Below are 54302 nucleotides of genomic sequence, written 5' to 3'. Positions count from 1 at the left end.
GTCATTCAGGAATAAGAGGTTTTAACGGTTGTCCATGGACCTGTTTCGAAGTGAACCGATTGCACAACCATTGGCCGCGCGTTTGCGTGCGACCAATCTGGATGATTACGTCGGTCAGGAGCATTTGCTGGCTCACGGCAAGCCTTTGCGCGAGGCGCTTGAGCAGGGTGCTCTGCATTCGATGATTTTCTGGGGGCCGCCCGGTGTGGGTAAAACCACGCTGGCCCGGCTCCTGGCGAAAGTCTCGGATGCGCACTTTGAGACGGTTTCTGCGGTACTGGCCGGGGTCAAAGAGATTCGCCAGGCGGTAGAAGTTGCCAAGCAGCAGGCCGGGCAATACGGCCGTCGCACTATCTTGTTTGTCGATGAAGTACACCGCTTCAACAAGTCCCAGCAGGATGCCTTTCTGCCTTATGTCGAAGACGGCACGCTGATCTTTATTGGCGCGACCACCGAAAACCCTTCGTTTGAACTCAACAACGCGCTGCTGTCCCGGGCCCGGGTGTATGTCCTCAAGAGCCTTGATGAAGCCGCGCTGCGCAAGCTGGTCAATCGCGCGCTGACCGAAGAGCGCGGGCTGGGCAAGCATCAGTTGAGTCTGAGCGATGAAGGTTTTGCCATGCTCATGGCCGCTGCCGACGGTGACGGTCGGCGCATGCTGAATCTGCTGGAAAACGCGTCGGACCTTGCTGAAGATGGCTCGGAAATCAGCCTGGAGCTACTTCAAAGCCTGATGGGCGACAGCCGTCGGCGTTTTGACAAAGGTGGCGAAGCGTTCTACGACCAGATTTCCGCCCTTCATAAATCCATTCGCGGTTCCAACCCGGATGCGGCGTTGTATTGGTTTGCGCGCATGATCGATGGTGGCTGCGACCCGCTGTATCTGGCGCGACGCGTGGTCCGTATGGCCAGTGAAGACATCGGCAATGCCGATCCCCGTGCGTTGCCGTTATGCATGTCGGCGTGGGATGTTCAGGAGCGACTGGGCAGTCCGGAGGGTGAGCTGGCCGTTGCTCAGGCGATTGTTTATCTGGCTTGCGCGCCTAAAAGCAACGCGGTGTACATGGGATTCAAGGCTGCAATGCGCGAAGCCACTGAACACGGCTCGCTGGAAGTGCCGCTGCATTTGCGCAACGCGCCGACCAAGCTCATGAAGCAGCTGGGTTATGGTGAAGAGTACCGGTATGCCCATGACGAGCCGGATGCTTACGCCGCGGGTGAGGATTACTTCCCTGACGACCTCGAACCGCGTCAGTATTACCAGCCGGTGCCCCGTGGTCTTGAGCTGAAAATCGGCGAAAAGCTCAAGCATCTGGCTGCTCTCGATGCTTCCAGCCCTCGTCAGCGGAGAAAGTAGTGCTCAAAACCATTCTTGCGGTGTCGATTGCCGGTATCGCTGGTACATTATTGCGCTTCGCTGCTGGCACGTGGGTCAGCGCGAACTGGCCAAAGCATTTTTACGCGGCAACCCTGGCGGTGAACATCGTCGGTTGCCTGATTATCGGTGTGCTTTATGGCCTGTTCCTGTTGCGCCCGGAAGTACCGATAGAGATTCGCGCCGGCCTTATCGTCGGCTTTGTTGGCGGTCTTACGACCTTTTCATCCTTTTCACTGGATACGCTGCGCCTGCTTGAAAGCGGGCAAATGCCGTTGGCCCTTGGCTATGCCGGTATCAGCGTGTTCGGCGGGCTGCTCGCGACATGGGTTGGCCTGTCCCTTACCAGACTTTGATAAACGAGAGAACGATATGCTCGATTCCAAACTGTTACGTACCCAACTTCAGGACGTAGCGGATCGCCTGGCTTCCCGTGGCTTTACACTGGACGTTGCCCGCATCGAAGCGCTGGAAGCCCAGCGCAAGACCGTTCAGACCCGCACTGAACAGCTTCAGGCCGAGCGTAATTCCCGTTCCAAATCCATCGGTCAGGCCAAGCAACGCGGTGAAGACATCGCACCGCTGATGGCCGACATCGACCGCATGGCCGAAGAGCTCAACACCGGCAAGAAAGAGCTGGATGGTATTCAGGCCGAGCTGGACGCCATGCTCCTGAGCATGCCGAACCTGCCTCACGAGTCGGTACCGGTGGGCGCTGACGAAGACGAAAACGTTGAAGTCCGCACCTGGGGCACGCCAGCCTCGTTTGACTTTCAGGTTCAGGATCACGTTGCGCTGGGCGAGAAATACGGCTGGCTGGATTTTGAAACGGCCGCCAAATTGTCCGGTGCACGTTTCGCTTTGCTGCGTGGCCCGATTGCCCGCCTGCATCGTGCGCTGGCACAGTTCATGATCAACCTGCACATCAACGAACATGGCTACGAAGAGGCCTACACGCCTTATCTGGTTCAAGCGCCTGCGTTGCAGGGTACCGGTCAACTGCCGAAGTTCGAAGAAGACCTGTTCAAGATATCCCGCGAAGGCGAGGCGGATCTGTACCTGATCCCGACTGCGGAAGTGTCGCTGACCAACATCGTGGCCGGCGAAATCCTCGACGCCAAACAGATGCCTTTGAAGTTCGTGGCTCATACGCCTTGCTTCCGTAGTGAAGCGGGCGCATCGGGTCGTGATACCCGCGGCATGATCCGTCAGCACCAGTTCGACAAGGTCGAGATGGTGCAGATCGTCGAGCCTGAAAAATCCATGGAAGCCCTGGAAGGCCTGACTGCAAACGCTGAGCGCGTTCTGCAGTTGCTGGAGCTGCCTTATCGCGTGCTGGCGCTGTGCACCGGCGACATGGGTTTCAGCGCTGTGAAAACCTACGACCTGGAAGTCTGGATTCCTAGCCAGGATAAATTCCGCGAGATTTCGTCGTGCTCCAACTGCGGTGACTTCCAGGCGCGTCGCATGCAGGCTCGCTGGCGCAACCCGGAAACCGGCAAACCAGAACTGGTTCATACCCTGAACGGTTCGGGTCTGGCAGTTGGCCGTACTCTGGTTGCTGTGCTGGAAAACTACCAGCAGGCTGACGGTTCGATCCGTGTGCCGGACGTGCTCAAACCTTACATGGGCGGCCTTGAGGTCATCGGCTAGATGGAATTTCTGCCGCTGTTCCATAACCTGCGTGGCAGCCAAGTGCTGGTCGTGGGCGGTGGCGAGATTGCATTGCGCAAATCCCGCCTCATTGCCGAGGCCGGTGCTGTCATTCGAGTAGTCGCGCCAGAGATCGAGCCACAACTGCGTGAGCTGGTTGAGAAAAGTGGCGGGCATCTGATTCTGCGTGGCTACAACGTCAGTGATCTGGACGGTTGTGTGCTGATCATTGCTGCCACCGATGACGAGCCTCTCAACGCTCAGGTGTCTCAGGATGCCAAGCGGCGTTGTGTACCGGTCAACGTGGTGGATGCGCCTGCTCTGTGCAGCGTGATCTTCCCTGCCATCGTGGATCGCTCGCCTCTGGTCATCGCGGTTTCCAGCGGCGGCGACGCTCCGGTGCTGGCGCGTTTGATTCGTGCCAAGCTGGAAACCTGGATTCCGTCGACTTATGGCCAGCTTGCTGGGCTGGCGGCGCGTTTCCGTAGTCAGGTGAAGAATCTGTTTCCGGACGTCACTCAGCGTCGCGCCTTCTGGGAAGAGGTTTTCCAGGGCCCGATTGCTGACCGGCAACTGGCCGGGCAGGGCGCTGAAGCCGAGCGTCTGCTGATCGCCAAGATTGCAGGCGATGCGCCGCATGCTCCCGGTGAAGTTTATCTGGTAGGTGCAGGTCCGGGTGATCCTGACTTGCTGACCTTCCGTGCGCTACGGCTCATGCAGCAGGCCGATGTGGTGCTGTATGACCGCCTTGTGGCCCCGGCAATTCTGGATTTGTGCCGACGCGATGCCGAGCGTGTCTATGTGGGCAAGCGCCGCGCGGAGCACGCAGTGCCGCAAGACGAGATCAACAAGCAACTGGTTGATCTGGCCAAGCAGGGCAAGCGCGTTCTGCGGTTGAAGGGCGGTGATCCGTTCATCTTCGGCCGTGGCGGTGAAGAGATCGAAGAACTGGCCGCTCACGGCATTCCCTTTCAGGTCGTACCAGGTATCACGGCAGCCAGCGGTTGCGCGGCGTATGCCGGTATTCCGCTGACTCACCGTGACCATGCGCAATCAGTACGTTTCATCACCGGGCACTTGAAAAACGGTACCAGTGATTTGCCGTGGAGCGATCTGGTAGCGCCTGCACAGACCCTGGTGTTTTACATGGGCCTGATCGGTCTGCCGATCATCTGCGAGCAACTGATCAAGCACGGTCGATCCGCTGATACGCCGGCAGCTTTAATTCAGCAGGGCACCACCTCCAGTCAGCGGGTGTTTACAGGCACCTTGGCCGATTTGCCACGAATGGTGGCGGAGCATGAAGTCCATGCGCCGACATTGGTGATCGTGGGTGAAGTGGTCAAGCTGCGCGAGAAACTTGCCTGGTTTGAAGGTGCTCAGGCTACGGTCTAATGCATCTGAGCACGGCGCTAACTGGTAGGAGCGAACTTGTTCGCGAGGCGTGAGGCCTGATTCACCGCGCAAACCCCTCGCCAACAAGTTGCCTCCTACCTGTCATAGCGTTGAGACAGTGCCAAGGTCACACGCCTGTCTTGTTCCAGATCCCACGTCCCGTCAGTCGCTCACGATCATGTGCTCTGCCCAGATCCTGCTGCGGGCCTTTAGGCACAACAGCTGTCGGATTGATGGTGCCGTGGCTTTCGTAGTAGTGATGCTTGATATGCGTGAAGTCCACCGTTTCGGTGATGCCCGGCCACTGATACAACTCCAGCATCCAGTTGCTAAGGTTCGGATAGTCCGAAATCCGTCGCAGGTTGCACTTGAAGTGCCCGTGATACACCGGATCGAAGCGCACGATGGTGGTAAACAAGCGCACGTCTGCTTCAGTCAGGTATTCACCCGCCAGATAGCGCTTCTCGCCCAGCAGCTTTTCTAACGCGTCGAGTTCGGCGAAGACATCATCGAATGCCTCTTCATAAGCACCTTGAGAGGTGGCAAAGCCCGCACGGTACACGCCGTTGTTCACTGCTGGATAAATACGGTCGTTCAGCTCATTGATTGGCGACTGCAGAGCGTCTGGATACAGGTCCAGACGATTACCGGTCAGGTCGTCAAAGGCACTGTTGAACATGCGGATGATTTCCGCTGACTCGTTGCTGACAATGCGCTGCAGTTTTTTGTCCCACAGCAGCGGGACAGTGACCCGGCCGGTGTAGTCGGCGGTGTCAGCCAGGTAGCGCTGATAGAGGAATTCATGATTGTCGAGTGCATCGCCGGTCGAGCCTTTTTCGGAATCGAAGGTCCAGCCGTGTTCACGCATCAGCCAACTGACCACCGAAACGTCGATCAGGCTTTCCAGCCCTTTCAGCTTGCGATAAATCAGCGTGCGGTGAGCCCAGGGACAGGCCAGGGATACGTACAAATGATAGCGCCCGGCTTCGGCCTTGAAACCGCCTTCACCTGACGGTCCTGGTTGACCGTCTTTAGTGATCCAGTTGCGGCGTTGCGCCTGCTCGCGCTGAAACGCGCCATCTTTGCTACTTTCGTACCACTGGTCTTGCCAGCGTCCTTCGACGAGAAGGCCCATATCAAACTCCAAAATGATGTGCTTAAAGCGTTGGAGGAGAGTCTAGGCCGATTCGTTCGAACAAATAACGCAAAGGATCGGGAGTAATGATCGGTTAAATTGATGTATTCCGGTTTTTCCAGAACACTTCAGCCTGTGCAAATGCCTCTGGGCGGGGCAATCCCAAGCCACGCAGGGCCAGCGCCATCGTCGAAATCAATGCCAGTTGCGGATAGCTGTCTTCGATTTCACCTCTCCACAATGCCACGAGCTGCTGCGGATCGAGAGTCGCCGGTTTTACATGTCGACGGTCCGAAAGGGCAGGCCATTCTTCATCCCATGGCTGACCGTCGGTGGTGCCATAGAGATGGCTGATAGTGTCGGGATTGATTTCCACTTCGCCGCCATCGCCTTTGATAACGATGGTGTGATTGCCCAGCAAGCCGCTGGCGTCACGATGAACGCTTTGGTAGCCCGGGTGGAAAATGCTTTGCAGGCCGCACCGTGCGTTGAGCGGATTGAGGATACGAGCCAAAGAGTGAATCGGCGAACGCAACCCCAGGGTGTTACGCAGATCAATCATGCGTTGTAATTGCGGAGCCCAGTCGCCCAGCGGAAAGAACGCCAGATTATGCTGTTGCAGCGCCTCGTCCACCGCGTGCCAGTTACGGCACAGCGGAATGCCCAGCAGACCCAGCAGCTGTTCGGTGTACAAGCGCCCGGCAGTATGCGCGCCGCCGCCATGCATGAAGACCCGCACCCCATTCTCAGCCAGGCATTTGGCTGCCAGCAGGTACCAGGGTAAATGGCGCTTCTTGCCCGCATAAGTGGGCCAGTCAATATCGACCTGAAGTGGCGGGGCGTTCAACCGTTCGCGCAATGCCTCAGTGAAGCCCGCCAGTTCCTCCGGGCTTTCTTCCTTATGCCGCAGCAGCATCAGAAAAGCACCTAACTGGCTTTCTTCGACCTTTTCGTCAATGAGCATGCCCATGGCTTCCCGTGCTTCTTCGCGGGTCAGATTGCGGGCTCCACGTTTGCCTTTGCCCAGGATACGGACGAATTGGGCGAACGGATGTTCGGCGGGTGTTTCAAGGACGAGCGGGGCGTAGTCGTTCATATGCAATTAGTCGGCTTTGGCAGGCCCGCCAGTTTGGCGGCGAGTTTGGCGGGAGTGCCGTTGAACAGGCGGTTAAGGTGCATGCTGTTGCCTTTTTCCGGACCGAGCTTCAGGGCGGTGTACTTGATCAACGGCCGGGTCGCGGGTGACAGCTGGAATTCGCTGTAGAAATCTCGCAGCAAAAGCAGCACTTCGACATGCTCGGGACTCAGTTCAATACCTTCCCGGCCGGATAGCGCATTGGCAACATCCATCGACCAGTCATCAAGGTTTTGCAGAAACCCGTCTTTATCCAGCGCAATGCTTTGCCCCGACACGTTCAACTCGTTCATAGCCACGTGTTGACCTTATCGAAGCGAATCGAGAGTTCGACGAAGCCTGGGTAGTCGACGACTCGCACCCAGGCTGGCGCCGCCATGCTCCGCGCCTGAATATCCTCTTCAAGCACAAATACCTGGTTAGCGCTTAGCGCCTGCAGCGCCTCAAGCGGCGCTGTTGAGTCCGCTAACGCGTAAGTGGCGTCGCCGCACAGCAGCACGCCGTCAGCCGCGCCGAGCAGACGCAGGCAACTGGTCAGGCGGCTGTCGGTGAAGGGCGAATGAGATAAAACGTGCAAAGTCGACATCAGATTGTGATCACGTGATCGTAGCGGTCAATGAGTGCGGCGATTTCTACAGATTGCGGCAACTGAATAATGTCCTCATCCACCGCTTCCTGCAGGATGCCGCGCTCGGCAAGGCTCGTGCCGCAGGCGTAGATATCTTCCACGCCAAACATCGAAAGCGCCTTGAGGTTGGCGGTCAGGTCTTTCTGTTGCAGGGCCTTGGCGTTCTGCTCCGGCAATAACTGAAAGACGCCATCGTCCAGAAACAACAGGCCCACGGGCAAATCATAAGCGCCACCGGCCAATACGATATCCAGCGCCTCGCGTGCGCCCGGTCCGGACCAAGGTGCCTGGCGGCTGATGATCAACATTGATTTAGCCACTTCAAGGCCCTCCGAAACAGATCACTCGATCAGCGGTTTGCGCCGCGTCGTGTAACTGGCCCAACCCGGATAATTCCCACGGGGCGAGCAGATTGGCCGCGGGCCGCTGATAGCGCTGCGCCTCTTCGGCATTGAGCACGCCACGGCGCAAGGCAGCCGCGATGCACACCACACCGTCAAGTTGATGCTGGGTGATGAACTCGCGCCATTGCGAGGGCAGGTCCTGTTCGTCCTGAGGCGTGACGACATTGGCCGAAGCACTGTGAACGCCGTCCTGATAGAAGAACAACCGCACAATCTCATGCCCCCCGGCCAGCGCCGCCTGCGCAAACAGCAGGGCGCGGCGCGAGGAGGGCGCATGGGCTGCGCTGAACAGATTGATCGCGAACTTCATGACAGGCTCTGAGCAGAAAACTTGACCAATGATAAAGAATTCACGGGCACTAGACAGCAAAAAGCCCGCTAGGCGGGCTTTTTGTTGAAGCAGGGCGACTCATTAGTCGTCGCGGCTCATGATACCGAAGATCTGCAACAGGCTGACAAACAGGTTGTAGATCGATACATACAGGCTGATGGTCGCCATGATGTAGTTACGCTCGCCACCGTGAATGATCGCGCTGGTCTGGAACAGAATGCAGACCGACGAGAACAGCACGAAGCCAGCGCTGATCGCCAACTGCAGGCCGCTGATCTGGAAGAACATGCTCGCCAGTACCGCTGCCAGCAGAACAAAGAAGCCAGCGGTGATGAAGCCACCGAGGAAGCTCATGTCCTTGCGGGTAATCAGCACGTAAGCCGACAGACCACCGAACACCAATGCCGTCATGGCGAATGCCGAGCTGACCACTTCAGCGCCGCCCTGCATACCCAGGTAGCGGTTGAGGATCGGGCCCAGCAGGAAACCCATGAAACCGGTCAACGCGAACGCCGACACCAAGCCCCACGCCGAATCGCGCAGTTTATTGGTGAGGAAGAACAGCCCGTAGAAACCGATCAGCACCACGAAAATGTTTGGGTAGCCAACGCGCATCTGCTGCGCGACAAAAGCCATGACACCGCTGAAAGCGAGGGTCAGAGCCAGAAGGCCGTATGTGTTGCGCAGGACGCGGCTAACCTCTAGCTGATCGGCCTGCACGCCGTTATTAACTGCGTAATCCTGTTCGCGCATGGCGAAGCTCCTGGTGGTTGAAATGTGAAGTTGCAAAGATCATAACAGACGACTTGAAATCAGCCACCCAGAGAGTTTGACAGCGTGTTTCATTCCGGTATTATGGCGCCCGCAATGCAAACGGAAGTATGGCCGAGTGGTTTAAGGCAGCAGTCTTGAAAACTGCCGACTGTAACAGGTCCTAGAGTTCGAATCTCTATGCTTCCGCCATTTTAGATACGTCAAAGCCCTGATTATTCAGGGCTTTTTCGTTTGTGGGGTTTGGTGGCGCAAGGCCGTTAAAGTCGTCGATACGTCCGCAACTCTCGCAGGCGTCCGCAACTCTTTGCTTTTGAGAGCCTACCGAGTCGGTTTCACTACTTCCCCTACACGCCTATAAACGGTCTCGGTTATCCGCTTATCCGTGTGGCCAAGTAGCCTGCTGGCGTCTCCCAGATCGTCAATTTCACTCGCTGCTTTCGGCCGGATGTCCCTGAATTGGAATTACCTGATGCTTTCAGCCAGTTCCCGATCCAGATCCTTGATGGCTTGGTCAGCCGCTTTTTGACGGGCATCGTCGAAGCGTCGACGCAGCATTGGAGCTGAAACGCGTAGCCTCCTTCAGTGACAATCAGGTACGGCCCTCGGATACCTCTATCACGCCGCTGTGCCTTCAATCGTTCGATTAGCACTCCTGGAAGAACAGAATGCCCTCCTGCTTCAGCGTCTGTTCGGACGTAAGTCCGAGCAAACAGGCGATGTAGAGACGCCGCAACTGGTCCTCTTCAATGAAGTCGAAAGCGTCGTCGAGCCTGTGGCCGAAGCTTCAGATGTAGAAGTCGTTGCACCAATCAAGCGCCGCGGTAAACGCAAGCCACTGCCTGCCGATCTACCGCGCATCAAGATCATCCACGAACTTCCCGAACATGAGCTGACACACGTGTGCGGTTGCCGCAAACACACTATTGGCGAAGAAGTCAGCGAGCAGCTCGAAATCGTGCCGATGCAGATCCGTGTGATCAAACACGTTCGCAAAGTTTACGGTTGCCGCGACTGCGAGGTGGCGCGGTCACTGCTGACAAGCCGGCCCAGCTGATTGAAAAAAGTATGGCCAGCCCAAGTGTTCTGGCGATGCAGCTGGCCCAACGAGCCTTTATCGTTTCCAGATTAGTGTGTCTGCCAGCATTGATGTCGGAAGCCCTTCCGCAATGGCTGCTGAGTGCCAGGATAGTGTTCTCCCGAACACTACTTGCACCTCGGCATCGCTGGCAAAATCAGCAGCGCCAGCTTCCTGCACTGCGCGATGCAGTTCAGCGATTTGCTCTTCATCTCGGTCCATGTACCAGCGTAGAGCTTCAGTAATGATTTCTGATTCGCTGCGGTTGGTACGCCGGGCCAATTGTGAAAGGAGGGTAGCAAGGTTTTCGGATAGGCTAAGAGTGAGTTCTTGCAGGGTGATACACCTTCAAACAAGCCATTGATTCATGCTGATTAGGATTGAAATAATCCACGGCTTTGAATTGTCTGAATATAAAGCCGAAAAAGTCGCCTTTAGGTAAGGTAGCTATCAGCTCAGTATTGTGGAGCTGCCGGTTCTAGATGGCTAAGCAGTGGCTTCGCCCTTTGTTATAATGACTTCATTTTTCTTGAATTGATGCCATATGTCAGTTTCGAACTGAGTCATCGATACGATGTTTTTCTGAAGTAGCGTTATAGAAAAAAGGTTTGTTATTTCGTCTATTTTCTCTGCTTGACGGATTTCGGCATCCTCTGTGCCATCGAGCAACCCCGCTGCATCAAGACGCTTTGATTGGATTTCATCAAAAACTTTCTCATACAGAGTTGTAAACTCTGCAGTCAAGTTGTCCTTGTCACGATAGCCGCTCAAAATCGGGATTATCGAGAAGCCTTCATCAAAGTACGATTCCTGATTTTGCAGGCTCCCGATGCTTGCAACGCAGCCGATATAAACCTTTCGGTCCTCCATGCTAAACATGTATAGCTGTTTGTCCGAGAAGGATCGTAGTAATAAAAGCTGGTGAGCGCTCAGGGGTAGCATTGTCTCCAAAATGAAAACTTTTGTAAGCGTATCGGACTTTAGCTTATAGCGCAGTTTTGTAATTTCGAAGTTTGACTTTGCGCAGTAGTAAGCGAGAAAGGGTGAGCTTATTACGCAAAACATTACAGTGGAGAACAGATCTTTATCTTGCTCGCTCGTGATGCCTCGCTTTGCCAGGAAGCCTGACAGTCCAAAGAATCCGTCGGTGAGATATTCGATAAGGAATGAAACAATGAGAGTTGGCAATACAATAAATATGCCGCGCATTGCAATATGCAGATACAAGGTCTGACCTTCAAATCTTGAGATCAGCGTACGGTCATAAAAATTGGTTCTGCAGTATATGAAGCCACAAATCAGAATCGGCAGGACGAGCAAAAAACCCATAGGTATTGCTTATTAAGTACGGTTGTAGACGGCGGATTTGGCTTCTTTACAGGCTTTCTGGAAGTCGGGGTCGTGCAAGATGGAATCAGTCGCCATGTAGACAGCTCCCTTCGCGCTGACTCGGACTTCACCATCCATACGGTTGAGACGATTTGCGACGGCCAGCAGCTCTTTCGACGGGGCAGGCGCAAGACGGTTGATGAAGGATGCCCAGATGCTTTTACTCATGATGAATCCCTATTCGTCATTACTGTCGCTTTAGCTCAGGCTAGCAGCTTCTACGCTGCTTGTCCTGAGATGTTGGCGACCTGTAGGCAGCGAGTGAAAGCCTATCACATCACCAATGAGCAAAAATGTAAGACCTTTCCTGAATTCTTTTATACCCACTGGACAACCGCGCGCCGCGCCCGATCCGTCCCTGCTTAGCGCGCGGGTCGCGTTGTTTGCGTGGAACGAAGGGCGTGCCATCCGGTTTGTGCTGGCTGGCAATCCGTTGCTGCTGACTACAACGCAACTGTTGCGCCAGGTTGGGGAGCGGCGCGGAGCGGCTGGTACGCCAATTCTTCCCCAACGTCGCCACGCTCAGCTACTTGCGCGTTGCTGAGGTGATGGTTCTTGTCTAAAGAACAACCCGAATATCTGCTGCATTGCTTGGGCTTCGTATTCCCTCGTCTTAAGCATGCGAGCCAAACAGTCGTTATCCGAACATCTTAATGCTTGCAAGCTGTGAACAACCCTTTCACACTCCGAGCTTGGGCGTTGATCAGAAGTTTCAGGACAAGGGCCTTAAAGGCCTTTTACGAAACAACTACGACATAAGGCATAAGACCCGATCACGAAAAGCGTCTGCGCTTTGTGCTCGCTGCCTTGGACGAAGCCAGGAACCCCAATGAACTGGAGATGCCAGGCTACCGTCTGCACCCGCTCATAGGCCAATTGGCAGGGTTTTGGTCGAAGGTCGTAATCGATAATTGGCGGATAGTTTTTAGATTGATCGAAACGGACCTCGAACGGGTCGATCAATCCGACTACGGCTGAAAAGGAGGGCCAACGATGGCCATGCATAACCCACCTCATCCTGGCGAAACGCTCCATGACATGCTACCGGACCTGAACATCAAGATCGCCGAAATGGCGAGGCGTCTGTATTTTTCCAGGGAAATGCTTTCTCGTGTAGTGAACGGGCGATCGCCCATCAGCCCCGATCTAGCTGTGCGTCTTGAGCGTGCAGGTTTGAGTACTGCCCGGTTTTGGCTAGGGCTTCAGCTCGACTACGATCTGTGGCAGGCAGAGCACCGACAGCAACCAGCCGTGGATCGCCTTGTCGCAGCGTGAGGCAGGTAAACCTGAGACGATGCAAGTTTAGATACCGTCCTGCCACGGCAAAATACACGAAAAATTAGTGACTGAGGACTTTATGGAAGACCTGGATATTTCAAACAGTGAGCTTTCCCAGAAAATTGTAGACCTGGTAGAGTCTGGTAATAGATTGGAAATTCAGAACAATCTTGTCAAGGCACTTGAAAAATATAATGAAGCGTGGGGTTTACTACCTGCCCCAGCTACGAAGTGGGATCTTGCCAATTGGATTTCTGACTGTATCTCGGGCTTGTTTTTCGATGTGGGAAACTATACGGAAGCCAAGCCATGGGCCGCTATTGCAATGGAAACCAAACCACCACGAGAAACTAGCAGTTTTATAAATTTTGCAAAAATATGTTATGAGCTTGGCGAAAAAGAGCTTGCCCTTGAATATTTTGACAACGCTTTCAAGCTGGGTAAGAAAAGAGCTTTTCAGGGGTTCGATAAAAAGTACCTGAACTACTATCTTGAGAATATAAAGGTATAAAACATGCTGGAACTTGATGACGAACTGTACGAGAAAATTTCTGAAATGAGCGAGTTGGGAAGCTCGTTTATGGATGATGGTGAATACCCAAGTGCATTGAATATTTTCGAAGAAGCACTTAGTTTATTGCCCGCTCCTTGCGACACTTGGGAAGCCTACACTTGGCTGAAAGCTGGCATCGCTGACGCGCTTTTTGGCATGAAGGACTATGAGCATGCCATTGAGGCCCTCCATGACGCGATGAATGGGCCTGAAGGTGCATTCAACCCTTTCATCATGATGCGCTTAGGGCAGTCACTTCATGAACTGGGCAAACCTGGAGGTGTCGATTATCTGTGCAAAGCTTATAGGCTGGAAGGTGAGGAGATTTTCTCAGAAGAAGATGAGAAATACCTGAACCTTGTAATGCATAGTTTGGCAGTTAATAAAAACCAACTTCACTAGCTCAAAATAAAGGCATGTCACTCAAGACAATCAAGCTGTGACAGCCAAAGCTCTCCCCATGGGCATGTGAGGTCTGTCGAAACCCTTCAAGACAGAAGTCTATACGTTGCCCACAGGTCGCAATCTGCAGGCCTGCTCAGCGCCTGGTAATCAGTTCAACTTGAAAGCAATCACGCTGTCGCCCATTGTCGTACCGAGGGAGCCGTGACCGCCAGCAGCAATGACCACATATTGTTTGCCATCACTTCCCATATAGGTCGATGGAGTCGCCTGGCCGCCCGCTGGCAATTCGGTCTGCCAAAGAATTTCTCCGGTATTGATGTCGTAGGCGCGAATGAAGCCATCTGCGGTTGCGCCGTGGAACGCTAATCCTCCTGCCGTGATCAGTGGCCCACCGTGCGCCACCATGCCCATTTGGAAACCGATCGGAAAGCGTCCTGGCAGGAAACTGGTATTCAGGTTTTTGGTCGTTCCGATGCGGCGCATCCACTCCGTTTTACCGGTGTTCAGATCAACCCCAACCATGCGGCCCCAAGGGGGAGCGATGCAGGGGATACCCAGATCAGAGGCAAACTGCTGAATCCTGATCGCGTAGTCGCCCTTGAAGTTTTCATTCCAATAGGGCTTTCCTTCTGCACTAAACAGCCGCTTCTCTTCGGTCCCCGGCGTTCGTTTGATCAGCGTGTATTTGTAAGCCAGGCGCACGGGGGCGCCAATCAGGATCTGTCGTTGCGGGTCAATCGCCACCGAGCCCCAGTTAAAGACGCCGATGTTTCCCGGAAATACCAGCGTCCCGGATTCGGTGCTCGGCGTCCATGGATTGCCATCGTACCGAAGCTTCTTGAAGCTGGTACGACAGGACATCTGATCAAACGGTGTCAGGCCCCACATGGATTTTTCGTTCAGCGGCTCAGGAATGAAGTTGAGCCTGGAGACTGGCTGACTGGTCGCGAAACGCTCACCGGCCACACCGCCTTCAGCCGACGCCTTAGCCTGATCAATAGGAATAATCGGCTCACCAGTCAATCGGTTGAGCACGAAGATATTACCGACCTTCGTTGGCAGCACCACAGTGGGCAGCTTATTGCCGTCCTTGCCGAGATCAACCAGCGATGGTTGCGACGGGTTATCGCGATCCCACAAGTCGTTATGAGAGGTCTGGAACTTCCATTTGAACGCGCCAGTTTTCAGATCCAGAGCGACCAAGGCGTCACGAAATTTTTCGGTATTGCTGGCCGGGTCGCGTCGAATACCGAGTTCATCGGGAGAGGCATTGCCGAAGGGGACGTACACCAGGCCGTTCTGCAAGTCGGCACTCAGCGTGCCCCATGCCACCGGCGTGTCTTGTGGGTAGTCGTGGTCAGCAGCAATGGGCTGGGTGGATTCAGGCGTGGCAGGATCGAAATTCCAGACCAGTTTGCCGCTGAGGACGTCATACGCCCTGATCACGCCGGACGGATTACCGGCGTTGTAGCCATTGTCCATCACCGAACCACCGACGATGATCAGGTCGTCGGCCACCAGCGGAGCAGCGGTTTGCATGAGAGCGTGGGGGCGGATTTCGCCCATGTTGTCGCTCAGGTTGACCACGCCGTTATGACCGAAGTCGCTACAAACCTTTCCCGTATCGGCGTCCAGTGCAACCAGCCTCGCATCCGCTGTTGCGGTAATGATGCGCTTGTCGCAGAGCGCCGAAGCGCTAGTCACTGATACGTCGCCGTTTCGAGTGCTGGAGGACGCCGCAGCGTAATAGCTGACCCCTCGGCATGTCTGATGTTGCTGCAGGTATGAACGGTCCTTCTGAGGCTCGTACTTCCACTCCAGCTTTCCCGTCTCGGGGTTTAACGCGTGCACCTCATTGTGCGCAGTGCAGACATAAACCCGATTGTTTACTTTTAACGGAGTGGCTTCAAAAGTGTATTCGCTGGCGTCCTTCGCAGGATCACGCAGGTCGCCGGTGTGGTACTCCCAGGCGACCGTGAGTTTTTTAACATTCCCCGCGTCGATTTGATCAAGTGCAGAGAATCGCTGACCGTCGTTGGTGCCCCCGTAGGCAACCCAATCCTCTGCCGCGCCACTGGCTGCCTTTCCGGAAACCGGGTTAGTGATCTTGCCCTGAACAGGGTAGGGGTCGTAGAACATGATGCCCACAACGATCACGATCATCACTGCCACCGTGCCGCCAAGGAACGGGTGAAAGCTACGTGACTCTGCTGGCGTCTGCGCGAGGTACAAACGGCGCACGACGCAGGGCAACGCAAGCCAGAACCCCAACAACGCGAACAGATCGCCACGTGGAATCCACTGCCATTTGTCGAACCCCACCTCGTAGATGATCCAGATCAGAATCGCCCACATCAGTAGTGCATAGAGCGTGAGTGCTGATTTTTTCTTTAGAAATAACAACACTGCAGTGATCAGCACGCCGAGCCCGATCAAGGCATAGGCAGGACTCCCTCCAGCCGCAACCAAAGCGCCGCCCATGTACAAAATGGCGACAGCGAATAGCGCCATGACGATACTTGTTATTTTCAGCACCATGATCTAAATGCCATCCATTCAAGCTCCCAATGACAAGCAGACCTGAATACGGCACGAATCGTTCGGTGCGCGGAGAGGGCGGGGCGTAGATATCTAATGATCCCTGTGCACAAAAAAATCCTACCGCTCGGTGGATTTGGCTATGGGTCGCCAACAGGTCAATCTCTACGGTGTCAGGTAAAAACAGGTCGTAATTATCGTCAGACAACGCGTTCCATTTGGTAGTCTCAGGCGAGATCCGGGAGACTTTCAATGAATCGACGCGTTTTTTTGGCCGCTCTATTGGCACTGACTGTATCAACTGCCTTTGGCGCTCCTACCTTCGACCACCTCTATGCATTCGGTGACAGCTACTCTGACAATGGCGCGGGTCAGAACTTCACTCGAACACTGTCCATGCGGAAGGTCAAAGATGCGCAAGAGCTGCCTGGCTCTTTGTATTGGGAGGGGCGGTGGAGCAATGGTCCCACTGCCGTCGAGAGTCTGGCCCATACCTTGAACGTGCCCTTGACCGACTACGCGATTGGCGGAGCCAAGAGCGGTCACGGAAACTACTATGCCTGGATGGAGCCGTTTCGTGACACCGGAGTTTTCGGGCAAATCAACGATCATCTGAAAGCAACCCCTACACACAAAGCTGATCCGAATGCGCTCTATTTCATTTTCGTTTCAGCTAACGACTTTTTCGAATGGGCCGACTTTTCGCACCCCGAGTCGGTTGATGTGCTCAGCCAGAAAAGCGTGGCTAACATACAGAACGCTACCGAGACATTGGTTACAGCAGGCGCGAAGCACGTAATGGTTGTGGGAAGTACGGATTTGAGTCATGTGCCGGCTGTGGTGCAAGGTAATCAAGTTAACCATGCAGCACGATATCAAAGAGTACTCGAGCAGAAGCTGCCAGCCGTGTTGGCAAAAACAGCGAAAGCCAGAAACGTTAATATCATCTATTTTGATCACCTGGCCTTCAGCAACAAGCTTCGCGCTGCACCCGCCGTTGCAGATTTCAAGGATCTGGACACCCCATGCCAGCCTACGTATCCGGACGTCAAGCCTGTGTGTGAAAGTCCAGATACCCATTACTACTGGGATGAATGGCACCCGACTCGCAAAGTCCATACCCTGGCCGCCGAGGCGATGTTTGAAACGCTAAAAGCTAGTCGTTGACGTCGCCATGCTTTAGCAACTGCCGAATAAATATCTCGAAACTCGGTACGCTACCCATGGCACTTTCCCACTCCATCGGAGCGAACATGACTGAGCATACTGGGAAGGGCGGTCCTGAGCGCGTATCGAACCCGATCATATCCGGGCCACCGTTGTCGCCAAATCCAATAAATCCCGGCAACCACTTTGCGACCTCGTAATCACGATTGTTCTCGATCGCCTTCAACGCCGACCAAATACGGACGTAGCGTGGATATCCCGACATATCTGCTTCGCCGCCGTCGCTCAGACGGAGCAGCTCTAAATACTCACACGGCAACGGGACCGGAGTTGCGGCGATCAGGGCTTCGATGGAAGATTCAGTAGCTGGCGGATCGCATTCGAACTGATAGTCGCCGCTTAATAGTAACGTTCGTAGATCCATTCGATACTCCTTATAAATTGGCGGTGGCTGAGTAGGCTCATTCAGTGCCCTGACCGCGCGACCCTATGTGTAAGCATCAGCGAAATATCTGGCTGTTCTGCGAATGCTCGCGTAACGCTTCCGCGATGGCATTGAATACGACCTGGCAGCGAGCGCTGTTACGGAGGTCTTCATGCATCGCCACCCATGTGTCCATTTGCACCGAAAATGCTGATGGAAGCACTCGAGTCAACGCTGAGTCGCGGGCTGCAATTGTCGATTGGCACACGCCAATGCCGAAACCGGCTCGCATGACTGCCAATTGTGCAAGTTCACTGTCGGCACGAAATGCCAGGCCCGCGCGCGCAAATATCGGGAACTGTTTCAGGAATCCTCGAATAAAGGCGTTCTCTCGGTCGAAGCCAATAAGGGTATGGCTAATGAGGTCTTCGAGTGAATCAGGACTACCGTGGATAGCCAGATAACTGCGATGAGCATATAGCCCGACCTCTATACCACCGACATGTCGTGCGATTAGCGCATTCTGAGTAGGCCTGTGCATCCGAACCGCGATGTCTGCGTCCCGACGCAGAAGGTCATCAACCTGGTTAGAGAGCATCATCTCTACAACCAGCTCAGGGTGCCGGTGACGCAATGCCGACAAAACCGGCGGCAAGACTTCAACGCCGATCACTTCGCTGACTGTCAGACGCACCGTCCCACGGACATCGGTGTTGCCTTCACTTGCCTTGCGCAACAAAGCCGCCGACATTGCTGCCAGGCTGTGGGCGTAAGGCGCGATTTCATAAGCGGCACTGGTGGGACTGAATCCATCTGATGAACGAGTAAAAAGCTTCAGGCCAAGAGCAGATTCCAGGCCGTCAATGTGACGGCCCGCTGTGGGTTGACTGATGCCCAGGTTACGCCCTGCAGCCGACAATGAGCCGGTCTCGAGTACGGCAAGAAAGGTCCGATACCATTCCCAGCTTGGCTCGTGCTGAATCACAGGGCTATCCATTTTTGTATGGTTGGTATGCGATCTTATACGATTACGTTTTACAGATGTATCGTACAAAATTGAATGCTCAATCCCTGGAGAGCTTTCATGTCCCATTTAGCGCCATCGGCATCGCACACTGTTCTGTGGCAACGTGTAGAAGGGGGGCTCCTGTTTGCCACTTGCATACTGCTTTTTTGGCGCACTGGGCATGACTTCTCATGGTGGGAGTTGCTGGCAATTTTTTTCACGCCCGACTTGAGTATTCTGGGCTATGCGTTGGGCCCCAGAGTGGGGGCTTATTGCTATAACTCCCTTCATTTGTATGCGACTGGTGCTGCTTTGCTCGCGGCCGGTTTGATAGGGTCGATTCCTGATCTCGCCGCGGTAGGTGCTTTATGGCTCGCACATTCGGGCTTCGACAGAATGCTTGGCTACGGCCTGAAGCTGCCACAAGGTTTCACTTTCACCCACCTGGGTGTAATCGGCCGTTGAGAGTAAAGACCGTGCTTAAAGGACTTACTCTACTGCCGATTACCTACGGTGCTACAGCCGCCTGCACGGCTTGATAAAGAACGCTCAACGCCAGCGCATCTCTAGCCTTCAGCCGTCTTGTCTTCATCAATGTGGATGCCTAAATCATGACGGCCGGGTGCAATATGCGGCTTGAGGGTCAACGCTGGAATTTCATAGTCACCGGCGTTCTGGCGACGAAATGGCAAAGGTTGATCAACGAACAGGTTATCCAGCCGGGCAGCATAGGCCGTGCATAGCTGTTCGAACCGAGCGGCGTCCATTTTGCCGGTTTTATAGATTGGGAAGGGCGGCATGACGGTGAAGCCGGGGTAGAAAAGTACCCCATGCTGAATAGGGAAGAGCAGGTCATCCAGTGCACCGTTGATCCCTCTACCACTGTAGTGGGATTCCCACCCGCCCATGGTGACCACCAGCATCGCCCGCTTTCCAGCCATGCTGCCTTCGCCATAACGATCGCCCCAGTGGCTTTCGCTGTGTTCGCCGACACCGTAGGCAAACCCGTAGGCGTAGACGCGTTCGACCCAGCCTTTAAGGATCGCGGGCATCGAGAACCACCACAACGGGAATTGAAAGATCACAGCGTCCGCCCACAGCAGTTTGGCCTGCTCTTCCTCAATATCTAGCGGTTGGGTGCCCGCGGCGAATACGCGCTGCGATTCTATTGCCGGGTTGAAAGGTCTTTCGTCGTCATAGCCCGGGGCATCGTCCGTATCAAGAGGCGCTTTCCAACTCATCGCGTACAGATCCGAGACCTTGACCTCGTGACCTTCGTTTTCCAGGTGAGTGATCGCGAAATCCCTGAGCGACCCATTGAGGGAACGAGGTTCAGGATGGGCGTAGATCAGCAGTAGCTTCATGAGGAACTCCGTATGGATGGTGGCCTCACAGTACTGACGAACCCGGTATGATAGAAATGAATTTCCGAAACATATGGTATTTACATGCACAATACCTTGCGTCGTCTGGATCTTAATTTGCTGGTCACGCTGGATGCGCTGTTGTCTGAACAAAACGTCACACGCGCAGCGCGATTGCTCAATCTCGCTCAACCGACCGTCAGCCTGCAACTGGGCCGACTGCGGGAAATCCTCGACGACCCATTGTTGCTGCCCGGTCCCCGAGGGATGTCGCCTACCGAGCGTGCCCGTGAATTGCGCGGGCCACTGCGTGAAGCGCTGATAGCTTTGGAAGGCGCGCTGAATCCTGGTGCCACTTTTGAGCCAGCACTGTCTAGTCAGACGTGGAAGGTCGCTGCCAGTGATTACACCGCGACTGCTTTAGTCTGGCCGTCGTTGGCACTGCTCAGGCGCCTTGCCCCTAATACACGCCTGGCACTGTTGAACAAAAATCCCGCCACCCTTGCCAATGATATGGAGAACGGCCAGATCGATCTGGCGCTGCACACGCGCGATGACGCGCCGCCAAAGCTGCGTCAGCGGTCTTTGTTTCAGGAACGCTATGTGCTGGCAGGACGGCGCGATCATCCTGCTTTGGCAACCAGGCTATCGCTCAAAGCATTCTGCGGGCTCGAACATGCCGTTATGTCACCCAATGGCGCCGGGTTCGTCGGGAGTACTGACCAGGCACTGGCCGCTAAAGGTCTGGAACGACGCGTTGTATTGTCAGTGTCCACTTTCAACTCGCTCGTCTCGGCATTGATGCACAGCGACCTGGTTGCAGTGGTGCCTGAAAGGCTGGTGCGAGATGACCCGGCACTTCACGTCCAGGCGCCGCCACTCGCCATTCCGGGTTTTGAAATGCTCATGTTGTGGCCCGAACGACTGCACCGTGATCCTGCTCATATATGGCTACGCGACCTCATCGCCTCGACGTTGCAGACAGCCTCTGACTCAGTTGATTAATCAAATGATGGTAAGGGTATGGCTTCAAGCGAGGCAGCCAATCAGGGCATCACGCTCATGGCGGCTTCACGGCCGTGATCTTGTCAGCTGCAATCGACACATTTACACGTTCTTATTCATGAAACAGGAAATTACCCAATGAAAGCTTTTCAGATAGGTGCTCAGAATGGTCTGGACTCGCTGACCGCGACTACCCGCCCGGAATTGTCGGCCGGGGCAGGCGAGGTTGTCATCGCTCCCCGCCTTGTGAGCCTCATCAGTCGAGACGTCCAGATTCTGCGGGGTGTGTACGGCCCCATGCAGGCGCCTGATCGTATCCCTGTGTCCGAAGGCGTGGGAGAAGTCATTGCCGTTGGCGAAGGCGTTGAAGAATTCAAACCAGGTGACCGAGTCATCTGCGGTCATTTTCCCAACTGGCTGGACGGGGCGTTTCGCGCTGACGTTTTCAGCCATGATGTCGGTGTCAGCCACGACGGCTGGCTTGCTGAACAAGTTGTACTTCCGGCCGCAGCACTGATCCGTGTCCCGGAAGCGCTGATGGATAAAGACGTCGCCGCACTCGCGTCCGCCGGGCTGACCGCATGGAATGCATTGGTCGAGGTATTCAAGGTCAAGCCGGGCGAACTGGTTCTTTGCCTGGGCACGGGCGGAGTGGCGTTGGCAGCATTAAAAATCGCCAAGGTCCTGGGCGCGCGCGTGGCGATGACCTCTTCAAGCGATGAGAAGTTGGAGTTTGTTCGCCAACTCGGAGCGGACATCACCATCAATTACCGCACTCATACTGACTGGGCAGCACAATTGATGCAGCTTACCGGGAACGCAGGTGCCGACATTATCATCGAGACGGGCGGTCAGGACACGTTGGGCCAATCCATCGCGGCAGCGGCAGTGAACGGGCGTATTGCTGTGATCGGTGTAAGCCCTGGACAGCAGTCGCCAATACCTGACTATGTCTCGCTTATCCTGAAAAACGTGACAATCCGGGGCATCGCTAACGGCAACCGGAAAATGTTCGAAGAGCTCCTGCGCGCCATTGAAGTGAACGGCATTCAAACCGTAGTCGCCAAGACGTTCAAGTTCGACGAAGCGCCTGAGGCGTATGCCTATTTTGCGGCTGCAAAGCATATCGGCAAGGTTCTGATCGAGTTTGATAAGCGCTGAGACGATAAGCTTCGTGTTCCCTGCGTAAGAAAGACTGCTTAAAAGGCGAGGGCGTCCACTTGAATAGGTGGACACTTTCGCTTTTGGCTCCGGTGCCAGGAAGATGAGCGCCGCCCCGGTGTCCCTGATACCACGCTGTCTCGCGGCAAACATAGGACCTGTAGGAGCTGCCGAAGGCTGCGATCGCGGTGTCTCGGGATAAATGCATCGCAGCCTTCGGCAGCTTCTGCAGACAATGCATTTCAATCCAGCATTTTGCATGTATGGGGGCGTGTCGCCGAAGGCTGAAGGCTTAATTCGCCTCAGGCTTGAATAACCGCGAAATATCTACTTTTTCAGCCATCGCTTGATACCCGGCTCTATTAGGATGCAATTTGTCGCCGGTCCCGCCCACTGTGCTGTCCGCCACATATTCCTTTTTCATGCCGCCCGTCTCGGGGTCGAGCGTCGCTGCATCGAAGTCCGCGACAGCATCAAACAGGCCCGATGTGCGGATGAACTCATTCAGCTCTTGCCGCTTGGCGTTCTGCTCCGCGTGACCGTGTGCCGCGCTGGTACTGCCGAGGGCTGTAGTGAGCGTGCCCCCAATAACTCTGACATCTGGAAGCTGCGACTTGATTCGGCCCACAACCTCCTTCATTCCTGCCTTCACAGCTTCGGCGGAGGCATTGCCATTTTTGCTGAAGTCATTGATACCCTCCATCCAGATAACGCTGGTAACGCCGGACACACCTATCACGTCTCTTTCGACGCGCATTTGCGCAGAGGGGCCGCCTGAGAAGGGCGTCTGCGCAGAGTAGCTGGCCGGGCCAATCACCTGATTGCCGCCAATACCCGCATTGACAACCGATACCTTGTCGCCATGGACAGCGTGAAGTTTTCTCGAAAGGACGTCTGACCACCGATCATCGCCGTTCAGCGTTGTACCTGTGCCGTCAGTGATGGAGTCTCCAAAGGCAACAACGACCTTGGTATCGGCTGGCGCCATCATGTCAACGGCATCCAGGAAGTAGGTAGAAGTCGTACTGAACGGGAAAGCTGTTTCGCTTTCGGATTGGCCGACAGAACCTGCTCCCGGCTGGCTGACATAAGAGGTATTGAGCGCTTTGGCGTGCCATGTCATCGGCCCGCTCTGACCTTTGATATGAAAACTCACTGCCAGCCTGCGCCCATTGAGTAATGGGGCGTCATCAGGCTTCACAAATGGCAATGCGATGGGATCACTCCAGGCCGATGATCCGGCGGGAATATCAACGCTCGGCTTCCCTGCGAAAGAAACCGGCTGATTGGTGCCCTTCAATACGGCTGAACTGCCTTGCTGTAGTCCGGCGTAAATGCCATCAAAGGTGACGGGGCGGGTGCCCAGCACGTTGGACAGACGTATCCGCATGTGCGTCCCCCAGATGTCCGGTCGCACCATCAAGCGGAATGTCTGATCCTGCGCACCTTGCTCAGGTGCGGGGAAGGCGAGACTCAAGTCTGGCTGCGCAGAGGGATTGCCTGTCGGATAAGGCCCTTGAACTGCGCCTAGCCACGCAGCCACCCACTTGTCATTCGTCTCGGCCTGGGCCGCTGTCGGGAGGAATACGGAGATCAGAACCATTGAAATACACGCCAGCTTTTTTCTCATGGTGACTCCCTCATTTTTTGTCGGTCTTTTAGTATCGGGGGGGCGGGTACAGGTGCATCTACCCAGTTCGAATGCTGAAGCGCTTGCAATCGATTTATAGTTAACAGGAGTGACGGGAGACGCAGGTATTGAGTTGCTTGCGGCGACCCCATTGACCTGCGTATCTATAGAACATTCTTCTTACTGGCATATCTGATCAGTGCTATGACAGCGAGTGCCAGACTTGCATACAAACAAAATTCACTGATCTGTGAGGCTGTATCAAGCATTGATCGATTGTCCGCGTTGCCTCCGCCCCCACTGATGCCGCTGGCGCTTCCGCCCAAATAAATAGCGCCCGACGCCAGACACAAGACCATGAATGAAAGCGACATTTTAAATAACGTACCCGCGGTGAGTACATTTGAGATGCCGCCTTTGGTATCCGCGTTGACGACCCGGAAAATCACGACAGACAGATAAGCCAACCCAGCAAGAGCGACTGCGAAAAAAACAAAAGTGACCATTATGCTTACCCACTTCCAGATTGTAGTTCGATTTATCATCGCAGAGGGATCGCCAGACTGAAAGCCCGAGTGACAAGTTTTCGGGATCGCATTCAGTGTTTCTGGCGAGTCAATGGACCGGGATGTTATTCATAAACGCCATCGTCTTGTGCTTTTCCAATGAAAGCATCCATCAGATCACCCTGGATTTCTTTGCCATCGCAAGAAAGTAGAAAATCTCCCTCCAGGTTGTCGGGGAAATGTACGCCGTCCAGTGTCCCTAAAATAACGCTGGCACTATCAGATATCACGACTTTCAAAAAGTTTATAACGTCGGATCTTTGCGCGTCATTCAGTGAAGCCAGAGCATTTCTTGCCCTTGCATAGAGATCCGTGCCGTTATCCGGCGGGCTGTTCAAAGCCACTTGGTATTGGTTAAAGTTGTATTTGAACAGGTCGTCATAGATCGCCTGAACAAAATCCTGGTCTGAAGACATAAGTACTCCGCTGGTACATTGCTGAATGCATGGGTTGTCAGGTTGAGTGAGCGGTGACGCTTTGTATCAGGTCTTGCACTTTCACAGTTTATAGCCGTATAGGCTCTTTTATAGCATTGTGTTTTTCTGATGTCAGGGTGAAACAGAGTTCTATGGTATTGCCCGCCCTGGCGAAGCCCATGCTGTAGTGGCCTGGGGCGAAGTCTAACGTTTCTCCTTGGATAACGTCAGAACCATCAGGTTCAAGATCTCCTCCAGACGTGTCCTCTCCAGCCCCGATAAAAACTTTGCCCGACGGGAAGTGCAGGTTCAATGTGTCTGCTGCATTTTCAATGCTGTCCATTATTTTAATGGTGTAGCCACCGTCATCGCCTAAACCCAGAAAAGCGATATTACCTTTGTTGATCTCAAGAATCTCATCCTCCAAAATGCTCCACCAGTCAGGAGCATCTGAGACTCTATGCTTGATAGCGCCAAGATCAAATATTGAAAGGGTTGCGGTGTCTGTAAAAATGGAAAACTCTTTTGGCATATGGGGACACCTCAATTAAGGCTGTATTCAATCAGATTTGAAAATCCATAAAGAGTTTTTAGCGGCTCTCTGAGGCTCTTAGTTTATCCAGCTCTCGCTTGAGAAAACTAACATCTGAGCGATCAAGTCCACGGTCTATTTTTTGCCACCATTTAGGGATGACGTTTTTAAAGAGCTCGACGCCTTCTTCAGTGACGTCGGATTTACGAACTAAAAAATCCATTTTAAGGTCGCCATTTTCTGTGAAAGGAGGCGTGCTTATTACCCCCTCATCATGCAGAAACTTTAAAAGGGCAGTCGACATCTGGATTGTATTTTCTTTGTATTGCAGGTTTTTGTTTCTGCTATATAAAAGGGGCACGCTAAACAGTGTGAAGTCTATCATTGTCTTATCCTCAGGTCAGGATTGGCTGTTTTGCTGTCGCTCAAATTCTTCATCTGCGGCGGCTAGAATACTATTGACCAGGTCTGCCGTCACCTCGCGTTTTTCCAGGTTTCTGTTGTCTGCATACCTTTCCCCGTAAGGGATCTCATAGAATTTTACCGAGATTTTCTCTTCGGAAATTATTTTCAATACACCGCGGACGAATGTTGAAGTCTCTTGGAGGTCACCGTCAAAGAGCTCAATTTCCAGAACAGGATGACCACCACCGCAAAGGCTATTAACCTTCTGTAATGGTAGCATCAAGAATTTATGAAGTTTGATGAGCGTGGCGGGCCTGACAGTAGGTTCGTCAATAACGATAGCTAAAATAGACATTTTTTTTTCCTCGCTGATCATGCCAAAAGATTAATAATCTTCGGACTCTTCCCGTTCCAGCAGATAGGAAAAAAAGCTGGCATAGTTTTCCCAGCAGTCGGGAGGTGTTGAAAGTTCGCCTGTGCCCAAATGCTCAGCGTCATTGGCATCGCACCATATCACCACTGGAGATTTGGAGACATTCATGACGATGAGGCTTTCAGCAGGTTCAGCTAATACAATGTATTCCGTGCCCAGATTTATCGACTTCCTGAGGCGCAACGTCTCGCTGACAATGTTCAATGGATTAGTCGCGCTAAACATCGCGTGATGACTGATGCCCCCCAAAAAACCACCCGTATAAAAGGTTGCGATTTCTTTAAAGTCTTCAGGCAAACGCACGCTCAGGGAATTTTCTACCCCTCTCATATCCTCGGCAGAGGAGGTGTCGGCTTTGTAGAGGCTCAGGTATCTTTCTTTCAAGTCGTTAATGCTATGTCCTCACCTTTTTTAAAGAGGTTCTCACTTGGCAATCAGCTCAATATCCGTAACTCGCACCAGGCTTTGACAGCTCCAGCGGGCCTGGCTAATAAGGGATTAAACCACTTGCTCAGGCGCTTAAGCCAGTGCCTCTGACGGCGAGAGCGGTTTTGACTCGAAAGTACGATAAACCATGGTCCACGGAAACCCTTCTGAATTAAAAAATCAACACCGGTTGGTGAACGATATCGTTTAGCCATGTTCCAACCGCCGACAGATATTGCTCAGGCAATGTTCAGGTCCATTTGAAACTCTCATGAGCGCCACGTGTGTGGCAGGTTGCCTGGGCAGCTTTGCTCTTCAAACTCCATACAGGGAAGCAGAATTATGCAGCAATCCTCTCAGTCTCCAGAAACTGGCGAATTGATCGCTACCTTTCGCCACGGCAAAGGGTTTTTGGTGTTTAGCCTGGTTTTCGGTGTCGTATTGCTGGGGTTGGCTGCATTCGTGTTGTATCTGGGTACGATACTGCCGCCTGGCAACAATGGTCCGGTAACCACCGTCAGCCGTGGCATGACACTCAACTTTTCAAGCCCGCAGATGTTGATCAATTTAACGAGCGCTGGGTTGGCTATTTTCGGGCTTTGCACGTTTGCCATTTACGTATGGCATAAAAAACTGCGTGAGCCGGTTTACGAAGTTTTTGAGCACGGCATCGCTCGTTTGATCAAGGGCGAGCGGGAGTACACTGCGTTTGCCGATATCGAGGACCTCTACCTCTTTGGTTCCGGCCAGACCGTGATGACCGGCATGATCACCAACGTCGCCTACCGTCGTAATGCAAGCGAGCCTTTTCATCGGGTCATTGAAACCTTGAAAGGCTTTCATGACTTTGAACAGTTGGTGCGTGAGTTGCATGTACGGGCTCGTTTTCCTGAAGTGATGGACACGCTCGAGTCGGGGCGTGCGGTGACCTTCAACTACATAAGCTCCGGGCAAGTCTGGAGCAAGCGTGTGTCTGGCAACTTCCTGAACATCAAGACCTCGCCGATTACCGTCACCAGAGATTTTCTTGAAGTACAGGGAAGCAAGGTACCCATGTCAACCTTGCGCACGATTGACCTGAGCAATTGGACCGAGAAAGTCGTCATCAAAGACGAGAATGGAAAAGTCGTGCTGTCGACGATATGCACCGGCATTCTGAGTCATGACTTGTTCCTCAATACGCTGCACGTGCTGCTTGGCGCTGAAACCGGAAACCGCGACCAGGTAGAGCCCGTTCTGGCTTGATCGGTATCGGTATCGGTATCGGTATCGGAAGCGGTGGCAATGGCCACTGCTTCCGTTTTCAGGTTGAGCGTGCATACCCTGGCCTGAATCAGATTGTTTTAAGATCGTCACCTGATGACGACGGAGGAAGTGTTGATGGACATGGGCCCGGAAAACCTGAGGAAGAGCCTTTATGGTGTCTTCGGCCTGACAGCAATGTTCAGCGCATTCATGTTTGCAGGTACCGGGTATTTCTGGGTTTTGGGTGGGGTTTTGTTGGTGCTGCTGGCACGTACCATCTACTTGATACATATAAGTGAGAGTTTTGTCGCTGTGTTCACCCATTATCACGTGGGCTTTGTTGTGTCGTTTTCCATCATGATTTCAGGTTGTTTGTATTTGGTGGCACGGAGCGATTATGAACAATCCTTCATTGACTCTATCTCTTTAGCGCTGGTGCCTGTGCTGCTTTTTACGGTTGAGGTATTGTTTTTCTACTTTACCCGCCCTCCAAAGGGCAAAGCCGGTTACGAGGTCAGGGGCAATAAAGTGGTGGTGATAGACCAACCGTTCAGCCACTTTGCGGGGAACCTTCTGGCATCGATAGTGCTGGTGTCGGGTATTGCAATGATGATGGCGTGGCAGCTCAGCGAGATGGCATTTGTGGTTTACGTGCTAACACTGTTGACCCTTTATTTAATCTATATCCGCCGACACTGGTTTCGGGTATTGAAAACTATCAGGGTCAAGGAGAAGCGCGCCTCGGAATTGACCTTTGAAAACATCGATGAAATCAGGGAGGCTCGCCGTCGCTGGTGGATGAGCAGGCTGCTGAATTGGCTGATTTCGCTGAGCAAGACCTCAAAACGTTGAGCCCGAATCAGATGTTTCAATGCCATTAGCCTGGGAGGGTGGAGGAAGTGCTTATGGATGCAGAAGGCATGAAGACGGGCCTTTATAGTATATGGGGCCTGACAGCGCTGTTCAGTTCGATATTTTTTGTCGGCTCCGGGTATTTCTGGGTTGTGGGTATTGCTCTGCTGGTACTGCTGTTACGTACCCTGTATTTGATCTATATAAACGAGAGTTATGTTGCTTTTCTCTCGCACTTTCAGAAGTGCTCGCTTGCATCGTTTACCATAATGATTTCAGGCTGTTTGTATATGGTGGGGCGGGGCGACTATGAACAATCTTTCATTGACTCCATCTCTTTGGCCATGGTGCCTGTCTTGCTCTTTGCAGTCGAAGTCGGGTTTTTCTACTTTACCCGCTCTCCAAACGGCAGGGCCGGTTACGAGGTCAGAGATAATAGAGTGCTGGTGGAACGTGGACAGTACAGCCAGTTCGTAGGGAACGTGCTCGCATCTATAGCGCTGGTGTCGGCTTTTGGGATTAAGATAGTGTGGCAGGTCAGCGATGGTTTCGTTGCAGTTTACGTGCTGACACTGAGTGTCTTTTATTTACTCTACATCTCCCGAAACTCGATTCGTATGTTGAAGGCTATTAAAGCCAAGGAGAAGCGTGCTTCGGAGTTGACCTTTGAAAACATCGATGAAATTCGGGAGGCTCGCCGTCGCTGGTGGATGAGCAGGCTGCTGAATTGGCTGATTTCGCTGAGCAAGGCCTCACGACGTTGAGCCTGAATTACATGTTTCAATACCGTTAATCTGAGAACGGTGGAGAAAGTTGTCATGGATCCAGAAGAAATGAAGAAGGGCCTTTCTAGTATATGGGCCCTGACAGCGCTGTTCAGTTCGATATTTTTTTTCAGCTCCGAGTATTTCTGGGTTGTGGGCATTGCTTTGCTGGTGCTGCTGTTACGTACCCTGTATCTGATTTATATAAATGAGAGTTATGTTGCGTTTCTCTCGCATTTTCAGAAGTGGTCTCTTGCTTCGTTTACCCTCATGATTGCAGGCGGTTTTTATATGGTGGGTCGGAGCGACTATGAACAGTCTTTCGTCGATTCTATCTCTTTGGCCATGGTGCCTGTCTTGCTTTTCGCAGTCGAAGTCGGTTTTTTCTATTTTACCCGTTCTCCAAACCGCAGGGCCGGTTACGAGGTCAGAGATAATAGAGTACTGGTGGCAGGAGGGCAGTACAGCCAGTTCGCGGGGAACCTTCTGGCGTCTATAGTGGCTGTATCGGCACTTGCGATGAAGATGGCGTGGCATGTCAGCGATGGGGTAGTTGGAATTTACGTGCTAACACTGAGTGTCTTCTATCTAATCTACGTCAGCCGAAACTCGATTCGTATGTTGAAGGCTATTAAAGCCAAGGAGAAGCGTGCTTCGGAGTTGACCTTTGAAAACATCGATCAAATTCGGGAGGCTCGCCGCCGTTGGTGGACCAGCAGGCTGCTGAATTGGCTGATTTCGCTGAGCAAGCCCTCAGGCCGCTGATGGCTCATCACGTCAATTCCACACTTCTCTGGCCGCGTCTCATCGTTAATCGAAAGGAAAAGAGTCATGCCGACTACACCTCAAGCCTTTACCGAATGCCTCACCACTATCGAGCAACTGCTGCCCCCCGATAGCCTTGCGACACTTCTACCTCCAGCAAGCGAGACTTCAATCCAGCAGATAGAACAATTGCTGGGTGCGCCTTTGCCAATGGGCCTACGTCAGTTGTTGTTCTGGCATGACGGCCAGGAGTGGAATGCGGAGCTGCGCGAAAGTGACAACCGACGCTTGCTCGCCGCCAGTGAAATAATGGATGCATTGAAATTTTTTCTCGACCCGGAGGAAGAGTTCTGTGAGCCATGGGAGCGATATTGGGTACCGTTCCTGACCAATGACTCGGGGGACTATGTTGTTGTGGATGCGTCGCCTTCAGGTACTGGAGAGCTCATCCATTATTGGCACGATTGGGACGACCGGAGTGTTGCATACCAGTCCTTGACTGAATGGGCTCAGGGTCTTAAGGAAGAGCTCAGTCAGTAAACGGCCTGGAAAGAGCGCGTTGAATCCCATGCCGCTCTCATCAAAAAAATAACTAACTGGATTTAAATGCTTTTCTGTAGGTGGTCGTGCGCGCTCTTCAAACGAAAGAATGAGTTTATCTGTAGGAGGTCGCACAGTGTCCCTGAGACCGCACTGTCGCGCAGCAAACACAGGATCTGTAGGAGCGCGCTTGCCCGCGATCGCGTCAGCACAGGCGATATACTTATCGACTGACAGACAAAATCGCGGGCAAGCGCGCTCCTACAGATCCTGTGTTTGCTTCGCGACAGCGTGGTGTCAGAGAAACCTGAGTTGATCCCGATGATCTCAGTCTGTGAATTCACTAACGTAAAGCTGTTCATAGCGCGCCATGGTGTCAGTGAGCCGCTGCCTGAGGTAGTCACTCGCATGTCCGAGCGCTGCCAGAATCTGTTCGGACTCGACGAGATATGAAGCGCGTTTGGCCTTGGCCCATGTGGCGGGTGCCGACTGCAGGTTGGTGATTCTGTCGCACAGTTTTATCGAAGCAGCTTCACGAGAATGGCTGGCGATACCCTGGAAGTAGCGCTCTTCGGAGAACGGTACAATCAGGTTTTTACTCAGGCTCGCGACAGTCGAATACACCTCTGGACCAAAGGCGTCTGTCAGCGCTTCCTGCGTAGTGGGGGTGTCCTCCAGCACGTCATGTAGCAACGCAGCGGGTAAGGCAATTGCCAGATCGCCGACCGAGGACTCCCGGGCGGCAAAAATCAGTTCATTGGCAACCATCGCCACGTGGGTTGTATAGGGCAGGTCCGAGCCTGTCATTTTCTGCCCAAAGTGGGCGTGAGAGGCGTATAGCCAGGCTTTGTTATAAAGGCGTTGCAGGTCATCACCAGGCATGCGGACTGTCTCCAGAACAGGTGGTTAATTGCGGGGAAAGCTTTCAGGTGGCGTCCCATTGGATAACTGGATTCTCAGGCCCCGGGCGATTTGCATGCCGATGTAGCAGGCGGTTCCCAAAGCATTGGCCAGCTCCGGGTCGTCGGTCAGCTTTGCGGTTTTACGTGGCACTCGTCATCACGCCGATGACGAAAATTCATCCCCGGCCTTTCTGGTTTCCCGATAGGTGACCGGGGGATACTGTACTACACCGTATCGCGGGCAGAGGCTGAGTGGGAGGCAAAGGAGTATTTACATGACAACAGAAAAACTCGGGAAACCGAGAAGGCCAAGAAAGGCAAAGCCATGCCCAGGCGACAACGCACGCAGGGTTCTGAAAAAGATGGATTTCTGGGTAGGTTGCGCCTATCTGGTGACCCCTTTGCTATTGGTGCTCCTCGGCGGGAAGGATATGATCTTTAATGTGATATTGATCTATCCAGTCATCAGTGTGGTTTTTTTTGTTGTCCGTCATCGCTATCTGAAAAAACTGCCCAGTGAAGAGCTCCGACACATTGTTCCGTGGAGTTATATTTACACAGGGCGCGGCATATCCATGGTGATTCTGATCCTGACTTTTTTTTCACTCGCTATGGCACTGTTCAATGAAGCCTGCAAGTTATGGCCTTGGCTATGAAAAAATAGTTGTCTGTTACCTTCGCTCCACGTCATGACACGCTGGACAATCTTTTCAATATTATCCCGCTGCTAACTCATCAATTATCGGATTTGCTGGCGGGCCGAACATCGCAGGTATCTCAGATACTGACCTGATGCCAAAAATCTTAAAGTGCAGGATCTGTACTGACGTGGGATTTCATAGATGAAACTTCTGGATCGTTTGAAAGCGTACTTCGGCCACAAACAAAGCCCCGTTGAGCCCCAGCAAAGCCCTGTCAAGCCCAAGGTTGCTTCGAATTCCCCGACCCGCAACGAAGGTGAGCCGCTGTCGCGTGTCGCCCAAAACCTCAGTTGGCTGCCGGTCTATGAGGAGCCAAAACCACGGTCACTCACTCCGCCCGCCTGCCCGCCGATTTCGCTGGATGACACCACCCTGATCAGTCGCTACGAAGCCTGGATCGCCCAGGCTGAACAAGCTGAACCCCATGATTTGAGTTGGGAGTTTCGTGAGGCAGGTCGCCAATTGGCGGGGAAGTTGTTTTCGAGTGTTCTCGATCTCTCCAGCATGAAGGGGCGAGAGGGCTCGGAGGATATTTACTGGCTGCTGCAAAGCGCGGCCATCGCTTCGCTGTTTGCAGAGGGGCCGCAATCGGAAGCTTTTCTCCACTACAGCAAAGATGTTCAGTCCTACGGTAAAAATCCCTATACCTCCGGTCAGGTCCAGGCGTTTGAGCTATACGTAGCGTCACACCTCCATAAAGCCGAATTGCACCGCGCCACTTCGGAGAGTGCCGCCCCAGCGCCGCGCCCGCCCAGCGAGCCCGTGCCTCAGGCCGCCGACATGGACGAACTGCTGGCCTGGCGACCCAGGCTCTATCCCCGCGGAGTGGCGATAAAAACCCATGTGCTTGAGGATCGTTGGCCCGCGTACTTCGATGTCGTCAACGACTTCTACCGGATTCTGGAAAAAGAATGCTGGACCGATATCGATTACATGAAGCACGGTGCCGCAATCATGCTCAAGGACGAAGCCTATATCGCTCGGGCGAGCCTGGGAGATATTCAGACGATGCTGACGCTGTGCCTCAGGGGAGAGCGTTTCTGTGATGGGCACCATGGCGCGGTTATCCGGGATGGTTACGTGCTGAATGTACTGAACAGGTTGGCGGTGTTGCGGGAGGGGGTTTGAGCGGCGGCTCGTAACGATACCGTTTTGCTCCAGGAGCTTGATCCAGGCAATCCGGTTCGCTCAAAGCGCCAGCATTTTCCTCAGTGCTGCTTCTACATCACGTTCGCACTGCCGGGTGATCGCGCCAGGGTATTGATCGAACATATGCGGGACACCCGGGTAGACATGCATTTCCGTCTGAACGCCGGATCGCGAAAGCGCAAGCGCAAAGGCCACGTCCTCCTCCAGGAATAAGTCCAGAGACCCCACGCTTATGAAACTTGGGGGCAGTCCTTGCAGATCTGACGCGAGAGAGGGGGAAAACAGATGCGCTTGATCGTCATCAAGCGTGTATGAGCCTTGCATGCAATCCCAGCAGAACCGGTTTGCTTCCCGTGACCAGCTCAGTGTCCCGGTTGTTGGATTATCCGACGTCGCTGCCGAAGAGCCGGTTCGGTGGTCGAGCATCGGGTAGATCATCATAAGGCCTGCAGCTTGATACTGACCTCTATCACGCAGGAGCAAGGCTAAAGCTGCGGCGAGTCCACCCCCTGCGCTATGACCCATGATGACGAGTCTGCTTACGCTCACCCCTAAGGATGATGCCTCGCTGAACAGCCATTTTAGCGCGGTATAGCAATCCTCAAGCGGGGCGGGAAATGAGTGCTCGGGAGCAAGCCGGTAGTCAGGTGCTACCACCACTGTTTTCAACGTGTTCGCAAGGTTGGCCAGATAGTCGTCCGCCATCTCCGGACGGCCCAGGACAAATCCGCCTCCATGGATATACAGGATTGCCGGGAGTATTTTTTCATTCACCACGGTGGCGTCGGGGCGGTAGATGCATAAACGAATGCGTAAACCCTCTGTGTCAGTCGCCCAACGTTGGTCGCAACGAGCAGTGGACGTTGGTTTGTATCCACTAGAGACGCGGTTTCTGATGGCGGGAAGGGAGTCCAGCGTCCATTCACTGGAGGGCTCATCCAGGAAGAACTCATACGAGGGGTCCAGCAGTCTGGCGGTGTCCACTGTTCAGCTCCTTTTCAAGTCGGGGACGCAGCGCGCCCCCGGGATGAAGCGTTTACAGCCAGCCTTTGATTTGTGTGCAAACAGCGTGTGTGGAAATGCCGTATCGGTCGTGAAGCGTCGGAAGCGCACCCGCGTCGAGGAAGGCGTCGGGCAGCGCAATTTGCCTGAACGTGGGGGTTACGCCGTTGCGCAGCAGCGCCGTTGCTACCGCTTCTCCCAGACCACCGATGATTGAGTGGTTTTCTGCTGTTACCACCAGTCTGCCGGGCTTTCTCGCCTCGGCAAGAATGGTTTGCTCATCCAGAGGTTTTATAGTCGGAACGTGCAGAACTGCAACGTCAACGCCGTCAGCCTGGAGCTCTTTGGCGGCTTCAAGAGCGCGCATGGTCATCAGTCCAGTCGAAATGATCAGAACGTCGTTACCTGTGCGCAACGTCTTGGCCTTGCCGATTTCGAACTTATATCCGTATTCGTCCAGGACCAGCGGCACGTTACCGCGCAGTAGTCTCATGTAGACCGGCCCTTGGTGGGCTGCAATGGCCGGGACTGCCTGCTCGATCTCAAGAGCATCGCAGGGGTCGACGATCATCAGATTGGGCATCGCGCGAAAAATCGCCAAGTCATCTGTTGCCTGGTGGCTAGGGCCGTAACCCGTTGTCAGGCCTGGCAGGCCGCAGACGATTTTGACATTGAGATTTTCTTCCGCGATGGCCATGCAGATGAAGTCATAAGCACGGCGTGAGGCGAATACCGCATAGGTTGTGGCGAAGGGAACGAAGCCTTCACGGGCCATGCCGGCTGCGGCGCTCATCAGCAGTTGTTCTGCCATGCCCATCTGGTAGAAGCGATCCGGGTGCGCCTTGGCGAAGATATGCAGATCGGTGTATTTGGACAGGTCGGCGGAGAGACCGACGATATCCGGACGCTGGTCGGCAAGTGCCGCCAAGGCATGCCCGAAGGGTGCAGATCGGGTTGCCTGACCCTCGGAGGCGATCGATGCAATCATCGCTGAGGTCGTGAGTTTCTTCTTCGCGACTGCCGGAGTCTGGGCAGCATTGTTATTGGCAATACTCATGCTGTTTTACCTTCTTCAAGGTTATTCAGGGCGACGTCCCATTCATGCTCATCCACACGGATAAAGTGGGTCTTCTCGCGGGTTTCCAGAAACGAAACCCCTTTACCCATTTTCGTGTCGCAAATGATGACTCTGGGTTGCGCGGCAGTGTGGGCTCGCGCCGCGTCGAAGGCTTTGACCAATGCATCCAGATCATTGCCGTCCACACGCTGCGTGAACCAGCCGAACGCCTGCCAGCGATCAACAATGGGTTCGAAGGCAAGGATTTCGCTGGAGTGACCGTCAGCCTGCTGGTTGTTGACGTCGACGATGGCAATAAGGTTATCGAGCTTCCAGTGGGAGGCAGACATCACGGCCTCCCACGTTGAGCCTTCATTCAGCTCGCCATCGGACAGCAGGTTGTAAACAAACGATGCTGATTGTTTGCGTTTCAATCCAAGGCAGGCACCTACCGCGATACCCAGGCCTTGACCCAGTGAACCGCCTGTGATTTCCATGCCGGGGGTGTAAGTTGCCATGCCGGACATCGGCAATCGGCTGTCATCCGAGCCATAGGTTTCAAGTTCGTCCAGCGGGATGATTTCAGCTTCAATGAGGGCTGCGTACAACGCGATCGCATAGTGACCGATGGACAGATAAAAGCGATCACGCTGCTCCCATTCAGGATCGTGAGGCTTGTAGTTCATCGCGTGAAAGTAGGACACGGCCAGCAGATCAGCAGCACCCAATGCCTGGCCGACGTAGCCCTGGCCCTGGACTTGCCCCATGCGCAGAGCATGGCGGCGGATGTTATGAGCTCGCTGCACCAGCGTTGTGGCCGGTGCGAGTGATGGATTAGCAGTCATGGTAATACTCCGTTGACTCAACGATTGACCAGAGCGGCCGGGATGCGCAGCACCAGACAGGCACCGATGCACAGCACTCCGGTGATGAGGTACATGCCAATGGCGCTTGAGCCGGTTGTCGTGGTGATCCAGCCGATCAGGTAGGGCGAGCAGAAGCCTGCGAGGTTGGCGAAGCTGTTGATGCCAGCGATGCCTGCCGCAGCCGACACACCGCCCAGCAATGTGGTGGGTAACATCCAGAAAAGTGAGGACGCGGACAGAACGCCGGCCGCTGCGAGGCATAGGCTCAGCACCGAAAAAACCAGGTTTCCACCCATCAATGCTGCAAGGGTAAGGCCTAGCGCACCCGCAATCATGGGGCCGACGAGGTGCCAGCGGCGCTCACGGTGTTTATCCCCGCTGCGGCCCATCAAAAGCATCACCACGATGGCGCACATGTAGGGCAGGCTGGTGACCAGGCCGATGTGTAGCGGGTCAGCAACGCCCGCATTTCTGATGAGGGTCGGTAGCCAGAAAGTAATCGCGTACTGCCCCATGACGACACAGAAGTAGATGCACGCCAGCAACCAGAGCCTGCGATCGTGCAGAAACTCCTTAACAGAGCCGTGGGTGACTTTGCGGCTGTTGTCCTCCTCAAGCTCCTTGTTGATGAGCGCCTTCTCATCATCGGTCAGCCATGTGGCCTGATGTACACCGTCCTTCAGATATCCGAGTACGAACAGGCCTACGATGACGGTGGGGATCGCCTCGATGACAAACATCCACTGCCAGCCAGCCCAGCCATGAAAGCCGGCGAACTTTGCCATGATCAAACCTGACAGAGGCCCGCCGATCATTCCCGAAAGCGGAATGGCAATGAACCACAGCACAGTCATTTTTGCGCGGCGGTACGAGGGGAACCAATAAGTGAGGTAGAGCAGAAGTCCCGGGGCCAGACCCGCCTCTGCAATACCCAGCAAAAAGCGCAACGTGTAGAACTGCCAGGCCGTTTCGACGAAAGCGAACAGGGCGGAGATAATTCCCCACGAGATCATGATGCGCGCGATCCAGCGACGTGCACCCACTCTATGAAGGATCAGGTTGCTGGGCACTTCGCAGAGGAAGTAACCAATAAAAAACATACCCGCACCGAGTCCGTAGACGGCCTCGCTGAACGCCAGGTCGTTCATCATCTGAAGCTTTGCAAAGCCAACGTTGACTCGATCCAGATAAGCGCACAGGTAGCACAGCATCAGGAAGGGCATCAGTCGCCAGGCGGTTTTGCGATAAGCGTTGGAACGCGCGGTCGAAGCCGCTTCGAGCGTCATGGTGGTGATCATGATTGTCTGATCTCTTGTTGTTATAGACCGCCCGGCGCAAAGCAGGGCGTATCGTCGATCGAGAACATGGTGGGCCGCTACCGACTCAGTGAATCAGCATGCCGCCGTTGACATCCAGCGTGATACCCGTGAGATAGGACGACAGGTCGCTGGCCAGAAACAGCGCTGCGTTGGCAACGTCCTGAGCTGCGCCAAGACGACCCAGCGGGATGCCATCAATGATGGCGTGACGGCGTTCGTCCTGCATCAGTCCGCCCGTGATATCGGTATGAATGAGTCCGGGCGCGATCGAGTTGATGCGGATCTGGTCTGGCCCGAACTCACGGGCCATCGCTTTGCCCAGTCCGAGTACACCGGCCTTGGCGGCGCTGTAGTGCGGACCACCAAAAATTCCGCCTCCGCGCTGCGCAGAGACGGATGACATGCAGACAATGCTGCCCGAAGACTGAGCGCGCATGGTCGGGATGACCGCTTGAGACATCAGGAGCGTGCCACGCAGGCTGACGTCGAGCACCTTGTCGTAATCGGAGGGGCGTATATCGAGTGTCTTGATGGGCTGCGTGATACCGGCGTTATTAACGAGCACGTCGATTCGACCAAAGCGTTCCAGAACCTTGGCCACTGCCTGCTTAACCTGATGTTCGTCAGCTACGTTTGCGGCCAGGCCCAGGTGGCCGTCACCGAGCGCAGCGGCTGCATCACGTGCTGCCGACTCATCAAGGTCCAGAATGACGACCTGTGCACCATGTTTAGCGAAGGTGATGGCCGTTGCGCGACCAATGCCGCGTTCTGATGCTGCGCCGGTGATGATTGCGACTTTGCCTTGAAGAAGCATGAGGGATACCTCTGATTGTTTTTATGGTTCGATCTTGTGATCGATGATTCAGAGTGTTCCTGGCAGGTGTGCCGAGCAATAACGTAAAAGTCACTGCTAGGTGAATAAAATTCACCTCTCGTCATCCGAAATAACTAATGGTTGAATGCTGCTTCTCCACGACCACTAAAAACAATAGGCGAAACGTTGATGCGCCAGATCGCCCCACCTTTATCTCATCTGCCACCGCTGAGAGCGATTCAAGCCTTCGAGCAGACCGCGCGCTTTGGCAATCTCGCCCGTGCGGCGGAAGTGCTGGATCTCACGCCTTCAGCGGTTAGCCACCAGTTGGCAAAACTGGAGGTCATGATTGGACGACAGCTGTTCGTTCGGGCCGCACGTGGTGTGACGCTGACTCCTGTGGGCGAGCAGTATCTGAAAGATATTTCCGGGTTGTTGCAGAGCCTGGAGGTCGCGACAGAACGCGCGGCAAGTGATGTCAGCCTGGATTGCCTGCGACTGCATTCGTCGCCCAGCTTTGGTCTGCTCTGGCTGATGCCCCGTCTGGAGGCGTTCCGAATGAGCAATCCCGACATACAAATAAATTTGTCATGTTCCTACGAGTCGTTGCATTTCAGTCAGGACAAGATTGACGTTGATATTCGCCACGGTCTGCCAAACTGGCCCAGTTACGAAGTTCGAACGGTGCGCAACGAGAGTTTCATGGTGCTGGCCTCGCCCAAGCTGCTCGCGCGCTGCCCTGTCAGCAAAGCAGTTGATCTTCTTGCCGAGGATCTGATCCTTTCTGAAGCAACTTTGCTTCGCTGGCCAGAGTGGTTCGCGCAGCACGGCTTGGCACGCCCGGAGAAGCCTTATGCGCTCAGTTTTGATCGCTCGTACATGACCCTTGAAGCGGCGAGCCACGGCTTGGGTTTCGCGCTGGAAAGCGCGCTTCTGGCCCAAAAGTACATCGCCAACGGCACGTTGGTTGAGGTTGCGCCTGAAGCGTTGAGTTCACCGGTAGCCGCCCATCATCTGGTTTTTCCAAAGGCTCACTCCAGCTTTCCTCGGGTCAGGCGCTTCCTAGAGTGGATGGAGAAAGAACTCGGACACAGTTTCGTATTTTGATTCCGTCAATCAGCAGTGCAATGCCTGAATATTTCGACGCGGTAGCTGCATGAACTACACGAGGCAAGCCATTGAAATGAGCTTGACCGATATGTCACGTTGCAGCAGCCGGGATTAAGTCCTGCTCAATCGCATCCTCGACGACGGATCGTAGAGCAGGCATATCACCGGTACACTGCCCTCGACTGTATTGCTGTCGCACCCACTTAATTAACCAAGAGAACCCTAATGCCCTACGAGCTGGAAAATCGTTTAGTCATCGGTGTCGCCTCTAGCGCGGTATTTGATCTACTGGACTCGGACGCGGTGTTTCGCAGCCAGGGGGAGGGGGAGTACCGGAAGTTTCAGGAGAAAAACCTGAACAATCCGTTACCCAAAGGGATCGCTTATCCTTTCATCAAACGTTTGCTGTCGCTGAATGACTTGTGTGAAGACCCGTCCGATCCACTGGTCGAAGTGGTGCTGTTATCCCGAAATGACCCGGACACAGGGTTGCGGGTGATGAAGACTATTGAGCATTACGGGCTGGGCATGACCCGCGCTATTTTCATGCAGGGTCGGTCCCCGTACGAATACATTCCGGCCTTGAACATTGCGTTGTTTCTGTCGGGCAACAAGGCTGACGTCGAGGCTGCGATCAAGGCCGGGCATCCGGCTGGGCAGGTGCTGGATTCGCAGTTTGATGACGATGAAGACGACAAGACGCTGCGCATCGCCTTCGACTTTGACGGGGTGCTGGCGGGGGATGAGGCCGAGACAGTCATGCAATCTTCTGGCTTGGTTGAATTCCATGCACATGAAGTAAAAAACGCCATGGAGCCGCACAACCCTGGCCCTCTGAAAGAGTTCATGGTCCGGATGGCGAGGATCCAGTCTGTTGAGGAGGAGCACAAAAAGCTCAACCCTGACTATGAAAACCGGATCAGGGTTTCCATCGTTACCGCCCGAAGCGCCCCATCACATGAGCGCGCGCTGAATACCCTGAAGAGCTGGGGCGTGATGGTCAACGACGCGTTCTTTCTGGGCGGAATAGAGAAGGGCAAAGTGCTCGCCGTTTTAAAGCCACATATCTTCTTCGATGACCAATCCGGGCACCTTAAGTCCGCCAGTGCCGTGGCACCGTCGGTTCATATTCCGTTCGGGATTACCAATCGCAAGCCGGTTGAGTTGCCTGTAGAGTTTGGACAGACACCATCCACCCCGTGACAGGGCCAGATGCTGAATGCCTTCAATGGTTTTACGAGGCTGATCGGTCATGCTCAGGATTTATGGGGCATGGCTGGGATCAGTATGATTAAGCCATTCAGCTGCAAAAGCTTCTCAAGGCATGAAGCTCAAGACTTCTTTAGCATAATTTTTCCAGCCGGGAATGCGAGAGGCTTTAAGGTATTGCTCAAGCTCTTTATGCCCTCGCTTAGCGATTTCAAACTCCATGAGGTTGGCCAGGAGAAATCCTTGTGCATAGCCATGGGACTTGATGAGCGTGCTTGGCTCATACCCGTCCTGTTCAATATCTTTTTGTATGTTTTTGAATTTGTTAATTGAGTATGTCAATAAGGAGAGCTCGTCTTTTAAGCTTTCCATTACCTCACCATAGGACAAGCCTGATAGCGCAAATCTTTTTTGAATCCATTGATGCCAGAATATCGTTGTAGTCTTCATGTATTTTTATATTCGTCGCTTTTTTAATAGAGTCTGCTATTGATTGATATTGTTCGCATAAAATAATCGATTTAACTTCTTGAGTACCGTCTGTCATGTGTTGACTCCTTTATAACGGGTATTAATCTAATTCAATAGTTGGTTTTCGCTGCTGTAGTGAAAGTGTTGCATGCCCTGGGCAGTGCTGATTCTTTCACTCAGGTTGCCTCAAATGTATTAGCCTGGCAACTCGATCACTGGTCAGGCCCATGCAATTACGCAGCTAACGACACATGAGTCGTCAGCACGCGTCCCTGATATACCAACGTATACTTTAACGTCCTTAGTTTCTGTCGATCCGGTCAACGTCAGTCCTTATGCTTTACCCCAGTAAAGCAAACCTGATGACTGGATCGAGGTGCTTCATGCGTTTGCTTCACCTGACAAGGTGGATGCCAGACGTTTGAGCCGCACGACAGAGGCTATTTTATGCGTTTCTCCCTGCCTTTATCCCTGAGAAGCCCGGTAAACAAACCGGCACAACCTCACGCTGCATCCTTGCTCGCCGAGGGCATGCTGGTCGCCGCGATCGCTTTGTTGGCGCTGTTTGTTTTTTACAGTGCCGGACAAATGAATCAGCCACTCAGCGTCCTTGATTCTGCGCCTGTGTCACTCGATCTGGCGCACTTGCCCTCGTATACCTTGCGTACCACATTGCGCATGTTTGCCGCGTTGTTTGTGTCGTTTGTGTTTTCGATTGTTATCGCCACACTAGCCGCTAAAAGCCGCAGGGCCGCGATGGTTATTTTACCGGCGCTGGATATTCTTCAGTCGGTGCCGGTGCTGGGTTTCCTGACGTTTACGGTTGTGTTCTTCATGAGCATTTTTCCGGGCCGCCAGTGGGGGCTGGAGTGCGCGGCGGTGTTTGCCATTTTTACCAGTCAGGTCTGGAACATGACCTTCGGTTTTTACCAATCCCTGAGGACCGTACCTAACGACCTTTACGATGTCAGTCGGCAGTTTTCGTTCTCGCCGTGGCAGCGGTTCATCAAGGTCGAGTTGCCGTTCGGGATGCCGGGGCTGGTGTGGAACATGATGATGTCCATGTCAGGCGGCTGGTTTTTCGTCGTGGCCTCCGAGTCCATCACGGTCGGGGACAGCACTGTCAATTTGCCGGGTATCGGTTCATGGCTGGCGCTCGCGATTCAGCAGAAGGATATCGCCGCAATCAGTTGGGCGGTGCTGGCCATGGTCGGTGTGATCGTTCTGTATGACGTGTTGTTTTTCCGGCCGATCGTGGCGTGGGCGGACAAGTTTCGATTTGAACAGACCGCTTCACATAAACGTCCGCGATCACGAGTCTACGACCTGTTCAGGTCCACACGACTTGTGCCGCTTTTGTTTGCATCCCTGCGCATTGTGAGTGACTGGATTCCAGCAGTGCGGATGCCCCGACTGGCGCGAATTGGCTTCACGATCAACGCCCGGTGGCACCGTTACCTCGATCTCGCGTGGATAGCGTTGGTCGTGAGTGCGTGCATGACCGGCATCTATCAGTTGGCGTGCTTTATCGGCAGCACGCTGGGCGTGGAGGAGGTGGTCAATGTGTTTGGTCTGGGGCTCGCCACCCTGGCGCGCGTGGCGGTGCTAATCGTCCTGGCCAGTCTTGTTTGGGTGCCCGTCGGTGTCTGGATCGGTCTGAATCCGCGCTGGGCAGAACGTTTGCAACCCGTCGCGCAATTACTGGCTGCGTTCCCGGCAAACATTCTGTTCCCGTTTGCCGTGGTCACGATTGTCGCCCTGAAGCTGAACCCGGATGTATGGCTGTCGCCGCTGATGATCCTGGGTACCCAGTGGTACATCCTTTTTAACGTGATCGCCGGTGCCAGTGCCTTGCCAACTGACTTGCTCGAAGCGTCACGGGTGTTCCGTGTGCGGGGTTGGCAATGGTGGCGCAAAGTCGTGCTGCCGGGTGTTTTTCCCTATTACGTGACCGGCGCTTTGACCGCTGCCGGTGGCTCCTGGAACGCCAGCATCGTCGCCGAGGCGGTGTCGTGGGGCAGCGATCATCTGTATGCGTCGGGGCTGGGTTCTTTCATTGCTCGGGCAACGACGGCGGGGGATTTTCAGCGGGTGGCGCTGGGTATCGTCGTGATGTCCGTGTTTGTGGTCGGTTTCAACAGCCTGCTGTGGCGTCCGCTGTACCGTTTTGCCGAACGTCGGCTTCGAATTGATTGAGGGTATTCCAATGGAAGTAATCGACAAACGTTGTCTGGTGGACGTGCAGGGACTTGGTCATGTTTACGGCACGGCCGGGGGCACCAAGCGCGTGGTACTGGATGATGTCGCCATGCGTCTCAACGACGGCGAGGTCATCGGGCTGCTGGGGCGTTCGGGGTCGGGAAAATCCACCCTGTTGCGCTCCATCGCCGGGCTGGTGTCGCCCACCACTGGTGTGGTGGCGTTCCCGGCAAATACGCCGGGTGTTTCGACCTCGGTGCGGATGGTGTTCCAGAGCTTTGCCTTGTTCCCTTGGCTGACTGTGCTGCAGAACGTGGAAATCGGCCTTGAGGCGTTGAGCGTGGCTGCGTCCGAGCGGCGTCGGCGGGCCTTGGCGGCCATCGATATGATCGGCCTCGACGGGTTTGAAAGTGCCTACCCTAAAGAGTTGTCCGGAGGCATGCGCCAGCGTGTCGGCCTGGCCCGCGCGCTGGTGGTCAACCCCGATATTCTGTTGATGGATGAGCCGTTTTCCGCTCTGGACGTGTTGACCGCGGAAACACTGCGCACGGATTTGCTCGACCTCTGGAGCGAGGGCCGGATGCCGATCAAGTCGATCCTGATGGTCACCCACAACATTGAAGAAGCGGTCTTGATGTGTGATCGCATCCTGATTCTTTCCTCCAATCCGGGGCGGATCATGTGCGAGGTAAAGGTTGATCTCGCTCAGCCGCGCAACCGTACAGATCCTGCTTTTCAGGCGCTGGTCGAAAGCATTTATGTGCACATGGCGGGCGGCACTACCGTGCATGCACAACGCGAAAGCCTGTTTGCAGGCAACGGCATCGGCATGGTCTTGCCTCTGACTTCCACCAACGCTTTGGCGGGTCTGATCGAGGCGGTGGACAATGCTCCCTATGACGGGCAGGCCGATCTGCGTGAACTGGCCACGGCATTGCGCTCCACGTCGGGTGATCTTTTTTCTCTGGCAGAAGTGCTGCAACTGATGCGATTTGCCGAAATGCGCGAAGGTGATATCACGCTGCTGCCCGCGGGCCGACGTTACGCTCAGTCGGACGTGGATGAGCGCAAACAGTTGTTTGCCCAGCACCTGCTCAGGTATGTGCCGCTGGTCAGCCATATCCGTCGGGTACTGGATGATCGTCCGGGGCGCACGGCACCAGCCAGACGCTTTCGTGATGAGCTGGAAGATTTCATGTCCGAAAGCGATGCGGCCGTTACGCTGGACTGCGTGACCCAGTGGGGGCGCTATGCCGAACTTTTCGCCTATGACGACGGGGCTGACCAGTTCAGTCTGGACAACCCGTCCTGAGTGGGTTGAAGTTTCCAGTGAACAGGCGAGGGGGCCGCTATACACTCTGCGTCTGCAATCCTGATGGGGTAATGCGCGATGGTGATCCAGTGAGACGGACTCGATTAACGCTTCGTTTGGTCCTGTTGTTCGCGTTGGCGTTGGGGATTGCTGCAATTGATACGGTCACCGATCTTGAAATTGCGGTCGGGGTCTTTCAAGTCATCGTGGTGCTGATCGCCGCCAGGTTTCTGCCCGCGCGGGCGGTGGCGGGGGTGTCCCTCGTCTGTATGGTACTGACGATTCTGAGTTACCGGTTCACGCGCTTTGGCGATACGGAGTCGGGACTGGTCAATGTGCTGATCAGCCTCGCGGCCATTGCCTGCACGACCTGGCTGGCATTGCGTCTGTCGGCGGCAATTCGCGCCGTACACGAGACCCGCGCGCACCTGGAGCATGTCGCCCGGGTCAATGTGCTGGGCGAGCTTGCCGCCTCGATTGCCCATGAGTTGAACCAGCCACTGGCGGCCACCGCCACCAGCGGTAGCGCCTGTCTGCGCTGGATCGCTGCGGATCCTCCCAACCTGCCGAAAGCCCGGCAGGCGGTGGAGCGCATCATCGAAGACACACATCGCGCCAGTGAAATCATCGCCCGGCTGCGCAGCCTGGCGAAGCATCAGGCGCCGACCAAGCAGTGGTTGAACGTCGAAGATACGGTCAAAGGGGCTCTGCGGTTGATCGCCGGGGAGTTGGCTGAGCAGGAGATCGCGCTGCACGTGCAAGTCGAAGAAGGCTTGCCTCCCGTGTTGGCTGACGAGGTGCAGATTCAGCAAGTCATCCTCAATCTGGCCATGAATGCGGTTGATGCGATGCGTCAGGTAAGTCCCGAGCGGCGAACGCTGGAATGCAATGTGGTGCTTGAATCGCCCCAGCAACTGCGCTTCTCGATTACCGATCAAGGCAACGGCCTGTTGCCGCGCGATTGTGAGCGGGTGTTCGACGCCTTCTACACGACCCGACCAGAAGGCATGGGAATGGGTTTGCCCATCAGCCGTTCCATTATCGAAGCCCATGATGGCCGGATCTGGGCCTCGACCCATTCACCGTTTGGCGCTACTTTTCACTTCACGCTGCCCGTTATTGCCCGAGAACCCGATGCCTGAGATTACCGTTGAAAGCGCTGCCGACATGGTTTACATCGTCGATGACGACCGCTCGGTGCGTGAGTCTCTGGAAGACCTCATGGCGTCGGTCGGTCTGGCGTGCATGACGTTCGGTTCCGCTCGCGAATTCATGGACGCTACATTGCCCGATGCGCCCGCTTGTCTTGTTCTGGATGTGCGTATGCCGGGGATGAGCGGGCTGGATTTCCAGCGAGAAATGGCGCGGCTGTGTATTTCACTGCCGGTGATTTTTATCACCGGGCATGGCGATATCCCCATGTCGGTAAAAGCCATGAAGGCGGGCGCCATCGAATTTCTGACCAAGCCGTTCCGTGAGCAGGATCTGCTCGACGCCATCAGCCAAGGGTTGAGTCAAGACAGGCAAACCCGTGAAGCGGCGGCCCGGACTGATCAGTTGAAGCAGTGCCACGCCAATCTGACTGACGGCGAGCGAGAGGTCATGGAACTGGTGGTTCAGGGGCTGCTCAACAAGCAAGTGGCTGCACGGCTGGGCGTAAGCGAAATAACCGTAAAGGTTCGGCGCGGCGCGTTGATGCGGAAAATGGGTGCGGATTCCCTGGCGACGCTGGTCAAGATGTCGGAGCGTTTGAATCTCGAAAGTTGATTGATCAGGTATTGCTTCGTTGCTCCTCGAATTAAATATCCAGATCAACCCAGACCGCCGCATGGTCAGAACCCGCATTCTCTTTGCGGGTCAGTTCGGGGTACGTTTCCCAGCGTACAGGCCTGGAGCCTGGCCACATGCCCTTGCGGAAAACCCCGCCAGCGCTGACTTTTTTGAACAGTTCCGGAGACAGCAGCAGGTAATCGATTTTGTTGGAGGCGTTGCACGAGCCGTACGTTCCGGGATAGCCGCCGTCGTTGAAATGCTCATGGGTAAATGCGTCCTTCAGGGTCGAGTCCTGGAGCAGAGGTTTCAACGCGTCGCTGTCTGGCGTGTCATTGAAGTCGCCCACCACGGCGACATACTGTTCGCCTTGCTCGATGAGCGAGTTGTAGATTTCCTTCACTCTGTTGGCCTGGGCAAGCCGTCTTTTCGCGGAGTCGGTGAGGCTGCCGTAACCTTTGCTTTTCAGGTGATTGACGAGCAACACAAGTCGCGCGCCGGAAGGCATGGACAGGTAAAACTCCGGGCAATCCCTGGAAAAAATCAGCTGGCCTCCGTCATCGCTGTCGTCAACGTGACTGCGCATGAGGCCGATGGGGAATCCTGCCTTGGTCGTGACGCCGACATCAATGCCGCGCTCGTCGTTGCCGTCGATCAGCATGACATGGCTGAACACATCGCCGCCGAGCCCGCTGATGATTTCGGCATTGAAGTCACGAAGGGCTGGCCTGCTTTCCGCTTGTATCACTGCCAGTACGTCTGCCTGCAGATCAATCATCACTCTGGCGGTATTTCGCATGGCTTCTTCGTCAACCGGGGCCTGAATCAGTTCAAGCGATCCGGTCCAGTCCGCACGGCCATTGGCGACAATTGTCATCTCACTGTTACGGGGCCGTTTGACCAGGTTGCCGCGGTTTTGCCGAAGCATCACGAATGGGCCGCGGTCTGATCGGCTGAGCCCGAGTTCGGCCAGCAATTTCACCATGGCTGTCTTGTCGGCGACGGAGTAGGTTTCCTGTCCCAGCAGCGCATTGAGTTTTGCGAAGCGCTCCAGCGTTGGCTTGCCTTCCGCCCACCCATCGAGACTCATCGCCTTGGCGCGATTGAACAGGTTTTCGACGTTGTAGGAGGCGAGTCTCATGGGGCATACCTCAAAAATGGGGGCGAATACGCTAGCTTCAGCGTTGCACAGGCCAGTGACATTGAGATGAATGTGTTACCGCAGCCGCTTATCAAACGATAGGCCTGTAGGAGTCGCCCCTGTGTCCCTGACACCACGCTGTCGCACAGCAAACAGAGGGCTGGTGGAACGGCCGGGGTGGCGCTCCACTTCATCCGGGAAGGCGGCATTCCTGGCGATAAAAATGCGGCAGATGTAATGGCCTCTTCCCGAATAAATTCGGTCCCACCGATTATTTGTGAATTCAGATAGTTACGTGTTGTTTGATGAGAGCCGCCCCGGTGTACCTGATACCACGCTGTCTCGCGGCAAACATAGGGCCTGTAGGAGCTGCCGAAGGCTGCGATCGCGGTGTATCGGGAGAAATGCATCGCAGCCTTCGGCAGCTCCTACAGTTATGGGGCCAGCTCAGAGATCACATCCCGACCTGAAAGCTGAAGGTATCCGCGCCATTAACCCCACCTGTCAAAAATAAGGATCTGGTTAAGCGAGGTATCTCTGGTGAGCAGTTCCACGGCAGCAGGGCTTCGTAATCTTCTACAGATGTAGGCGTCTGGTCGCATGTTTGGGTCTAGCGTTGAAGTAGATTGTTAATTTCTTCTTTGGTATGCGTATAATTTTTCTTCTGTGGGAAAAAATCAACACGCTTTAGCGTCTTTGAATCTAACAACGGCTGTAAATCTCCGCCTTTGACTTCCCAGAATTTTACGGACTGAATTTTCTTAAGGCTTGGGATGAAACTGAGTGAATCCAGTTCGGATGCAAAAAATTTTTCCAATGTGTTATTGCCAGAGAGAAACGAATAATCCCTTATGTGCTTGCATTTTTCTATGGAGAGTTTCTTCAGCTCTGTGAGTTCGCTTAATTGGCTGATGTCAATAAGTTTGGCACAGTGACCTATCTCAACATCGACAAGAATTTTACTTGTCTGTAAACCTTCGAATGACTCCAGGTTGCCTCCACTGATCCTTAGCGTTTCGAGTTTTGGCGCCAGAAGAAAGGTCAGGTCTTTATTTTTTATACCTGCGAGTAATAAGTTCCTGACATTGCTAATGTGCAAGCTTTCTATTTTGTCGTGTGCTTTCATAATGTATAGCGTTTTCAGCGAAGTAAGCTTTGCAAAGTCTAATGCATCTTTCAGGTATGAAATTGTTAACGCTCTTAAAGACGAGCATGTGTAGAGTGGTGAGAAATCAACCTTGTTAAGGTTGATTTCTTGCGAGATATTGAGAGTTTCTACTGAATCACTAAGTGCGAGTGGGCTCAAGTCCAGTACGGTTGAACGGACGACAGCGTTATCTCTCATGATTCTGATGTTTCTATGGCCTTTTTTTTGGGCCTGTTTTAAACCCTCCAAAAAGAAATGTTCCGATATTTCAAATGCATCAATATTTTCGTTATAGGAGAATTTTTTCATTTATATTTTTCCACACCCTTTAGAGGCTTTGAACTTCGACCGGTTGGGGGAGGGGTAGACCTTTTCGACTTTGGCATCGCGTCGCATCATGACGGATGGGCTCCAGAAAGAGAATCGGGAGCACAGCCCCCGGAATCAGGTGGCGGGTTTGCATGTTTGCTTTATGGAGCGCTCGTAGCTGAACTTCCCAGCGACCACAATGGTCATCATATCGACACAAGCATGGCGCACAGTCGTCGAAGAGCATTTGCCGCATTGGCTTTCTGATCGATAAACGTTTTGAAGGAACGACCATGGGTGCAACGGAAGCTGCAACCTCCGGGCATAAAAGCCTGAAAAGACGTGCCACCGTGATTTGCCGTCATCACGGCGAGATCCTTTTCGTTCGCAAGCGCAACGCCAAATGGAACCTGCCCGGTGGCCGCGTCGAGCAGGGCGAAACACCGTTGCAGGCTGCCATGCGTGAAATGGCAGAAGAGACCGGGTTGACCTTCGATCAGCTTGCCTACGTTTCCGAATACCAGGACGACAAAGCCGTTCACTTCCTCTTCGAGGCTCAGCGCGCAGAACACCAGAAGCCGCGCGCGTCCAACGAGATTGATGACTGCCGCTGGTTTAAAGCCAAGGAACTGGGCAAGCGTAATGTTCGCGGCTCAATCAAAGCCTTGCTCAAGCATTGCGCAGCCAACACGGAAAAGAGCTCAGCCCGTCTCGCGGGCTGAGCGTGCAAGTCAGACATTTCTCGTGGGGCAATTGCGGGTGCCATCACTTCAATGCAGGCGTTCTTGGCGGAATCATCCGCTTACTGCCCATCGATTCAAAGGCCGAAGCAAAGCGCAGCAGGTTCGAGTCGTCATACGCACGTCCTGCAAACGTAAGCCCTATCGGCATGCCAATGTCGGCCATTACGCCCATTGGCACGGTGACGGTCGGCACTCCCAAGTGACGAATAGCGAGATTTCCGTTGGCTACCCACACGCCATTGCTCCAGGCAATATCGGCGGATTGCAGGTCGACATCGGCGTTCGCCGGACCCACATCGGCCACGGTTGGAAACAGCACCGCATCTAGGCCCAGGTCTTCCATCCAGTCTTCCAGATCGATGCGACGCGTTTGCTCCAGTCCTCGCAAGCCATCCGGCAAAGTAGGAATCTCATTCCAGGGCGTGATCCCGCGCTCGGCCATGCGCACATATTCATCCATGCCAGCTGCCAGGTCGTCTTCACGGTTGGGCAGGGTGCCTGGGTCGTGGGGGAAGATTTTCGCCCCGTCGACATCGGCCAGACGATTCAGCGCCGGGTCGCCATTGGCGCGCAGGAATTCATCGAACGCCCAGGCCGACAAATCCCATAGTTCGTGATGCAGGAACTCTTTGGAAACCAGCCCACGTGTAAACACGGTCGGCGCACCGGGACGATCACCTTCGCAGTTCGACACCAGCGGGAAATCCACTTCGATGACTTCAACTCCAGCGGCTTCGAGCGCCTTACGCGCTTCTTGCCATAAATCGATGACGGAGGGGCGGGTGATGATGCGCTGCCCGGTCGGGCCGCCAATACCAGGTTTCTCCGCCGTACCTGCCAGCGGATCGGCATTGATGTACATACGCGGCACACCGAAGCGTTTGCCGGCGAGCGTCTGTGCGTCTGCGGCAAGTTCAGCATAGGAAACAGGGCGCACCGCGGCCACCCCTGGAAGCTCTACCCAAGGTTGCAACCGCCACAGATCGCCACGGGTGTCGGGATCTTCTGCAACGATCACATCGAGCACTTCAAGCAGGTCAGCCATGGTTCTGGCGTAAGGCACCACAACGTCCATGGTCGGCGTCAGCGGCCAGTTGCCGCGCACCGATATCACTCCGCGCGAAGGGGTGTAGGCACACAGGCCGTTATTGGAGGCCGGGCCTCGGCCACTGGACCAGGTTTCCTCAGCCATGCCGAAGGCGGCAAAGCTGGCGGCGGTTGCGGTACCCGCGCCATTCGATGAGCCGGAAGCAAACGGGGCGGTCAGGTAGTCAGCGTTGTAAGGGCTCTCGGCACGGCCATAGACCCCACGTTGCATGCCGCCGTTAGCCATCGGCGGCATATTGGTCTTGCCCAGACAGATCGCCCCGGCGGCGCGAAGTCGGCCAATAGTAAAGGCATCGTGCTGAGCAACCAAGTCGACAAATGCAGGGCTTCCCGATGCGGCGGTGAGGCCTTTGACCAGATAGCTGTCTTTGGCCGTGTAGGGAATGCCGTCCAGCGGGCCAAGCGTCTTGCCGTTAGCGCGACGTGCATCGGATGCCTGGGCTTCGGCAATGGCTTGAGGGTTGCGAACCACTACTGCATTCAGTGCGGTAGGCGTCTGCGGACCATCGTAAGCGTCAATCCGCGCCAGATACGCCTCGACCAGCTCGACGGCTGTGGTCTGGCCTGACTCAAGCGCGGCGCGCAGGTCCGCGATAGATGCTTCTGTGACGTTGATCATTGGGTTCTCACTTAATGAGCTCTTTCAGTCATGGCCAGAATAATTTCATAAAGCTCGGACTTCGCCTCGTCTGCGGAAATTTCATCCACTGCGGCGGCATTGGACAGTGCATCCGCCGCGCCGAGCATGGCGCGTAACTGCGCATTCGAAATCTGGCTCGGTTTGCTGTGACTTCCCAGTGCGGCTCGACATTTGTCCATGAAGATCAGCTCGTAATCACGTTTGATTTTCTCCAGTTCAGGAGAGCTGCTCAGTGCTGCGATCACGCCAGGGATTTCTTTGCCTTGCAGCAGCACACAATCGACGTAGGAGTCGGCAATGACCCTCGCTCGCGCCTGCACGGTCGCATCGCTCTTGCGCAATGCTTCGTCCAGGCGAGAGGTTTGTCGAACATCAAAATCTGCATAGAGTCTGGCCAGCAGCAGCGGGCGAGTGGGGAAGTGGTCATAGACAACAGGCTTGGTAACCCCTGCGATTTGCGCCAGATGCCCCAGTGTCAGGCTTTCCGTGCCTTCCTCGCGAACGATTTGCCATGCCACTTCCAGCAGTTGACTGAGGCGACCTTCCCGGGACATGCGTTGGCGAGGCTTTGCGTCTGATGGCTGGCTTGACACGCTTATATACCAAAGGTAACTTAATTTTAATGTACGAAAAGTATATAGCTGTGAACATCCATCAGCAATCATCCAGCGTCGGAGCTTTACCATGCACGCACTCATCGTCGTCAGCCATCCCGATTCCAGCTCTCTCACTTACGGCATCGCCCGGCGCATTGCGGAAGGCATCAGCGATGCAAGCGCGGCCAATACGGTCGAGCTGGTCGACCTAGCCGCTTCAGGGTTCGATCCACGCTTTACCGCTGCTGATATCGCAGTCCATCGAAAAGAAGGGCCGTTCCCGGCCGACGTGGCAGCCGAGCAGGCACGCATTGATCGCGCAGACGCATTGATCATCGTATATCCGGTTTACTGGTGGTCCATGCCCGCGTTGCTCAAGGGATGGATAGACCGCGTCTTTTCCAATGGCTGGGCGTTCGACTTCAGCGCCGAGGCGACCCTGATCAAGAAGCTCACAGACCTTGAGGTGCATCTGGTGGGAGTCGGCGGTGCAGATGCGGGGACCTATGAGCGTCACGGCTATGCGTCAGCCATGAAGACGCAGATAGATCACGGCATCTTTGGTTACTGCGGGGCCAGGGTGATCACGTCCGAACTGATGCTCGACTCAGAAACGCAGGAACCTGCGGTTCATCTGAACGCCGCCTACAAGAAAGGCAGCGTCATTTTCCCTTGTGAGCGCCAGACTAGCCTGACGCCGTGATTACTCTTTGACGTCCATGAACTCTTTGGCCCAGGACACGTAGTTCTCAGGCAGGGTGTAGGTGTGGGTCAACTCGGTCGCGCTCAGGTTCGAGGTGCTGTGCGTCACCTGGCGCTGGGCGCGCAGGGAATCGTAAGTTGCCTTGATCGCTGCGAAGTAGGCGGCGTGGCCCTTGACGATGATGCGCACGCCCAGGCTTGCCAGACGTTGCGAGTCATTGAGCTTGGGATTGCCGTAGGTCACCAGCATCAGCGGTACGGTGAGGTGCTCCGAGATCTGTTCAAGGTGCTCGAAGTCACTGATCCCGACGATGCAGATGCCATCGGCGCCAGCCTTTTCGTAGGCTTTGGTACGTTCGATGATGTCTTTGACCGGCAACACGCCGGCATTGGTCCGGGCAATGATCGACAGCTCGGGATCGATACGTGCTTCCAGAGCGGCTTTGACTTTGCCGATGCCTTCTTCAATGGTAATCAGGTCGGTGGACTTTCGGCCAAACTGCGCAGGCAGCAGCGTGTCTTCAATCGTCAGTGCCGCGACGCCAGCGCGCTCAAGCTCTTCAACGGTACGCATCACGTTCAGCGCATTACCGTAACCGTGGTCGGCGTCTGCGATGAACGGCAGCTGTGCAACGCGGCCGATCCGGGTGGCCTGTTCAGCAAACTCAGTCAGGGTAATCAGCGCGAAATCCGGCGCTGCCAATACCTGCAGGGATGCCACTGAACCTCCCAGGATGCCAACCTCGAAACCCAGGTCTCCAGCGATGCGTGCAGACATCGGATCGAAGACAGAGGCGGTTTCAAAGCAGGTTTGTGAAGCAAGCAGCGCGCGAAAATTCTGGCGCAGCGCCAAGTGGGAAATTCTGGGCATGACGTTTCCTGATTCTAGGCATCTTCTATTCGTAGTGGCGCGAGACTACCACGCACGAAAATATAGGGTTATGACGTTTAGGAATGGCCCATGCGCAAAGTGCATGATCGCCGTCTGGCAGGGGTTTGTGCTGAGCTGAAACGATTTTCATTGCGCATATCCGCGCAACGGGTTTTGACCAAAATTACAATCAGGGTGCTGCTTTTTGCTATTGATAGCCTGATTGAGCGCTGTCGCGAGCAAGATGGAGCGCCACCCCGGTTGTTCCTGCAAGTGATGGTTTTTCAGTCAGATAATCCTGCGAGGCTAATCCATAACACTGTGGGAGTCGCCCCGGTGTCCCTGACACCACGCTGTCGCGCAGCAAACACGGACCCTGTAGGAGTGACCGGGGTG

Annotated in this window: 65 protein-coding genes, 1 tRNA gene and 2 pseudogenes (1 of these 68 running past the window's edge); 31 read left to right on the top strand and 37 right to left on the bottom strand. The window is 54.5% G+C overall.

Features of this window, described 5'->3' with window-relative positions; genetic code table 11:
• The 5 genes in view from lolA to cysG are tightly spaced (at most 19 nt apart) and all read left to right on the top strand, a layout consistent with a single transcriptional unit that may run on beyond the window.
• A protein-coding gene (gene lolA, locus RX972_RS18695; RefSeq protein ID WP_027899220.1) for an outer membrane lipoprotein chaperone LolA crosses the window boundary here: on the top strand, positions 1-15 show its 3' portion. Its footprint begins 609 nt before the window's first position; only the last 15 of its 624 coding nucleotides appear in the window; its start codon lies beyond the left edge, outside the window; it ends in the stop codon at positions 13-15.
• Between the two features lie 19 nt (positions 16-34).
• Positions 35-1357 (top strand): replication-associated recombination protein A, encoded by a 1323-nt coding sequence (locus RX972_RS18690; protein ID WP_316877596.1) that lies wholly within the window; start codon positions 35-37, stop codon positions 1355-1357.
• Complete coding sequence (gene crcB, locus RX972_RS18685; protein WP_027899218.1) at positions 1357-1731, top strand: fluoride efflux transporter CrcB; 375 nt, start codon at positions 1357-1359, stop codon at positions 1729-1731. The genes RX972_RS18690 and crcB overlap by 1 nt, the downstream gene beginning before the upstream one ends.
• A 16-nt stretch (positions 1732-1747) precedes the next feature.
• On the top strand, positions 1748-3028 hold the full coding sequence (gene serS, locus RX972_RS18680; protein ID WP_099271212.1) for a serine--tRNA ligase: 1281 nt from the start codon (positions 1748-1750) through the stop codon (positions 3026-3028).
• Positions 3029-4423: a siroheme synthase CysG gene (gene cysG / locus RX972_RS18675; protein WP_099271211.1), complete on the top strand. Its 1395-nt coding sequence runs from the start codon at positions 3029-3031 to the stop codon at positions 4421-4423.
• A gap of 127 nt (positions 4424-4550) precedes the next feature.
• Here cysG and RX972_RS18670 read toward each other — a convergent pair whose 3' ends face one another.
• From RX972_RS18670 to RX972_RS18640, 7 genes are all read right to left on the bottom strand, one after another.
• On the bottom strand, positions 4551-5558 hold the full coding sequence (locus RX972_RS18670) for a glutathione S-transferase family protein (protein ID WP_231675755.1): 1008 nt from the start codon (positions 5556-5558) through the stop codon (positions 4551-4553).
• A 94-nt stretch (positions 5559-5652) separates the two neighbouring features.
• Complete coding sequence (locus RX972_RS18665) at positions 5653-6654, bottom strand: glycosyl transferase family protein (RefSeq protein WP_316877595.1); 1002 nt, start codon at positions 6652-6654, stop codon at positions 5653-5655.
• A complete protein-coding gene (locus RX972_RS18660; RefSeq protein WP_027899213.1) occupies positions 6651-6986 on the bottom strand; it encodes a TusE/DsrC/DsvC family sulfur relay protein in 336 nt (111 codons plus the stop codon). Before RX972_RS18660 ends, RX972_RS18665 begins: the two co-directional genes overlap by 4 nt.
• Positions 6983-7279 (bottom strand): sulfurtransferase complex subunit TusB, encoded by a 297-nt coding sequence (tusB, locus tag RX972_RS18655; protein ID WP_027899212.1) that lies wholly within the window; start codon positions 7277-7279, stop codon positions 6983-6985. Before tusB ends, RX972_RS18660 begins: the two co-directional genes overlap by 4 nt.
• Positions 7279-7641 carry a sulfurtransferase complex subunit TusC gene (gene tusC / locus RX972_RS18650; protein ID WP_122394818.1) on the bottom strand — a complete coding sequence of 121 codons (363 nt, stop codon included), beginning with the start codon at positions 7639-7641 and terminating at the stop codon, positions 7279-7281. The genes tusB and tusC overlap by 1 nt, the downstream gene beginning before the upstream one ends.
• A gap of 1 nt (position 7642) precedes the next feature.
• The gene (gene tusD, locus RX972_RS18645; protein ID WP_027899210.1) at positions 7643-8035 is read right to left on the bottom strand and encodes a sulfurtransferase complex subunit TusD; all 393 of its coding nucleotides are present in this window, start codon (positions 8033-8035) and stop codon (positions 7643-7645) included.
• 102 nt (positions 8036-8137) lie between these two features.
• A complete protein-coding gene (locus RX972_RS18640) occupies positions 8138-8809 on the bottom strand; it encodes a Bax inhibitor-1/YccA family protein (RefSeq protein ID WP_027899209.1) in 672 nt (223 codons plus the stop codon).
• Between the two features lie 122 nt (positions 8810-8931).
• Between RX972_RS18640 and RX972_RS18635 the strand changes: the two genes are divergently transcribed.
• Positions 8932-9019 (top strand) — tRNA-Ser (locus tag RX972_RS18635).
• Between the two features lie 129 nt (positions 9020-9148).
• Here RX972_RS18635 and RX972_RS18630 read toward each other — a convergent pair.
• Positions 9149-9483, bottom strand: a pseudogene (locus tag RX972_RS18630) (integrase); the annotation flags it as partial.
• Here RX972_RS18630 and RX972_RS18625 point away from each other — a divergent pair.
• A pseudogene (locus RX972_RS18625) lies at positions 9456-9937 on the top strand (transposase); the annotation flags it as partial. The pseudogenes RX972_RS18630 and RX972_RS18625 sit on opposite strands and share 28 nt — an antisense overlap.
• Before the next feature lie 4 nt (positions 9938-9941).
• On the opposite strand, the gene RX972_RS29560 reads toward RX972_RS18625, so the two are convergent.
• The 4 genes from RX972_RS29560 to RX972_RS18610 all read right to left on the bottom strand — a co-directional run bounded on the left by RX972_RS29560 (position 9942) and on the right by RX972_RS18610 (position 11814).
• Positions 9942-10241 carry a CopG family ribbon-helix-helix protein gene (locus tag RX972_RS29560; protein ID WP_410478245.1) on the bottom strand — a complete coding sequence of 100 codons (300 nt, stop codon included), beginning with the start codon at positions 10239-10241 and terminating at the stop codon, positions 9942-9944.
• Between the two features lie 150 nt (positions 10242-10391).
• Positions 10392-11234: a hypothetical protein gene (locus tag RX972_RS18620; RefSeq protein WP_316877594.1), complete on the bottom strand. Its 843-nt coding sequence runs from the start codon at positions 11232-11234 to the stop codon at positions 10392-10394.
• Between the two features lie 12 nt (positions 11235-11246).
• A complete protein-coding gene (locus RX972_RS18615) occupies positions 11247-11462 on the bottom strand; it encodes a hypothetical protein (RefSeq protein ID WP_027899207.1) in 216 nt (71 codons plus the stop codon).
• A gap of 109 nt (positions 11463-11571) precedes the next feature.
• Positions 11572-11814 (bottom strand): phage virion morphogenesis protein, encoded by a 243-nt coding sequence (locus tag RX972_RS18610; RefSeq protein WP_316877593.1) that lies wholly within the window; start codon positions 11812-11814, stop codon positions 11572-11574.
• 242 nt (positions 11815-12056) lie between these two features.
• On the opposite strand from RX972_RS18610, the gene RX972_RS18605 reads away from it, so the two are divergent.
• The 4 genes from RX972_RS18605 to RX972_RS18590 all read left to right on the top strand — a co-directional run bounded on the left by RX972_RS18605 (position 12057) and on the right by RX972_RS18590 (position 13527).
• Positions 12057-12272: a type II toxin-antitoxin system RelE/ParE family toxin gene (locus tag RX972_RS18605; protein WP_410478244.1), complete on the top strand. Its 216-nt coding sequence runs from the start codon at positions 12057-12059 to the stop codon at positions 12270-12272.
• A 15-nt stretch (positions 12273-12287) separates the two neighbouring features.
• Positions 12288-12569: a HigA family addiction module antitoxin gene (locus tag RX972_RS18600; protein ID WP_316877592.1), complete on the top strand. Its 282-nt coding sequence runs from the start codon at positions 12288-12290 to the stop codon at positions 12567-12569.
• A gap of 82 nt (positions 12570-12651) precedes the next feature.
• A complete protein-coding gene (locus RX972_RS18595) occupies positions 12652-13083 on the top strand; it encodes a hypothetical protein (protein WP_316877591.1) in 432 nt (143 codons plus the stop codon).
• Between the two features lie 3 nt (positions 13084-13086).
• The gene (locus tag RX972_RS18590) at positions 13087-13527 is read left to right on the top strand and encodes a tetratricopeptide repeat protein (RefSeq protein ID WP_316877590.1); all 441 of its coding nucleotides are present in this window, start codon (positions 13087-13089) and stop codon (positions 13525-13527) included.
• 150 nt (positions 13528-13677) lie between these two features.
• Here the strand turns inward: RX972_RS18590 and RX972_RS18585 are convergent, their stop codons facing one another.
• The gene (locus RX972_RS18585) at positions 13678-16068 is read right to left on the bottom strand and encodes a membrane-bound PQQ-dependent dehydrogenase, glucose/quinate/shikimate family (RefSeq protein WP_316877589.1); all 2391 of its coding nucleotides are present in this window, start codon (positions 16066-16068) and stop codon (positions 13678-13680) included.
• A 252-nt stretch (positions 16069-16320) separates the two neighbouring features.
• On the opposite strand from RX972_RS18585, the gene RX972_RS18580 reads away from it, so the two are divergent.
• Positions 16321-17235 carry an SGNH/GDSL hydrolase family protein gene (locus RX972_RS18580; protein ID WP_316877588.1) on the top strand — a complete coding sequence of 305 codons (915 nt, stop codon included), beginning with the start codon at positions 16321-16323 and terminating at the stop codon, positions 17233-17235.
• On the opposite strand, the gene RX972_RS18575 is transcribed toward RX972_RS18580, so the two are convergent.
• Together RX972_RS18575 and RX972_RS18570 are read right to left on the bottom strand one after the other, a co-directional pair.
• Positions 17225-17659, bottom strand: coding sequence for an SMI1/KNR4 family protein (locus tag RX972_RS18575; protein ID WP_316877587.1), 435 nt, complete (start codon positions 17657-17659; stop codon positions 17225-17227). The genes RX972_RS18580 and RX972_RS18575 overlap by 11 nt on opposite strands.
• 76 nt (positions 17660-17735) lie before the next feature.
• Positions 17736-18752, bottom strand: coding sequence for a LysR family transcriptional regulator (locus RX972_RS18570; protein ID WP_316877586.1), 1017 nt, complete (start codon positions 18750-18752; stop codon positions 17736-17738).
• Here RX972_RS18570 and RX972_RS18565 point away from each other — a divergent pair.
• On the top strand, positions 18744-19130 hold the full coding sequence (locus RX972_RS18565) for a DUF4260 domain-containing protein (protein ID WP_122709131.1): 387 nt from the start codon (positions 18744-18746) through the stop codon (positions 19128-19130). The two genes, RX972_RS18570 and RX972_RS18565, sit on opposite strands and share 9 nt — an antisense overlap.
• A 101-nt stretch (positions 19131-19231) precedes the next feature.
• On the opposite strand, the gene RX972_RS18560 is transcribed toward RX972_RS18565, so the two are convergent.
• On the bottom strand, positions 19232-20029 hold the full coding sequence (locus tag RX972_RS18560) for an NAD(P)H-dependent oxidoreductase (protein ID WP_316877585.1): 798 nt from the start codon (positions 20027-20029) through the stop codon (positions 19232-19234).
• Positions 20030-20113: 84 nt separating this feature from the next.
• On the opposite strand from RX972_RS18560, the gene RX972_RS18555 reads away from it, so the two are divergent.
• On the top strand, positions 20114-21034 hold the full coding sequence (locus RX972_RS18555) for a LysR family transcriptional regulator (protein WP_263267602.1): 921 nt from the start codon (positions 20114-20116) through the stop codon (positions 21032-21034).
• 138 nt (positions 21035-21172) lie between these two features.
• Positions 21173-22195 carry an NAD(P)-dependent alcohol dehydrogenase gene (locus tag RX972_RS18550; RefSeq protein WP_316877584.1) on the top strand — a complete coding sequence of 341 codons (1023 nt, stop codon included), beginning with the start codon at positions 21173-21175 and terminating at the stop codon, positions 22193-22195.
• A 292-nt stretch (positions 22196-22487) separates the two neighbouring features.
• On the opposite strand, the gene RX972_RS18545 is transcribed toward RX972_RS18550, so the two are convergent.
• The 7 genes from RX972_RS18545 to RX972_RS18515 form a co-directional block, all read right to left on the bottom strand.
• Entirely contained in the window at positions 22488-23825 is a 1338-nt protein-coding gene (locus RX972_RS18545) for a GDSL-type esterase/lipase family protein (protein WP_316877583.1), read from the bottom strand.
• Between the two features lie 164 nt (positions 23826-23989).
• Positions 23990-24331 carry a hypothetical protein gene (locus tag RX972_RS18540; protein WP_316877582.1) on the bottom strand — a complete coding sequence of 114 codons (342 nt, stop codon included), beginning with the start codon at positions 24329-24331 and terminating at the stop codon, positions 23990-23992.
• Positions 24332-24456: 125 nt separating this feature from the next.
• Positions 24457-24807 carry a hypothetical protein gene (locus RX972_RS18535; protein ID WP_027899194.1) on the bottom strand — a complete coding sequence of 117 codons (351 nt, stop codon included), beginning with the start codon at positions 24805-24807 and terminating at the stop codon, positions 24457-24459.
• 88 nt (positions 24808-24895) lie between these two features.
• Positions 24896-25339, bottom strand: a complete 444-nt coding sequence (locus RX972_RS18530; RefSeq protein WP_263267593.1) for a DUF6386 family protein — start codon at positions 25337-25339, stop codon at positions 24896-24898.
• Positions 25340-25397: 58 nt separating this feature from the next.
• Positions 25398-25724 carry a hypothetical protein gene (locus tag RX972_RS18525; RefSeq protein WP_027899192.1) on the bottom strand — a complete coding sequence of 109 codons (327 nt, stop codon included), beginning with the start codon at positions 25722-25724 and terminating at the stop codon, positions 25398-25400.
• Between the two features lie 15 nt (positions 25725-25739).
• A complete protein-coding gene (locus RX972_RS18520) occupies positions 25740-26099 on the bottom strand; it encodes a hypothetical protein (protein ID WP_263267590.1) in 360 nt (119 codons plus the stop codon).
• A gap of 30 nt (positions 26100-26129) precedes the next feature.
• The gene (locus tag RX972_RS18515) at positions 26130-26561 is read right to left on the bottom strand and encodes an SMI1/KNR4 family protein (protein ID WP_316877581.1); all 432 of its coding nucleotides are present in this window, start codon (positions 26559-26561) and stop codon (positions 26130-26132) included.
• A gap of 384 nt (positions 26562-26945) precedes the next feature.
• On the opposite strand from RX972_RS18515, the gene RX972_RS18510 reads away from it, so the two are divergent.
• From RX972_RS18510 to RX972_RS18490, 5 genes are all read left to right on the top strand, one after another.
• A complete protein-coding gene (locus RX972_RS18510) occupies positions 26946-27848 on the top strand; it encodes a hypothetical protein (RefSeq protein WP_099271110.1) in 903 nt (300 codons plus the stop codon).
• Positions 27849-27983: 135 nt separating this feature from the next.
• The gene (locus RX972_RS18505) at positions 27984-28700 is read left to right on the top strand and encodes a hypothetical protein (protein ID WP_122394801.1); all 717 of its coding nucleotides are present in this window, start codon (positions 27984-27986) and stop codon (positions 28698-28700) included.
• 53 nt (positions 28701-28753) lie between these two features.
• A complete protein-coding gene (locus RX972_RS18500) occupies positions 28754-29464 on the top strand; it encodes a hypothetical protein (RefSeq protein WP_231675788.1) in 711 nt (236 codons plus the stop codon).
• Positions 29465-29518: 54 nt separating this feature from the next.
• Positions 29519-30229: a hypothetical protein gene (locus tag RX972_RS18495; protein WP_231675789.1), complete on the top strand. Its 711-nt coding sequence runs from the start codon at positions 29519-29521 to the stop codon at positions 30227-30229.
• Between the two features lie 66 nt (positions 30230-30295).
• Positions 30296-30769 (top strand): SMI1/KNR4 family protein, encoded by a 474-nt coding sequence (locus RX972_RS18490; protein WP_231672987.1) that lies wholly within the window; start codon positions 30296-30298, stop codon positions 30767-30769.
• Positions 30770-31096: 327 nt separating this feature from the next.
• Here RX972_RS18490 and RX972_RS18485 read toward each other — a convergent pair whose 3' ends face one another.
• Together RX972_RS18485 and RX972_RS18480 are read right to left on the bottom strand one after the other, a co-directional pair.
• Positions 31097-31651: an HD domain-containing protein gene (locus RX972_RS18485; protein WP_263267583.1), complete on the bottom strand. Its 555-nt coding sequence runs from the start codon at positions 31649-31651 to the stop codon at positions 31097-31099.
• A gap of 24 nt (positions 31652-31675) precedes the next feature.
• Positions 31676-31822: a hypothetical protein gene (locus RX972_RS18480; RefSeq protein ID WP_316877580.1), complete on the bottom strand. Its 147-nt coding sequence runs from the start codon at positions 31820-31822 to the stop codon at positions 31676-31678.
• A gap of 124 nt (positions 31823-31946) precedes the next feature.
• Here RX972_RS18480 and RX972_RS18475 point away from each other — a divergent pair, with 124 nt between their 5' ends.
• A complete protein-coding gene (locus RX972_RS18475; protein ID WP_316877579.1) occupies positions 31947-32327 on the top strand; it encodes a hypothetical protein in 381 nt (126 codons plus the stop codon).
• 186 nt (positions 32328-32513) lie between these two features.
• On the top strand, positions 32514-33500 hold the full coding sequence (locus RX972_RS18470) for a DUF6508 domain-containing protein (protein ID WP_316877578.1): 987 nt from the start codon (positions 32514-32516) through the stop codon (positions 33498-33500).
• Between the two features lie 60 nt (positions 33501-33560).
• Here RX972_RS18470 and RX972_RS18465 read toward each other — a convergent pair whose 3' ends face one another.
• From RX972_RS18465 to RX972_RS18445, 5 genes are all read right to left on the bottom strand, one after another.
• A complete protein-coding gene (locus RX972_RS18465) occupies positions 33561-34505 on the bottom strand; it encodes an alpha/beta hydrolase (RefSeq protein ID WP_316877577.1) in 945 nt (314 codons plus the stop codon).
• 52 nt (positions 34506-34557) lie between these two features.
• Positions 34558-35580 (bottom strand): transketolase family protein, encoded by a 1023-nt coding sequence (locus RX972_RS18460; protein WP_316877576.1) that lies wholly within the window; start codon positions 35578-35580, stop codon positions 34558-34560.
• Positions 35577-36425 (bottom strand): transketolase, encoded by an 849-nt coding sequence (locus tag RX972_RS18455; RefSeq protein ID WP_122709122.1) that lies wholly within the window; start codon positions 36423-36425, stop codon positions 35577-35579. The genes RX972_RS18460 and RX972_RS18455 overlap by 4 nt, the downstream gene beginning before the upstream one ends.
• A 17-nt stretch (positions 36426-36442) precedes the next feature.
• Positions 36443-37744, bottom strand: a complete 1302-nt coding sequence (locus tag RX972_RS18450; protein WP_099271100.1) for an MFS transporter — start codon at positions 37742-37744, stop codon at positions 36443-36445.
• A gap of 85 nt (positions 37745-37829) precedes the next feature.
• Positions 37830-38579, bottom strand: a complete 750-nt coding sequence (locus tag RX972_RS18445) for an SDR family NAD(P)-dependent oxidoreductase (RefSeq protein ID WP_099271099.1) — start codon at positions 38577-38579, stop codon at positions 37830-37832.
• 189 nt (positions 38580-38768) lie between these two features.
• Here RX972_RS18445 and RX972_RS18440 point away from each other — a divergent pair, with 189 nt between their 5' ends.
• Both RX972_RS18440 and RX972_RS18435 read left to right on the top strand, forming a co-directional pair.
• Positions 38769-39686 carry a LysR substrate-binding domain-containing protein gene (locus RX972_RS18440; protein ID WP_099271098.1) on the top strand — a complete coding sequence of 306 codons (918 nt, stop codon included), beginning with the start codon at positions 38769-38771 and terminating at the stop codon, positions 39684-39686.
• Positions 39687-39914: 228 nt separating this feature from the next.
• The gene (locus tag RX972_RS18435; RefSeq protein WP_316877575.1) at positions 39915-40892 is read left to right on the top strand and encodes a 5'-nucleotidase; all 978 of its coding nucleotides are present in this window, start codon (positions 39915-39917) and stop codon (positions 40890-40892) included.
• A 114-nt stretch (positions 40893-41006) separates the two neighbouring features.
• Here RX972_RS18435 and RX972_RS18430 read toward each other — a convergent pair whose 3' ends face one another.
• Positions 41007-41270: a hypothetical protein gene (locus RX972_RS18430; RefSeq protein ID WP_316877574.1), complete on the bottom strand. Its 264-nt coding sequence runs from the start codon at positions 41268-41270 to the stop codon at positions 41007-41009.
• A gap of 4 nt (positions 41271-41274) precedes the next feature.
• Positions 41275-41445, bottom strand: coding sequence for a hypothetical protein (locus RX972_RS18425; RefSeq protein WP_316877573.1), 171 nt, complete (start codon positions 41443-41445; stop codon positions 41275-41277).
• A gap of 371 nt (positions 41446-41816) precedes the next feature.
• Between RX972_RS18425 and RX972_RS18420 the strand changes: the two genes are divergently transcribed.
• From RX972_RS18420 to RX972_RS18405, 4 genes are all read left to right on the top strand, one after another.
• Complete coding sequence (locus tag RX972_RS18420) at positions 41817-43565, top strand: ABC transporter permease (RefSeq protein WP_410478243.1); 1749 nt, start codon at positions 41817-41819, stop codon at positions 43563-43565.
• A 10-nt stretch (positions 43566-43575) separates the two neighbouring features.
• On the top strand, positions 43576-44880 hold the full coding sequence (locus tag RX972_RS18415; protein ID WP_231666809.1) for an AAA-associated domain-containing protein: 1305 nt from the start codon (positions 43576-43578) through the stop codon (positions 44878-44880).
• A gap of 71 nt (positions 44881-44951) precedes the next feature.
• Complete coding sequence (locus RX972_RS18410) at positions 44952-46022, top strand: sensor histidine kinase (RefSeq protein WP_263267569.1); 1071 nt, start codon at positions 44952-44954, stop codon at positions 46020-46022.
• The gene (locus RX972_RS18405; RefSeq protein WP_316877572.1) at positions 46015-46647 is read left to right on the top strand and encodes a response regulator transcription factor; all 633 of its coding nucleotides are present in this window, start codon (positions 46015-46017) and stop codon (positions 46645-46647) included. Before RX972_RS18410 ends, RX972_RS18405 begins: the two co-directional genes overlap by 8 nt.
• Before the next feature lie 31 nt (positions 46648-46678).
• Here the strand turns inward: RX972_RS18405 and RX972_RS18400 are convergent, their stop codons facing one another.
• Together RX972_RS18400 and RX972_RS18395 are read right to left on the bottom strand one after the other, a co-directional pair.
• Entirely contained in the window at positions 46679-47791 is a 1113-nt protein-coding gene (locus RX972_RS18400; protein WP_316877571.1) for an endonuclease/exonuclease/phosphatase family protein, read from the bottom strand.
• 610 nt (positions 47792-48401) lie between these two features.
• Positions 48402-49247: a hypothetical protein gene (locus RX972_RS18395; RefSeq protein ID WP_316877570.1), complete on the bottom strand. Its 846-nt coding sequence runs from the start codon at positions 49245-49247 to the stop codon at positions 48402-48404.
• Positions 49248-49540: 293 nt separating this feature from the next.
• Between RX972_RS18395 and RX972_RS18390 the strand changes: the two genes are divergently transcribed.
• Positions 49541-49969: an NUDIX hydrolase gene (locus RX972_RS18390; RefSeq protein WP_099271090.1), complete on the top strand. Its 429-nt coding sequence runs from the start codon at positions 49541-49543 to the stop codon at positions 49967-49969.
• 43 nt (positions 49970-50012) lie between these two features.
• Here the strand turns inward: RX972_RS18390 and RX972_RS18385 are convergent, their stop codons facing one another.
• Both RX972_RS18385 and RX972_RS18380 read right to left on the bottom strand, forming a co-directional pair.
• Positions 50013-51716, bottom strand: coding sequence for an amidase (locus RX972_RS18385; protein WP_316877569.1), 1704 nt, complete (start codon positions 51714-51716; stop codon positions 50013-50015).
• Between the two features lie 11 nt (positions 51717-51727).
• Positions 51728-52291 carry a TetR/AcrR family transcriptional regulator gene (locus tag RX972_RS18380; RefSeq protein WP_316877598.1) on the bottom strand — a complete coding sequence of 188 codons (564 nt, stop codon included), beginning with the start codon at positions 52289-52291 and terminating at the stop codon, positions 51728-51730.
• 130 nt (positions 52292-52421) lie between these two features.
• On the opposite strand from RX972_RS18380, the gene RX972_RS18375 reads away from it, so the two are divergent.
• Complete coding sequence (locus RX972_RS18375; protein WP_316877568.1) at positions 52422-53036, top strand: NAD(P)H-dependent oxidoreductase; 615 nt, start codon at positions 52422-52424, stop codon at positions 53034-53036.
• Here RX972_RS18375 and RX972_RS18370 read toward each other — a convergent pair whose 3' ends face one another.
• Positions 53037-53906 carry an oxaloacetate decarboxylase gene (locus RX972_RS18370; protein WP_027899169.1) on the bottom strand — a complete coding sequence of 290 codons (870 nt, stop codon included), beginning with the start codon at positions 53904-53906 and terminating at the stop codon, positions 53037-53039.
• Positions 53907-53996: 90 nt separating this feature from the next.
• On the opposite strand from RX972_RS18370, the gene RX972_RS18365 reads away from it, so the two are divergent.
• A partial coding sequence (locus RX972_RS18365; protein WP_316877567.1) for a hypothetical protein occupies positions 53997-54302 on the top strand: 306 nt, incomplete at its 3' end.

The organism is Pseudomonas syringae group sp. J309-1 (genome assembly GCF_032582135.1).
In the GTDB taxonomy this organism is placed as follows: domain Bacteria; phylum Pseudomonadota; class Gammaproteobacteria; order Pseudomonadales; family Pseudomonadaceae; genus Aquipseudomonas; species Aquipseudomonas quasicaspiana.
This window is presented reverse-complemented; position numbering and strand designations above follow the sequence as displayed.

Excerpts from the sequence above, each read along its gene's own strand:
- RX972_RS18690 (WP_316877596.1), top strand. The coding sequence starts at position 35 with ATGGACCTGTTTCGAAGTGAACCGATTGCACAACCATTGGCCGCGCGT.
- serS (WP_099271212.1), top strand. The coding sequence starts at position 1,748 with ATGCTCGATTCCAAACTGTTACGTACCCAACTTCAGGACGTAGCGGAT.
- cysG (WP_099271211.1), top strand. The coding sequence starts at position 3,029 with ATGGAATTTCTGCCGCTGTTCCATAACCTGCGTGGCAGCCAAGTGCTG.
- RX972_RS18670 (WP_231675755.1), bottom strand. The coding sequence starts at position 5,558 with ATGGGCCTTCTCGTCGAAGGACGCTGGCAAGACCAGTGGTACGAAAGT.
- RX972_RS18665 (WP_316877595.1), bottom strand. The coding sequence starts at position 6,654 with ATGAACGACTACGCCCCGCTCGTCCTTGAAACACCCGCCGAACATCCG.
- RX972_RS18660 (WP_027899213.1), bottom strand. The coding sequence starts at position 6,986 with ATGAACGAGTTGAACGTGTCGGGGCAAAGCATTGCGCTGGATAAAGAC.
- tusB (WP_027899212.1), bottom strand. The coding sequence starts at position 7,279 with ATGTCGACTTTGCACGTTTTATCTCATTCGCCCTTCACCGACAGCCGC.
- tusD (WP_027899210.1), bottom strand. The coding sequence starts at position 8,035 with ATGAAGTTCGCGATCAATCTGTTCAGCGCAGCCCATGCGCCCTCCTCG.
- RX972_RS18640 (WP_027899209.1), bottom strand. The coding sequence starts at position 8,809 with ATGCGCGAACAGGATTACGCAGTTAATAACGGCGTGCAGGCCGATCAG.
- RX972_RS18620 (WP_316877594.1), bottom strand. The coding sequence starts at position 11,234 with ATGGGTTTTTTGCTCGTCCTGCCGATTCTGATTTGTGGCTTCATATAC.
- RX972_RS18615 (WP_027899207.1), bottom strand. The coding sequence starts at position 11,462 with ATGAGTAAAAGCATCTGGGCATCCTTCATCAACCGTCTTGCGCCTGCC.
- RX972_RS18600 (WP_316877592.1), top strand. The coding sequence starts at position 12,288 with ATGGCCATGCATAACCCACCTCATCCTGGCGAAACGCTCCATGACATG.
- RX972_RS18595 (WP_316877591.1), top strand. The coding sequence starts at position 12,652 with ATGGAAGACCTGGATATTTCAAACAGTGAGCTTTCCCAGAAAATTGTA.
- RX972_RS18590 (WP_316877590.1), top strand. The coding sequence starts at position 13,087 with ATGCTGGAACTTGATGACGAACTGTACGAGAAAATTTCTGAAATGAGC.
- RX972_RS18585 (WP_316877589.1), bottom strand. The coding sequence starts at position 16,068 with ATGGTGCTGAAAATAACAAGTATCGTCATGGCGCTATTCGCTGTCGCC.
- RX972_RS18580 (WP_316877588.1), top strand. The coding sequence starts at position 16,321 with ATGAATCGACGCGTTTTTTTGGCCGCTCTATTGGCACTGACTGTATCA.
- RX972_RS18575 (WP_316877587.1), bottom strand. The coding sequence starts at position 17,659 with ATGGATCTACGAACGTTACTATTAAGCGGCGACTATCAGTTCGAATGC.
- RX972_RS18565 (WP_122709131.1), top strand. The coding sequence starts at position 18,744 with ATGTCCCATTTAGCGCCATCGGCATCGCACACTGTTCTGTGGCAACGT.
- RX972_RS18570 (WP_316877586.1), bottom strand. The coding sequence starts at position 18,752 with ATGGGACATGAAAGCTCTCCAGGGATTGAGCATTCAATTTTGTACGAT.
- RX972_RS18560 (WP_316877585.1), bottom strand. The coding sequence starts at position 20,029 with ATGAAGCTACTGCTGATCTACGCCCATCCTGAACCTCGTTCCCTCAAT.
- RX972_RS18555 (WP_263267602.1), top strand. The coding sequence starts at position 20,114 with ATGCACAATACCTTGCGTCGTCTGGATCTTAATTTGCTGGTCACGCTG.
- RX972_RS18550 (WP_316877584.1), top strand. The coding sequence starts at position 21,173 with ATGAAAGCTTTTCAGATAGGTGCTCAGAATGGTCTGGACTCGCTGACC.
- RX972_RS18545 (WP_316877583.1), bottom strand. The coding sequence starts at position 23,825 with ATGAGAAAAAAGCTGGCGTGTATTTCAATGGTTCTGATCTCCGTATTC.
- RX972_RS18540 (WP_316877582.1), bottom strand. The coding sequence starts at position 24,331 with ATGGTCACTTTTGTTTTTTTCGCAGTCGCTCTTGCTGGGTTGGCTTAT.
- RX972_RS18535 (WP_027899194.1), bottom strand. The coding sequence starts at position 24,807 with ATGTCTTCAGACCAGGATTTTGTTCAGGCGATCTATGACGACCTGTTC.
- RX972_RS18530 (WP_263267593.1), bottom strand. The coding sequence starts at position 25,339 with ATGCCAAAAGAGTTTTCCATTTTTACAGACACCGCAACCCTTTCAATA.
- RX972_RS18525 (WP_027899192.1), bottom strand. The coding sequence starts at position 25,724 with ATGATAGACTTCACACTGTTTAGCGTGCCCCTTTTATATAGCAGAAAC.
- RX972_RS18520 (WP_263267590.1), bottom strand. The coding sequence starts at position 26,099 with ATGTCTATTTTAGCTATCGTTATTGACGAACCTACTGTCAGGCCCGCC.
- RX972_RS18510 (WP_099271110.1), top strand. The coding sequence starts at position 26,946 with ATGCAGCAATCCTCTCAGTCTCCAGAAACTGGCGAATTGATCGCTACC.
- RX972_RS18505 (WP_122394801.1), top strand. The coding sequence starts at position 27,984 with ATGGACATGGGCCCGGAAAACCTGAGGAAGAGCCTTTATGGTGTCTTC.
- RX972_RS18500 (WP_231675788.1), top strand. The coding sequence starts at position 28,754 with ATGGATGCAGAAGGCATGAAGACGGGCCTTTATAGTATATGGGGCCTG.
- RX972_RS18495 (WP_231675789.1), top strand. The coding sequence starts at position 29,519 with ATGGATCCAGAAGAAATGAAGAAGGGCCTTTCTAGTATATGGGCCCTG.
- RX972_RS18490 (WP_231672987.1), top strand. The coding sequence starts at position 30,296 with ATGCCGACTACACCTCAAGCCTTTACCGAATGCCTCACCACTATCGAG.
- RX972_RS18485 (WP_263267583.1), bottom strand. The coding sequence starts at position 31,651 with ATGCCTGGTGATGACCTGCAACGCCTTTATAACAAAGCCTGGCTATAC.
- RX972_RS18475 (WP_316877579.1), top strand. The coding sequence starts at position 31,947 with ATGACAACAGAAAAACTCGGGAAACCGAGAAGGCCAAGAAAGGCAAAG.
- RX972_RS18470 (WP_316877578.1), top strand. The coding sequence starts at position 32,514 with ATGAAACTTCTGGATCGTTTGAAAGCGTACTTCGGCCACAAACAAAGC.
- RX972_RS18460 (WP_316877576.1), bottom strand. The coding sequence starts at position 35,580 with ATGAGTATTGCCAATAACAATGCTGCCCAGACTCCGGCAGTCGCGAAG.
- RX972_RS18455 (WP_122709122.1), bottom strand. The coding sequence starts at position 36,425 with ATGACTGCTAATCCATCACTCGCACCGGCCACAACGCTGGTGCAGCGA.
- RX972_RS18450 (WP_099271100.1), bottom strand. The coding sequence starts at position 37,744 with ATGATCACCACCATGACGCTCGAAGCGGCTTCGACCGCGCGTTCCAAC.
- RX972_RS18445 (WP_099271099.1), bottom strand. The coding sequence starts at position 38,579 with ATGCTTCTTCAAGGCAAAGTCGCAATCATCACCGGCGCAGCATCAGAA.
- RX972_RS18440 (WP_099271098.1), top strand. The coding sequence starts at position 38,769 with ATGCGCCAGATCGCCCCACCTTTATCTCATCTGCCACCGCTGAGAGCG.
- RX972_RS18435 (WP_316877575.1), top strand. The coding sequence starts at position 39,915 with ATGCCCTACGAGCTGGAAAATCGTTTAGTCATCGGTGTCGCCTCTAGC.
- RX972_RS18430 (WP_316877574.1), bottom strand. The coding sequence starts at position 41,270 with ATGGAAAGCTTAAAAGACGAGCTCTCCTTATTGACATACTCAATTAAC.
- RX972_RS18425 (WP_316877573.1), bottom strand. The coding sequence starts at position 41,445 with ATGACAGACGGTACTCAAGAAGTTAAATCGATTATTTTATGCGAACAA.
- RX972_RS18420 (WP_410478243.1), top strand. The coding sequence starts at position 41,817 with ATGCGTTTCTCCCTGCCTTTATCCCTGAGAAGCCCGGTAAACAAACCG.
- RX972_RS18415 (WP_231666809.1), top strand. The coding sequence starts at position 43,576 with ATGGAAGTAATCGACAAACGTTGTCTGGTGGACGTGCAGGGACTTGGT.
- RX972_RS18410 (WP_263267569.1), top strand. The coding sequence starts at position 44,952 with ATGCGCGATGGTGATCCAGTGAGACGGACTCGATTAACGCTTCGTTTG.
- RX972_RS18405 (WP_316877572.1), top strand. The coding sequence starts at position 46,015 with ATGCCTGAGATTACCGTTGAAAGCGCTGCCGACATGGTTTACATCGTC.
- RX972_RS18400 (WP_316877571.1), bottom strand. The coding sequence starts at position 47,791 with ATGAGACTCGCCTCCTACAACGTCGAAAACCTGTTCAATCGCGCCAAG.
- RX972_RS18395 (WP_316877570.1), bottom strand. The coding sequence starts at position 49,247 with ATGAAAAAATTCTCCTATAACGAAAATATTGATGCATTTGAAATATCG.
- RX972_RS18390 (WP_099271090.1), top strand. The coding sequence starts at position 49,541 with ATGGGTGCAACGGAAGCTGCAACCTCCGGGCATAAAAGCCTGAAAAGA.
- RX972_RS18385 (WP_316877569.1), bottom strand. The coding sequence starts at position 51,716 with ATGATCAACGTCACAGAAGCATCTATCGCGGACCTGCGCGCCGCGCTT.
- RX972_RS18380 (WP_316877598.1), bottom strand. The coding sequence starts at position 52,291 with ATGTCCCGGGAAGGTCGCCTCAGTCAACTGCTGGAAGTGGCATGGCAA.
- RX972_RS18375 (WP_316877568.1), top strand. The coding sequence starts at position 52,422 with ATGCACGCACTCATCGTCGTCAGCCATCCCGATTCCAGCTCTCTCACT.
- RX972_RS18370 (WP_027899169.1), bottom strand. The coding sequence starts at position 53,906 with ATGCCCAGAATTTCCCACTTGGCGCTGCGCCAGAATTTTCGCGCGCTG.